We start from the raw sequence: 57,671 nt of genomic DNA, 5'->3' as shown, positions 1-57,671 counted from the left end.
GAATCGGATGGATTCCGATTTGATGTTGGACCAACTTTCTTTCTCTACCCCCGTGTGCTGGCTGAGATCTTCTCGTCTGTGGGGCGTGATCTTTGGTCGGAAGTGCCCATGACACGACTCGATCCTCAGTACCGAGTTGCTTTTGGTGCTGGAGGAAAGATTGATGCCACACCGGACATCGCTCGGATGGAAAAAGAAATTGCCGGAATCTGTCCCCAGGATGCGACCTCGTTCGTCCGGTTCATGACGGACAATCGAGAGAAGCTTGCCCGTTTTCGCCCAATCCTAGAGTCGCCTTTCAATAGCGCCGTGGATTTGATGCGGCCATCGATGTTGAAGGCCTTGCCGATGTTGAAACCGTGGCGCTCTGTCGGAGGCGAATTGCAAAAATATTTCAGCGATCCGCGTTTGGTTGTCGCCTTTTCGTTTCAGTCAAAATATCTCGGCATGTCCCCGTTTCAATGTCCGAGTCTGTTTTCCATCTTGGCCTTTTTGGAATATGAATATGGTATTTATCATCCCACAGGAGGTTGTTGTCGGGTAAGCGAGCGGATGGCTGAAATTGCTCAAGAAATGGGTGTTGAGATTCATTTGAACGAACCGGTGGAAGAAATACTCTTTTCAGGGCGAAAAGCCGTAGGCATTCGAACGGATCAAGCCGAATATGCCACCGATGCCTTGGTCGTCAATGCTGATTTTTCACGCGCCATGCATCGCCTTGTGCCCGACCATTTACGCCCTCGCTGGACGGACCAAAAGTTGACGGGGAAAAAATTCTCTTGTTCGACTTTCATGATGTATCTCGGTGTCGAGGGACGATTCGACAACCTTCCTCATCACACAATTCACATCGCCGAAGACTACGAGGGAAATCTCCAGGATATCGAGCAACGGCACGTGCTTTCGGAGGATCCTTCTTTCTATGTGCAGAACGCCTGCGTCACGGACTCGTCACTTGCTCCCCAGGGGATGAGTACACTCTACGTTCTAGCTCCGGTTACGCACATGCATGCCAACGTGGATTGGAACCAAGAGCGCGAACAATTTCGGAATCGGATTGTTCGTCAGTTGGAAAAAGTTGGTGTCACAGATTTGGAGCGTCGGATTCGATTTGAACAAGTCGTGACTCCAGCGGATTGGGATTCGGGACATGAAATTCACCTCGGGGCCACCTTTAATCTGGCTCACAACCTTGGTCAGATGCTTCATCGTCGTCCGCACAATCGATTTGAGGACTTGGGGTCGGTTTATCTTGTCGGCGGCGGTACGCACCCGGGCAGCGGATTGCCGGTGATTTATGAATCATCACGGATTACCAGCAATTTAATTCGTAGTGATTTGAGTCTGTCGGAAACGGTTCGGCAACCGACTCGGAAACGAGCAGCGTAGGGCGCTGGACATGACTTCACACGCAATTGAACAGCAGCAGATTTCGCGGGCTTCACCAAATGTAAGCCGATTGCCGTTAGGCGAGGTTGAGTCGAAATTGGTTCGCGCTCGCGCCGCCCAAATGAAGTGGTCACAAACGGATTTGCGAGTGCGGCTTGGTTGGGTTCGTCGAATGCGTGTTTTGTTAGTTAAGCATGCAGAGCAGCTTGCCACGAAGGTGACCTATCCGTCCCGCAATGGGACTGCGGAGACATTAGCGGCTGAGATTATTCCTTTAGCCGACGCCTGTCGGTTTCTCGAACAGAATGCAAATCGTATCCTGGCACCTCGACGATTGAGTCGTCGGAGTCGGCCGGTTTGGTTGCGCGGTGTGTCGGTTCAACTTCGTCGTGATCCGTTTGGCCTAGTGTTAATCGTGGGAGCGGCGAATTATCCCTTGTTCTTGCCGGGAATCCAAACGCTGCAGGCGTTGGTGGCCGGTAACGGAGTCGCGGTCAAGCCCGCTCTGCATGCCTCCGCACCGGTGAATGCCTTACGGGAACTCATGGTCGAAGCTGGCCTCGATTCTGACTTAATGCAAGTCCTGCCGGATGCCAACGTGTCGGTGCAGCAAGCTTTAACTGCAGGTGTGGATAAGGTGCTCCTGACGGGATCTGCTGACACTGGCAAGAAGGTCCAAGCTCTGCTTGCCGAGACACTCACGCCGTCCGCCATGGAGTTGTCTGGCTGTGACGCTGTGTTTGTGCTTTCCAGTGCTCCGCTTAATCGTGTGGTGAGAGCGTTGTTGTTTGGATTGCGGTTCAATAACAGTGCCACTTGTATCGCGCCACGAAGGGTGTTTGTTGGGACCGAACGCCTGGCTGAGTTGGAGCAATTACTGCACCAGCATGGGAAGGGGATCGTTCAGAATGATGTTCCCAATGACCAGCGAGCACTGACGTTGGTAAAAGATTCTCTCAAACGCAAGGCTCGCACGGTGATTGGTGGAATTGACGTCCAGAAAGGGGGCGAGGAGCATTTGCTTCCGACTGTTCTGTCCGACGTCGATGCCTCCATGCCGATCTTCTCGGCAGACGTGTTCGCGCCCGTGACTTGCTTGGTTCCCGTCGCCAACATGGAGGAGGCGAAGGCAATCAACGAAACATGTCCTTATGCTTTGGGGGCGACAGTATTTGGAGAACGACGTGCCGCGAATCAATTCGCGAGTCAAGTTGACGCCGGATGTGTCGTGGTTAACGACATGATCGCCCCAACGGCCGATCCACGCGTTCCGTTTGGCGGTCGCCGGCAAAGTGGATTCGGCGTCACGCGTGGGGCGGTCGGATTAGAAGAATTGACACAAGTAAAATCAGTGGTTTCTCAAAATAGTGGCTGGTTACCGCACTTGGATCACCCCACGCCATTTGATGCCGATTTGTTGGCGGGGTTTTTGAGAATGGCACATGGACCATCGCTGCGGGAAAAAGTGTTTGGCTTGAGATCGGTAATGAAAGCGATTGTTGATCAACAAAGCTGGAAGCGAAAAAATATTTGATCGGAGGATCGAAGAATGTCTCATAGTGAATCAGTCACAGTGATTGGTGGGGGTTTGGGGGGATTGGCAGCGGCATGTACGTTGGCCGCGCGGGGCCACGCCGTTACTGTGCTCGAACGCAACGATTGGCTTGGTGGAAAAGCAGCCGTGTTGAGCGAAGAGGGATTTCGTTTTGACATGGGGCCTACTATTCTGACTTTGCCGTCCGTTCTGCGCCGCATCTTTGCGGAAGCCAATAAACCGATGCATGAGTATCTGGATCTTGTTGAGCTTGATCCCCAATGGCGCTGTATGTTCGACGATGGTTCCCGGCTGGATCTCGTTGCGAATACCAAGGTGATGCAGGGAAATATCGATCGGTTCTCAGGTGGGAACAAGGCTGTGAGCGACGGTTACGGAAACTTTATGGCCATTTCCGAACGTTTGCATGATGTCTCGAATCGGTTTTTCTTTTGGAAGAGTGTCGAGTCGATTCGCGACACGTTTGACGCAGGGACGACCTTTTCGCCAAGCGTGTTGTCTGATGTGCTTAGCCTGAGAATGGGACGCACGGTTGCCGGCTTGGTTCGGAAGTGCGTTCCCGAAGAGCGTGTAGCTCAAATGATCGATCACTTTACGCAGTACGTCGGATCATCCCCCGAAGCCTCTCCCGCAGTCTTATGTGGTATCGCGCACATGCAGACGGATGAAGGCATTTGGTATCCAATGGGTGGCACGCGAGCCGTTCCGGAAGCGTTGATCAAGCTCGGGACTGAATTAGGCGTGCAGTATCGAACCAATGCAGCTGTGGAACGCATTGAAATTGAAAAGCAGCGCGTCACCGGAATTCGGCTACAGAGCGGCGAAAAGATCGCCTCCACGCTCGTGGTCTCGAATTCGGATTCGGTCAGAACGCATCGAGAGTTAATCGGAGGGGCAGCGGAGCAAAACTTTATGAAACGTCGTAAATACGAACCTGCCTGTTCGGGCGTGGTGCTCTATCTCGGTTTGAAACGACGGTACGATCAGTTGTTGCATCACAATTTTGTCTTTTCTCGCGATCCGCATGAAGAATTTAACTCCATTTATCGTCAGGGTGAGCTGGCACCTGATCCAACTTGCTACGTTTGCGCTCCAGCGATGACCGAGGCCCAGGTCGCGCCCAACGGGGGAGAAGCGTTATACGTGCTTGTTCACACACCCTACCTTCGCTCCCATCATGATTGGAGCAAAATGTTACCTGCTTATCGTAAGACGATTTTAGAAAAGCTGCGATCAACAGCCGGAATGGAGGACATCGAAGAGAACATCGTATTTGAGTCTCAACTCACTCCAGAGGATATCGATCGTCGTTACCATGTCTTGAATGGTGCTATCTATGGTTTGGCAAGCCACGGGCGGTTTATGGGCGGATTCAAGCCTGCAAATCGCAGTCGAGACTTGCAGGGACTGTACCTAGCAGGTGGTGCAGCACATCCAGGGCCAGGAATGCCGATGGTGCTGATGTCGGGATGGATCGCTGCCGATTCGCTGCATCAAGATATTGCCAGCTCAAGCTCAGTCAAAACTCAAACTTCCGCCGCCGCTTAGCGCTGGATCGATCGTTCGATTCGAGGGAGAACATGAGCGACGTGAATGAAACGATTACGAATGCCAGCCTGGATGTCGAAAAAATCACATTCAGCGATAGGAGTTTGCCAAAGGTATCCCGCTTCTTGCTGGGCGGCTTCCATTGGTATAGCCGGCGATTACTGCGAAAGAACTTCAATGCGGTACGCGTGGCTCGCGGTTCGCAGCCGGCAATTGCTTCCGACCAATCCCTTGTCTGTTTCGTGAATCATCCCGGTTGGTGGGATCCTCTGCTCGCATTTTTGACCAACCAGCTCTGCTTTCCGGGGCGGGTTGTTTTTACGCCGATCGATCAGCAGTCGCTGGCGCAGTATCCGGTCTTTCGGCAGTTGGGGTTCTACGGGATCGAAATGGATTCGATCGAAGGTGCGCGGCAATTCTTAGGGGTCACGCGACAGTTGTTGCTGAATCCTACTACCGCCATTTGGGTGACGCCGGGAGGTGCCTTTTCTGATGTCAGGCGACGAACGAAGTTCCAGCCAGGCTTGGCCCATATCGCCGCATCTAAGCAGAAGGCAACACTCTTGCCTGTGGCCTTCGAATACGTGTTTTGGGAAGAACGGACGCCGGAAGCTCTTATCGAATTCGGCGAACCGATCGAAATTCAAAGACAACGACAATCGAAGTCACAGTGGCAAAACTTTCTTGAGGAACGGCTTGCTCAGACCCAAGCAAGCTTGGCGGAGAAAGCCGTTGCACGTGATTACAAAACGTTTGATCTCCTGCTTTCCGGTTCGGCTGGAGTGGGGGGCGGCTACGATCTGGTGCGTCGGACCAAGGCGATTTTGCGCAGGCAATCGTTCGACCCACGCCACTGCCGTGGTGAAGGAGTACCATCATGATGGAACCGCTGACGATTGGGGCCTGTGTTTGCGCGATGGGATCGGCAATCTTATTCGTAGTGAATCTAGTTCTGTTTCGGAAAGCTGGGGGGAAAGTCGTCGCTCTTGATTCGCGTCCGACAGTATCTGTGTTGATTCCTGCGAGGAACGAAGTAGATCGCATTTCGAGAACGCTCGACGCGGTGCTGGCAAACCTTGACGTCGAGCTAGAGGTGATCGTTTTGGATGACCACAGTGACGATGGGACCGATCGGGCAGTAATCCAGATCGCAGCTCACGATGAACGCGTAAGATTGGTTCAGGGAAAGCCGTTGCCAGCGGGATGGTGTGGCAAGCAGTATGCATGTCAACAACTGGCAACTCAAGCCAGTCATGAGCATTTACTATTTCTCGATGCTGATGTGCATCTCACGCCGGATGCGATTTGCCGTGCTGTGGCCCAATATCAACGTGTCGGGGTAGCCTTGTTAAGTGGATTTCCAAAGCAGCAAGTGGAATCGCTGGGGGAGGCGTTGCTGATTCCCTTAATGCACATCGTTTTGCTGACTTATTTGCCTTTCGTGCTGATGAGACGGACTTTGATGAAAGGCGCATCGGCCGGTTGTGGGCAATTTTTTCTCACGACAAAATCGGCCTACGAGCGAGTTGGTGGCCATGCAACCGTCAAGGCCTCTCTTCATGACGGCGTGCAGTTGCCTCGCCAATTCCGACAGGCTCGTCTGAAAACGGATGTTTTTGACGCAAGCGATATTGCCAGCTGTCGGATGTATCATGGATGGCAGCAGACCTGGAATGGTTTGGAGAAGAATGCGTACGAGGGGATTGCAAACGAACGTCTGATCGTGCCCTTTACGGTGCTAATGGTGCTGGGGTATGTCGCGCCTACCGTGGTGGGCTTGATGGGGTTGTTCAGTTCGGAGGCCATTCCCCCGATGGCGATGATCGGAATGGCTGCTTCCTATTTGCCTCGTGTCTTGGCGGCTTTCCGTTTTGACCGTGCCTGGTTCTCGACTTGCCTGTTCCCATTGGCCATTGTGTTGTTTCTGGTTCTGCAATGGTGGGCACTCTTGAATCACTATTGGGGTACGCAAGCGACTTGGCGTGGACGTGCTTATCCGGCGGCTTCGGCTTGAGCTAGAAAAGAAGAATCGATGTTCACCACGCTTGAACCTGTCTTGGCTATTCGCGATGCTTGGAAATCGTATGGCCAGACGCCTGCGCTGAAAGGCATCAACCTGGATCTTCATGCCGGTGAGTTACTTGGGTTTTTAGGGCCGAATGGTGCGGGTAAAACGACATTGATTCAGTGTCTTGCCGGTCGAGCAAGACTGGACAGTGGCCAAATTCGATTTCCTCAACAGGGGAAACAGCAACGCCAGCAATTGGGCGTTGTGCCGCAAAGATTGGCGTTGTACGAAGATTTGACCGCGGAGCAAAATCTGTTCGCCTTTGCGAAATTACACGCGGTTCCACGACGCGAATTGAGGGAACGAGTGGATGCGGCATTACATTGGTCGAACTTGGAAACGCGACGTCGAAAGTTGGTGAACACCTTTTCAGGTGGAATGAAGCGCCGGCTGAATATTGCCTGCAGCGTTCTACATCGTCCTTGTATCCTGCTATTGGATGAACCTACTGTCGGTGTGGATCCTCAAAGTCGCGAACGAATTTACGAGATGCTTAGCGGAATGCGCGACCAAGGAACAGCCGTGATGTTAACGACCCATCATCTGGATGAGGCACAGCATCGATGCGATCGGATTGCGATCGTTGACCAAGGCCAAGTCATTCTTTCGGGGACACTTCAGCAGTTGATCGCAGATACCATCGGCTCCGATCAGCGCTTAAGCGTGCGGTTTCACTCGCCGCCCACAATCCTGCCATCTGGTTTTAGCTTGGACAAAGATCGTACGCTGGGAACCTGTACGTTGACCAATGTTGCCGACGAGTTGCCTGCCCTGATGGAAAGCTTGCAGCATTCGCAAGGCCCCATCGATCAGGTCATGTTGCAAGGGCCAACGTTGCAAAACGTGTTTTTGCATTTGACGGGGAAGGAGTTGCGAGAATGATTCGGACTGTCTTCCAAATCGGTTGGCTGCGTCTTTGGAATAATAAGCAGGAATTGGCGTTGACGTTTATTGTACCAATTCTGTTCTTCAGTATCTTTGCGTTGATTTTTAGTCGAGGGATTGGGAGCCATCTTACCCGTGTGAAAGTCGCAATTGTTGATGATGATCAGTCGGCCTTGACGCAAGAAGTACGCCTGAATCTCGATCAACAGTCCGCTTTGGAGCTTCCGGATCGTATCCGACAAACCAATCTGCAGTGGCCTATCGGAAAACTGGCCCGTGAAATTCTGCAACAAAGAAAGACGGCTGTCGTTGTTCATTTTCCGCCTGGACTGGAAGAGAGTTTGCGAAAAGGGACGGGGCTGAAAGTTCACCTGTTACGAGAAGGTACCAGCCCGGTCGCCAGCGAAATGGTGAATGCACTACTTTCGCGAGCTTTCGCCATGTCGCTTGCCAAGCAGTCGTCGGAGGGCTTTGATCTTCGCACTGTCGAGCCGGTTCGCGACAGAACGGACCGACCGTCAGTACAACAGCCGATGTATCGTTTACCCAGTACGTCACTTAAAGTGACCACGCCCAGCTTGACGGGTGGCATGATCGAGTTTGAGTCGACAGACGTCTTTGATGTCAATAAACACGATCCGAAAATTGCCATGTACGCGGCCGGAATTGCGGTGATGTTTCTGTTGTTTTCAGCCAGTGGCGCGGGTGGAAGTTTGCTTGAGGAACATGAAGCCGGAACTCTTGATCGTTTGTTGACCAGTCAATTAACACTGACGAAATTGTTGATCGGGAAGTGGCTGTTTATTACGGTGCTTGGATTCACGCAACTATCGGTCATGTTTGTCTGGGCTCAGATGGTATTTGGCGTCGATCTTTTTGGGCACCTTTCCGGTTTTATTGTGATGGCGGGCTGCACTGCCGCAGCGACGGCCAGCCTCGCGATTTGTCTGGCCGTGTTCTGTCGAACTCGCAATCAATTGAATGGGATTTCCGTCGTGCTCATCCTCACGATGTCGGCCCTCGGTGGAAGTATGGTGCCTCGTTTTATCATGAGCGATGGCATGCAGAAAATGGGGAAGCTGACTTTCAACGGTTGGGCCTTGGATGGATTTAAGAAAGTATTTTGGTACGACCTGCCTGTTACCGATTTGACACAGGAAGTCACGGTACTGATTGTGATGGCACTTTATCTGGCGATTGTTGCACGAGTTTTTGCTGACCGCTGGACAGTTGCTTAGCTCCAATTGAGGTTGATGTCGTGAAACCTTATCGAATTGTTTTGGTGGTATTACTGTGTGTATTGGGCTTTTCGACGATTCAAGTCACGCGTATTCGATGGCAATTGAACAAGCTCCAAGTCCCGCCAAAAACGATCGGCAAGTTAGTCGACAATCAGCCATTGGACGTGACCGTGGCTGAGGCGGTAGGCAATAAAAAGCGATTTCGTCTTCGAGATGAGGCGCCCAATCCAGAGCGGGAGACGGTGAATCGTTCGGTGGAACTGCTAATTGAGATTGCCGGCGTTCAGCCGGGAAAGGGGAAGATTCAAATCGCCATTTTTGACAATCCCCACGTATTTCCCGATCAAGCGAAAGCGTTGAGGCTGGCTTGGTGTGCCGCCGATGGGGAAACGGTGGATGTCAATCTTTCCGAACTTCCTCCGGGGGAATATGCCATTGCCGCTTTTCAAGATGCAAACAACGACGGTGTGTTGAATAGGAACGCGTTGGGAATACCGACTGAGGTTTATGGGTTTTCCAATGATGCTCGCGGTCGGTTTGGGCCCCCGGACTATCGCCTTGTGGTTCTCGATGCCACTGCGGATCGAACCCGATTACCGATCATCCTGCGATAAGATTTGGGGATTGTTGGCGAGTTGCAGTTGCCGCGCTTATTCGATACAGAAAAGTGAATTGTGACTGCGAATGAATAACTGGCCATCGCTGATCGCCGGTGAAGCGGAAACAGCTTCCCCAAGTTCGTTGTCCTTCACGATTTCTAGTTGAGCGCCGGGACGGACAATCTTTGTACGACCGTCGTTAGCAATGAAGTAGGATAAGCCCTTGGCGTGAATCATCGAAGCGCTGAATCCAGAACCAAGTCGTTCTTGCCAGTGGCGTTTTCCAGTTTTTGTATCAAAGCAGTTGGCCGTACCGCGATCGTCGGCGATCAGCAGGAAATTGTTCATGACGACCGGTGACGGAACATAGCAACGAGCCGCGCGGGTCTCCCAGGCAACATGTGAATCCGTGACGTCTCCTTGACCATCCGCTCGGATGCCCATCACGAAATGATCGGGATAGCCACAGGTCATAAAGAACAGATGATCGTGATAAACGAGCGACGCAACAAATTGTTCCGTTGGCCCCTGAATTGACCAGTGAGTGTTGCCGTTGCGTGGGTCAAGACTGATGATGTGTTTGCTACCTGAAAACACCATCTGAGTTCGACCGTCAATGTTGCGAATTAACGGTGTGACATAACTACGGATCTTGTGTTGTCGATCTTTTCGCCAGACTTCCTTGCCACTTTTTTTGTCGAGCGCTACAACGTACGAATCTCCATCGTGATCTGCATTCACGATGACGAGGTCTTCGTAGAGTATCGGGCAATTGCTAAACCCATGAGCGCTGATGAAATCGCCCGGTGTGACGAGCCATTGGCGGTTGCCGTCAAAATCGTAAGACGCGACGATGAGTCTTCCCGCAGTAATCAAGCGATCGCTACCAACGTTAGGTGCCGGGATTTTTTGACCTGTTACTTGTTGAAACGTTACGAAAATCGACTGGCCATCGGTGGCAGGAGTTGCAGAAGCTCGGCTATTGAGCGCGTGAATCGACTCGAGTGATCCCGTAAAGACGGTTTGTTGCCAACGTCTTTTTCCGGTTGCTCGGTCGAGGCAAAGCAGAACGCGATCTTGGCTGTCAGGCAGACAACTCGTCAGGAAGATGCAATCGTTCCAAATAACAGGGGATGAATGACCTTCTCCCGGGATGGCGGTTTTCCAGGCGATTCCATCACCGGTCGTGCCATCCCAAGCGATGGGAGCTTGTAACTCTTGACTTGACCCATCGCCTCGTGGCCCTCGCCATCCGGGCCAGTTTTCTGCTTGGGCGGAGAAACCGTGAAGCACCATCAAGACGGATGCCACTAAAATGGTTCGTAACATGACTTAATTCCTAGGGATGGATGGATCAGCCGGCCATTATAAATTCTTGCGAAGCGATAGCAATTTGTGCTGCTTCAAGAAGTGGGAATTTATCAAAAATCGGGAACCTTTTTCGATTCAGACGCCATCTGAACGAAATAGTGAGGGTTCAGCAAACGCTGGAATATTGGCGACTAGCGGTGGCGAAACTGATGAACGCCAAGGGCGGCCATGATGAATAACATTGCCAGCAAGTCGTTCGAGTGGAGTCGGTTTCCAAGCAAGCCAACGCCAATCAGCACGCCGAATAGAGTTACCAGGTAGCTGGAGAGAGACGTAAACGTGGCACCCATACGATTGAGCAATGAAATATACATGGCGTACGCCATCGCACCGCAGATGATTCCCAGTGCAATCAGAGCCAAGCTGCTCTTCGTTGAGATCGAGAGGGTCCAAGGTGGATGCCAGATCAGGGTTGCGACTACGAGCGGCAGCGATGCCATCAGAAAAATATTCCGGATCACCAGTAAAGGTGGGATGCTGGGTAAGCGTTTGATCAGAATCAGACTAATGGAAAAGCTCAAGGCTCCGCCGAGAATGGCAAGCTCGCCAGATAATTCGCTCAACAGAAAGGCTTGTTGATGAGGCGCGACTAAAATCACGACTCCTGCAAATCCAAGCATTACGCCAACTGTGGTGACAACGTTGTAGGACTCATTTTTAATGAAGATTGGAGCCAGGAGTAATGTGAAGATGGGGATGGTCGCCAGCAAAATCGCGGCAGCACTCGCAGATACGTGTTGTTGTCCCCATGGCACGAGGAAGTAAGGAACGATTGCTTCCGTGATACCAATCAGCGCGAATTTTCCCCAAGGCTGTTTGACCGTTTCGTTCGCTTGGAAGCGACCGAATTGGGGGAATGCCCAAATCAGTGAGGTCAAGACAGCGCAGCCAATCAAGACGCGTCCCGTAGCGACCATCAGCGGCGGGATGGAGGCAATCGCCAACTGATTGAGAATAAACTGAGAGCCCCAGCTCAGGCCAATGCCTGTTAACAGGGCATAATCGAGGGGGCTCGGTTTCGCCATAAGTCGATCGTAGTCACAGGCTTGTCTGCCTGCTAGACCCTCGTCCGACACTCACCAGCGATGATTCATCCTTTTTACAGCAGCTAACCCATCTTTCTAGTTAGCTGCAGCTTGCTCTCGACGTTTGCGAGTTTGGATGAAGGAGTTGATGCACATGATCAAAAATACGAGGCAGAGTAACGCCATGAGCCATACGAAGGCGAAACTTCGCTGGTTCAAGCTTGGATCACCCGAAAGGAATTTTCCGATTCCCATCGAGCCGCGTCCTGCTCCCGCGAGGAATCCTAGTAATCCGATCATTGCGGCACCATGCATCGCGTGCTTCCGCATCCCTTCATTGAAAGCCAAAAGGCCAAAGATCAATAGAATCCCGCCGACGAATGCGGGAATCAGCGCGGTGACAGACCGTTTGGCAGGATCAGATTGCTCGGCTGTATCACCCGAGGTCTCCTCGGTGGGAGCGGCTGCTCCTGATTCCGCTGGCTGGGGCGTCGTTCCGAAATAACCCACGCAACCAAGAACGATAAGTAATGCAGCAAAGCTGACTGTGACTTTCGCCATGACAATCCTAAACCCCAGAGTTAATAGGTGAAATCGACTAAAACGGCGTCCAGTAGACCGACGCCAGCGCATTGTAGCTAGGTAGCCCGATTTGTTCGATGCCCTCTCGGTAAACTCAGGCAACAAAGTTGGAAGTAAGCGCCTGTAATCGAAGCAGGATTTCCTGGATTGTCATTCTCTGGACTTTCCGGCAAGGCTCTTTTCGTGGCCCGCTGGGCGGATCTGGCCACACTGCATCTCCCTGATTCTGGCGATCTCCCTGATTCTGGCGAGATTCGATCAGCGTTTTATTTAGGGAAACACATAATTCATCCAGGCCTGCATGCGAATCATGATTTTTCGAATCAGCTGAGTTGGTTTGGCGACGTCGGTGTAGATTGCTGCCGTGCCGATAGATCCACCGGGTAAATCACGGGTGGTGAGATCGTGATTCTCGAGCGTTAGCAGAACCATGTAGGGAGAAGTTCCAAATGATGGGCTCTTGGGAATTTCCCCGGAGGGTCGAATTTGAGCTTCATGATTGATGGAAACAATTTCCTCCACCGTCGCCTGGAAAGTTTCGCCCGGATACAGTTTTAGGGTGACTTCGGCGGGTTGGCCTGACTTGACGTGCCGCAAAGCGAATTGGTCAATGGCAACGGCAAATCGCATGTCATCGGTGACGACGTAAGACATCCAGCCCCGCACCGCCATGCTTGTGACACGTTGTCCCGGGCGCAAGGCGTTTGCAACGGCGAACCCGTCACTGAGTGCGTTGACATCGGTCCAGGCAAGATTGATCTTCGCGGCCTTTAATGCAGCGCGAGCCTGGGCGACCGACGTGTTAATACCGTTGATGTTCGATTGATCAATCAACCCTTTTGCTCGAGTTTTGCTTGCATTTCTCGCAGCGTCGATTCAGCCACGGTCAGTTGACTGGACGCTCTGTCAAGTGTCCGTTGTGCGGTGGCATCGTTTTTGATCAACGCTTGCTGCCGATCGAATTCCAGCTTTGCCTTTACAAATTTCGCTTTTGCCTCATCGACACTTGCATTGGCTTCATCCACTGCGGCCTTGAGTTGCGGTACGGACTGTTCGGCCGCAGCAACAACTGCCTCAAGTCGTTCAACTTCGGTTTCGAGTGGTGCAGGATCGATACGAAATAATGTGTCGCCTTTCTTAAGCCGTTCGAGACCTCGTGCGGGTACTTCGATGACCTCACCTGAGACATTTGGAATGATCTCAACGACATAGGCGTATACATTGACCGAGCCAGAAGGTGCTCCCCATTGCATCGGAATGAACAGCACCACCAGTAAAAGAAGCATCCAAATTAGCGGCGACAATTTCCACCACAGGGTGAATTTGATCACCCCAATTTTAATCAGTAACGCGAGTAAACCCACGTAACAAAGCGTCAAGAACACGATCATTGTAGGATCAGGCCTCTTTTCTCGATTCCTCGAGCTTTTCCGTTGTCTCGCATTTCGTAGATGCCCAGATGAATGCGAGTGGTAACAGGATGCCCACCGTGATCACTCCCCACCAACCGCAAACTGTGATCGCATCGGCTTGCGGGTGATTGCGGTCCCGCGCGATTTTTCCGGGCGGCATTCCCAGGATGATCAAGGCTGAAATGAAAGCCAACAAGATGACGATCAAGATGATCACCGCAAAAACGTCGAGTGCGGTCATCGGAATTCTTTAGTTTGGTCTTTACAGGAAAACGGGACGATTTCTACGGACAACTCTTGAGAGTACTTATGATTCGCTCCAGATGCTTACAGAACAATCGCGGTGATTCAAGAGGCCAAGTCATTCGATTGCGAAGATCTCAGCGGGACAATCTGGCGATCGCTGACCTAGCTGCGAAGTAACCACACATTCCGTGCACCCCACCCCCGGGCGGTGTGGATGCTGAGCAAATGAAGAGTCGTTTGTTGGGTGTCGAATAGGGATCCCAGCGTGCCACCGGTCGCGTAAACAGTTGCGTTAGATTTGCAGCACCTCCCGTAATTGCGCCCCCAACATAGTTGGGATTGAATGTTTCAAAATCTTTCGGACGCGTTACGTGTCGAGCTAGGATGATGTCTCGAAATCCAGGTGCAAAACGTTCTACTTGCCGTTCGATGCGATCTGTCATATCCAGCTGAGATCCATTTGGGACGTGGCAGTACGCGTAACCCGTGTGTTTCCCCGCAGGGGCTCGACTTGGATCTGCGTGACTTTGTTGGCAGAGAATTAAGTAGGGGGAATCGTTGTGTTTTCCGTACCAGGCATCGTGCTCCGAAGCTGCGATCTCATCGAGTGTTCCGCCGACGTGGACCGTTGTCGCGGTGGCAACTCTTGCGTCTTGCCATGGGATGGGACCGTCCAGTGCCCAATCAATCTTGAAAGCTGCCGGTCCATAATTAAACCGCCGCAGGCGTCGTTGATAACCTTTGGGTAGGTTGTTCGCAGCAATTGAAATGATCGACTTAGGTGACAAATCAAAGAGCACAACGCGTGACGCAGGGAGTTGTTCGAGGGAGTTTACTTTTTGATTGCACACAATTTGACCACCCAAGCTGGTCAGATAATTGGCGAGCGCGTCACCAATCGCCTGCGAACCGCCAGCGGCTACCGGCCAGGGTTCGATATGGCCACAAATCGCGAAAATGAGACCCAATGCAGAAGTGAACCCATAATCCAATGGTAAAATCGCATGGCCAGCACACCCGGCAAACAGAGCGCGAGTTTTTTCCTCGCGAAAAAATGTTCTGGCGAAACGACGAGCCGGCCAAGCTGCCATCGCTCCGAATTTTGCCATTTGCAGCGGACGCCTCGGACGGAGGCGTAGGGGGCCGAGTAGATCGCTCAATAATTCGTTCGGGTGTCTGAGAAGTGGTTCGAATAGCGAACGCCAGCGGTGAGCGTCCGGGCCAAACTGGTCAACCGTTTGGTCGATGCTTTTGTAGAGCAGGGCGGCAGGTTCATCATCGAGAGGATGAGCGACGGAGGCCTCGGTTTGCAGCCAGCGCAGGCCAAAGTCATGCAATGGCAATTGGCGGAAATAGGGTGAAAGGATTCCGGTGGGATGCACTCCGGAGCATTGGTCATGTAAGAACCCGGGCAGTGTCAACTCGTAGGTATGAGTTCCACCGCCTGGGCGGGGCATGGCTTCAATCACTTGAACTTCAAAGCCAGATCTTGCTAATTCGATGGCGGCCGAGAGTCCATTCGGACCCGCTCCGACCACGACCGCATCGAGTTCCTTACTCATGCTTTGTGACCGTCATTTCTTTTCGTTGCTCAACTGGGTGTCAAACCAATCTGCCAGCTTGCTCACTTCTACGGGAATCGTGAACCAAGGGTGTCCCCCACCGGGTTTGACAATCAATTCAACGGGCACATCATTTTTTTTCAGCGCTGCAACGAGTCGCTCGGATTGTTCGAGTGGAACGACGCGGTCTGCATCTCCATGGATCAGTAAAAAAGGTGGTGCCTGCGCCGTCACTTGATGGGCGGGCGAAATTGACTTTAGCCCACTTTGAATCTCTGCCTCTGTTAGTGAGTCGATACCGTCCGGGAATGCGAGTGCTCGAGCAAGTGCTCCCAAACCGTCTTGCTCCTGCGGATCAATCGGTTTGCCCTCGAACTTCAAAAAATCAGTGGGTGGGAAGAAGACTCCCGCAGCCGCGACGGGTGTTTTTTGGCGGAGAGCGACGAGTGATGCCAAGTGACCACCAGCTGATGCGCCCACAATTCCTATTCGGTCGGGATCGATCTGATATTGCTCCGACTTTGATTTGACCCACTTGATCGCTTGTTCTACGTGATCAACCATGTCAGCACAGGAAAAACGGCTGAGTGATCCTGGACGAACCGCGAATACGGTGTAACCCCGCTTACAGAAAATGTCGAAAATAAGAGCTCGCTTGTGATCACGAATCTTACCTCGATCCGAACTCCAGGCTCCACTCGCCACATCGATAATCGCCAGGCCGTTGGGATTCTGCTGCGGGGTGAAAATATCCATGGTGATTGCGACCCCATGGCTTTGCGCGAAAACGACGTCTTCTTGTTGCTGATAGGGTGAAGCAGCATTGGCCGTGATCGGTGTGACACACATCAAAAAATACAATGCGGCAAACCGTTGCTGATGAACCGTATTGAGAATGAAATGTGAGCTTTTCATATTTGCTATTCCAAATGGTTGGGGTGGGCGATCTCCACATTATCAGTGGTCGAAGACTTTCAGGCAATTGTGAATTGGGGGATTGCCCGTTTTGTATTCTCGAAATGTAATGTTTGAATTTTAGTTGGGTAGCCTGCCAAGCCGCAATGGACGAGCTATTAACAGCGTCTGACGATGCCGAATCAGAGAAAGAGGCCACCCCGTTCGCTAAGCTTCGTCTCGACCCAGGTCGTCCTAGCTTAGAAAGCGTCCTGACTGAAATCGCCAAGCTTGAACGCATCGTCACCATCGAATTGCCGCATGGGTTGTTACAGCAAACTCCAACCGCCGTGATGCAAAAGTATCGCCTTCGTGCTGCAACCGAACCGCCACGTGAGTTGCGTCGCCATTCTGAAAAGATTCGTTATACGCTCGTGGCAGCCTTCTGCTGGCAACGTCGGAAGGAAATCATCGACGGTCTGGTAGACCTGCTCATTCAAGTTGTTCATCGCATTGGCGTTCGTTCCGAACGCAAAGTGGTTAAGGCGTTGATGGAAGACCTCAATCGCTTCACGAAAGACAATCTCAAGCACCCGACGTATCAGGCACTGTTGGAACTTGGCAAAGTAAAACGGACGATGTTTCTTTGCCGATAGCTCGAATCTGAAGCTCTCAGGCAAGAGGTTCACGAGTGACTTCAGGTCGTCGAGCGATGGAACGGAACCAACGGTTTCATCTTCTTCGGCAAGGGTGGCGAGGTGGCCACCAATCGCCTTGAAGACCAAGAAATTTCGGTGCTCTCACTCCACTTGTTGCAATCGTGCATGGTCTACGTGAACACGCTGATGATTCAGAACGTGCTCTCCGAACCATCGTGGATGGCAAAGATGTCGGCCGAAGATTTCCGAGCGTTGACGCCACTCATCTACGCTCACATTAATCCTTACGGCTCATTCGAACTGGATATGGAGAAGCGGTTGCCCATCGATTTCGTGGAATTGGCGGTATGATGACCGAACGTGTGGTTGGCCGAGATATCCTTCTGTTAGAGATTTCCAGAAGGAGTGCATGACGAAGGATTCCCCGAAATTGCAGGAGGTGACGTCTTTCATCGTACACCTTTGAGCTTAGAATCGGAGGGACAGCACCGGAGTCCGGTGACTCGTTAAGGTGTTTCGGCCGATGAAGCAGGGCCGACGCAAACTCCGGACAAATTAGGCAGCTGCCTAAACTCGCCGGGCTGTCTTGTATCGTGCCCCGACTACAGCGATGCGGCCGCCGAGTGAGCGGATTTCCAAACAAGATTTGTTAATCGAAGGCAATTGAGGATAGGGCGACTTCGTCAAGACGCAATTCCCCGAGTCATCTCCAAAGTACGCGTCGGCCCTGGACGATGAAGCCGACGCGTCTTAACGTCGAAGCTTAGTCACGCGGTTTGTCCGCGTTGGCTGCAGCGTCTTGTTGGGTGTCGGACCACTCAAGCGGTATCCCGGTTTTAGCAATCATCGCCTGAATTTCTGATATTTCAATATTTTGGACGTTGACACCCGCATCTAAGGAAAGTGCAGCGGCCATACCCGAAACCTCACCAAGATGCATCCAGGTAGGTTCGAGGCGGATTGTACAAAAGGCTACCGCGCTTGCTGAAGCGCAAACAGGCACGAGCAAGTTCTCGCATTCCGAGGATTTCGGTGTGATAACCCCATAGGGGATGTCAAAGGGCACGCCTTCCTGCCAGATACGACCTTCGTTGATGTAGTGATCCTGGTCTACCGCGTACCGGGTGACATGGTGGGCATCAATGTAATGGGATCCAATATGAATCACATCTTCCTTGTCCGTGGTTGTTGTGACATCCGCCTGGGTCAGGATGAACTCGCCTTGCATGCGACGCGCTGCGCGAATGTAGAGATACCACGGCCAATGGTTGTTATCGTTCCACTCGTCATTGCAAAAGCCGTATTGAGCCATGTCTTCGCGCATCGCTGCTGGCACCCGGGGGTCGGATTTCAAAAACCAAAGCAGGCCATGCGTGTAATTGCGGTATTTCTTGTGGATGGCTTCTCGCTCCTCGAAAGATGCTTCCGCCCAAGGTGTTTGCTCGCCCGGCATGCTCAGCGAAACGATAGAGTATTGCCGGTTGTTGAGCTCACGCTTGTTGTCGGGCATCCGATACAAACCGAGGATTTGATTTATCCTGTTGATTTCACCCGAGTGAAAACTCCCTACCAGCAATTCGTATTGCCCGGGATCGTATCCTTCCGGTTTCTCGATAGGTACCTGGTTGGCGGGATCGAGGGAAAGGTTGAGCCGAACGTTATAGCAAAGCGGAACCTGACTAGCCGAAAACTCTTCCGGTGGCTTGCCCGGCATGATACCGGGCAGGAGTTTTCCATTTTCGTCGTAAGGCGAAACCTTGATCTTCTCGTCCATGTAACGGACTCCTGCCATGGACTCGTTGTAGGTGTCGCGAGATTCACGTCCCACGGTATATGAGACTCCCGCAGCTGCCATGAGGTCGCCTTCGTAAGTGGCATCAATAAAGATCATGGCCCGATAGCTGTTGCCGCCACGCGCATTCAAAGCCTTGATCTTTGATCCGTCCATCTCTACGCCTTCGATCCTTTGCTCGTATATGATTGGAATGCCTTCTTCATGAAGCATTTCCAGAAACAGCTCTTCCGCTATCTTGGATGCCCATATTCGGGCTCCCTCCGTATTCGGGTCCGTTCCGCTTCGTGCGGCAGCTTCACGGGTGAATCGCTCGGAGAATCCCCCCAATGTCCACCGGATCATGTGCTCGCCTTCATCCCGGTTCAGCCCACTGGTGCTAAGGCCGCCAACATGCTTGGTCTGTTCCAAAAGCACGACGGAAGCTCCTTCTCTTGAAGCCGCTATCGAGGCGGCAATGCCGCCAGGAGTGCCGCCGTATACAACAATTTCGTAGTCTTTTGCGTAAGAATACTGCGTGAGCAAAATTGCGATCAGAATAAATTGATTCCAAAAATTCAAAAACCTCTTCATCACCATACTTTCACCTAACTCGGTTAAAGAAAGTTACTGCCTCTCACCTGTAGTCCGCAAATGTGCCGTCTAATGCGCAGGCAGCTAATCGCGCGCGTCCCATTTTAGCAAATGGTTTTTCGTCGGGGGTCGATATTTTCTGCGTGATAGGCCGGTCCTGCCTAGCGCTCATGATGGTGGCGAGCCAGTGCGCCCGTGTGGCTGCGGATGCCGCACTCTGGGGCCGAAACGGCAACCGGCGAAGACGCGTCGGCCTGAAACTCGGACGCAGGTTAAGTCGCTTCGGTGACGGCGACCGCTGAACTTGGTGGTGGGGCGTAAGTGCACGAGGATTGACACTTCCTTTAGTTGCGAGCATGATGAATCAGCGATTGGATTAGGGTGCTAAATATTCCCGAATTTAACCGTTTTCGGGAAAGTTCCCCCCCCACGAATCCAAAGAACGCCGATGTTCGTCCGCGTGAATACCTCACAGACAAAGAAGTCACTCGGTTGATGAAGGCGCATCGAATGTTGGTCGCCACGATCATCGCGACTCGACACTGATTCTCGTAACCCACCGCCACGGGTCCCGAGTGTCGGAACTGGTTGCTCTCGACTGGAATCAGGTGGAACTCGATGGTGGTCGAATGCAGGTGAGTCGTTCTAAAGACGGCTCACCATCAGTCCACCCGATTCGCGGTCCCGAAATCAGAGCACTGCGTCGATTGAAGCGGGACTATCCAGAATCGCCCTGCGTTTTCGTCACGGAACGCAAAGGACCACTCACCGATTCAGCTGTGCGAAAGATGATTACCAGGGCGGGAAGGAATGCAGACTTCGACTTCCCAGTTCATCCGCACATGCTTCGTCACGCCACCGGCTACAAGCTTGCGAATGATGGTCACGATACATGTGCCATTCAGCAGGATGTTGGCCATAAGAACATCCAGCACACGGTTCGCTACACCGAACTGGCCTCGAACCGTTTCCAGGACTTCTGGAGGGATTAGGTGGTTAGCTAGAACTGGCAAGGCACCGATGGCACCTGATGACAGCTTCCCAGTTTGGGGCCTTGAAGCAGAAAAAATCAGGTCGTCTCGGGAATCGAATGATGCAGTCGCTTGGCAATTTCGCTTGCCATCTCTACGAGCTGTTCATCTTTGCCGAAACGTCCAACCAATTGGATTCCGTGCGGAAGATCTGAAAAGGTCGATCGAGCGGGGATGGATACCGTGGGAAGGCCGGTGTGGGTCCAAGGAAGGCTCATGATCGGATCCCCCGTGCTGTCGAGGCCTTCCGGAGCGAGATCGACGGCACCCGGAGCAATCCAGTAGTCGAGCTGATAATGATCCATGGTCTGCTCGACTTGCTGCTGGTGCACGGAGCGATTGCGGATGAGATTGCGTAGTTCTTTGTCGCTAATGTGTTGACCTGTTTCAATCAACTCGGCCGTTTTTGCTGCGTAATCATGTGAATAGCGGGCGTACCAGTCATGGTGCACGCGGGCTAGTTCACCGTTGACCAATTGGAGATGTTCTTGCCGCATTTGTTCGATGTTTTGTAGCGCAGGGCAACTCCGAATCGTTAGATGATGGCCTTGGAGACGGGCGACGAGATCGGAAAACCTTTGCAATTCCGGATTTGAGGCTTGCTCTAGGTAAGGTCCTTCAGGGATTCCAATCACGACGTCGTTTGGATTCTGTATTCGTGGGGCCGGATTCCAGTTCGCAATCAAGACACCAGCCAGTTGCGACAAAGCCGAAGTGTCGTTGCACAGCCAGCCTACATGATCCATTGTGCGAGAGTATTCCACGACGCCGCCCGTTGCAATTCGACTCCAGCTCGGCTTGAATCCCACGACCCCACAGAAAGCCGCGGGGCGAGCAATTGAACCGATTGTCTGCGTGCCAAACCCGAAGGGGAAAAAACCCTTGGAAACGGCCGCAGCTGATCCACTGCTAGACCCTCCCGGTGTGTGTGTGAATCGATGAGGGTTGCAGGTTGGCCCAGGTTGAAAGGCGGCAAACTCTGTGGTGACTGTCTTGGCAATCACGATAGCGCCGGCACGTTTCATGCGAGTCACACAATCGGCTTCTGGTCCGCTGAAAAGATTGTCTGGTAAACGACTTCCGCACTTTGTTGGGAGTCCGTCGACACGAATTATATCCTTGACGCCGATTGGTAACCCAAATAGTGCGGGGCGTGATGTTGGGTCGGGAAACCGTTCAATTAAACGAGCTACATCGGCTTCAATGCGATCGCGGTCATAGGTTGTCTCGACAATCGCATGGACGTGTGGATTTTCCGCTTCGAGCAAGTCGCAACAGATGCGAATGTAACTGGAAAGATCCTGTTTGCCTGTCCGGATTTCCTCTAATTGGTCTTTTGTGTTCATGCTTTTGCTGCCAGCTACCCAATCCTTGTATTACGTCAGTCATGTCGCCGGGCGGCTCAAGCGAAATTATCGCAACGAGCTGGTCTATTGGAATCGTTCGGATCGCGGTTCACAAGGAAGCCTGATTTTTTGAGGGAAATCTTTGTCCGGAAGGGTTGTCGTTTTATACGAGCATGACCGATCAATTGGACGATTGTTTGCCGGAAATCGCTGTGAGATAACGACTTGTCAATGCAACTTCCTGTGTCTCGCGGTCGGGAGTCGTCCGGCTTGAACGTGGAAATTGATTTTTCTGATTTGCTGAATTCAACCAATTTGATCACAACGCCTTCGAGGCATCCTGATATATTCCGATAAGTCTTCTGGAACCAATTTAGGACGCTTGTTGGAGGCCGAGGTGATGCGATCAGGAGTGGCGGTGATCTTGCTGTTAGTGGCAGTGAATGTTTTTGCTGATGAGAACGCAGCGCTTGATTTGTTGACTGACCATCAGCATTCTCAACGTAATGTTATTTTTATTTTGTGTGATGATCATCGTCGCGAAGCGTTGGGTTTTATCGGACATCCCTTCTTGGAAACTCCGCATTTGGATCGAATGGCGAGCGGTGGTGCATTCCTGAAGAATGCTTTTGTTACAACTTCTTTGTGCTCACCTAGTCGTGCCTCGATTTTGACGGGCCAATATACCCACAACCATCGAGTTACTGATAACTATCATCCTGTCTCTCCCGACAATATGTTTTTTCCTCAGTACCTTCAACGAGCTGGGTATGAAACGGCTTTCATTGGTAAATGGCACATGGGGGGAGATGATGACTCGCCGCGTCCTGGATTTGATCACTGGGTGGCTTTCAAGGGGCAAGGGACCTACTGGCCGGATGGTCATGGTACCACTCGGGTTGTCCCGCAGACTCGGTACGATGGATTTAATGTCAATGGAAAACGTGTCCCTCAGAAAGGTTATATCACTGACGAATTAACCGATTATGCGCTCGACTGGCTCAAGAAAAGAAATAGCGATCAGCCGTTTTTTCTGTATGTGTCGCACAAGGCGGTCCATTCGGATTTTGTGCCCCATGATCGTCATCGTGGTCGCTATCAAGATCAACCATGGAAACCACCGGTTACCTTTGCAGATACTCCTGAGAATCGACGTGGAAAACCCCGTTGGGCGATTAATCAACGTAATAGTCGACACGGAACCGAATACGGCTATAACCTGCCTGAATTCGATGTGGAGGCGTATTACAAGCGTTACTGTGAGTCACTGTTGGCTGTTGATGACAACGTGGGCCGCATCCTCGACCATCTTCAGGCCAAGGGGCAATTGGATTCGACGATCGTCATTTACATGGGGGACAATGGATTCGCATTCGGCGAGCATGGCTTAATTGACAAGCGTACTGCCTACGAATCTTCCATCCGCGTGCCGTTGCTGGTGCATTGTCCTGATCTAATCGAGCCAGGATTGGTGATTGAGCAAGTCGTTGCGAATATTGATATCGCACCTACACTGCTTGAGGTTGCTGGGCGAGTGACGCCGAATGCGATGGACGGAAAAAGTTTCTATCCGCTGCTGGAAGGAAAACCAATGCCTTGGCGAGACGCTCTGCTTTATGAATATTTCTGGGAGTGGAATTATCCGCAAACACCTACCGTTCACGCCGTGATCGGACAACGTTACAAGTACATACGATACCATGGCGTTTGGGATACGGATGAACTTTATGATTTGAAAAATGATCCTGACGAACGCCGTAATTTGATCCGTGATCAAAATCATCAAGAACTTGCCACGAAGCTAAAGTCGCAGTTGTTTGAGTTGCTGGCCAAGTCTTCGGGCGAGAACATGCCGTTACTTCCGGACCGTGGACGACAGTTCTATCATCGGAATCCTGAGCGGTCGAGCGAAGCTATTTTTCCACCGCATTTCTACGCGCCAATGGCCCCTGTGACTAAGTGAGCGGTGACTAAGTGAGCGGTGACCAAGTGAGCGGTGACCAAGTGAGAGATTGCACGCTGTTGCCGGTTGTTCTTCTTCTCCACGCGTGGCGAGCGCCCCGAGTGACGTTGCTGAGTTGATCAGCACGGCCGATGCGTCGGTAGAGTGGGGAGTACCAACGATCGTGATCGCTGGCTGGTGAGGGGGGGCCGCCTTTCAGACAGCATGGGTCGAAAAGAAAAGCCTGGTTGCCGTGCAAGCGACCAGGCTTTTGAGTTGACGTTTCTGGGGCTCGTATGGGATCGAGCTAAGCGAACTGCAGCTTACGTTCCCCGACGGCGACGCGCCAGTCCGATACCGAGCATACCGATCAGCAGTGTCATGATCGATGCGGGTTCGGGCACGGCAGCCGTTGCCGGATTTGGACCGCCAGGCTGTTCGCCGGCGTTGTAGCCTGCATTGCTGAAGGCTTCGACCAAGTCACCCGAATCGAATTGGCCATCGCCATTCCAATCGCCTTGGTTCCAAGTTGCCGCTTCGAGAGTTTCATATTTTGCTGCTGAGAATACGGTGACCAAGTCAGCGCTGTCAAACTGACCGTTGAGGTTAGCGTCACCCATCCAGGTGTTCTTCACGTCATTGACCCAGACCGAACGATCTGCCGTGTTGACTACACCGTCATTGTTGAGATCGTAACTGAGGTCGTTGTTGGCAATACCTTCGGATGCCTGTAGGTCTAAGTCGCCGGCATCAAGCAGGCCGTTGCCGTTGTAGTCGCCGGTGATTCCACCGCCGCCTGCAGCGCTGACTTCGATGTTGTCGATGGCCCACCACCAATCGTTTCCGGCATCGAATAAACCGAAGGTCAGCGTCATTTTCGATGCGCCCTCGGGATTGTCGATATCGACTTCGATTGTTTCATTGGTGGAGTTGTCATCTTTAAAGTCATCGCTTGCGGGATCGGATTCCCAAAGGAACAGTTCCTGCGAGGGGCCGTCGTCGAACTTGACGGAAAGGCTTCCGGTTTGTTGATAGTCGTCGTCGAATTCGGGACGCCAGCTAGAATCGAATTTCAGTTTAACGGTACCTGCTTCGACACCTTCCAGCGAGATTTCACCCGTTTCCATGAACGTGTTGTACCAACCTTCGGTTGCCGAATCGGGATGTTCTGCGTCGTCCCACTCGTCCGGGTCGGCCACTGCAACGGTTCCCTCGGCGTTGGTGAATTCTGATCGACGTTGATCCCCTGCAGCACCAATCCACCAGTTTTTGTCGGCAAAACTCCAGCCGATCCATTCCGTGACGCCGTTGAAGTCATTGTCTTCGTCTTGTCCGGGGACTTCGTCCTCGATGTTCCATCCTTCGGGACCGTCTTTCGACCAGACGTTTTCAGCCGGAACAGCTCGGCCTTCTTCGATGTTGGGACCGAGAATCAGATCTTCAAAATCTTCGGAAAAATTGCCGTAAGAGATGTCATCGACGGCCCACCACCAATGGTTTTGAGCTCGAGTGTAACCGAAGCTAAAGACGACGTTTTCGGCGCCAGCCGGTACGTCCGGGACGATCGAGATTGGTTCAGGATTGAGATCTTCCTGGAAAAACTCGCTGGCACCTTCGGATTCCCAACGCAATAATTCCACGGGATCGCCGCCATCGTAAGACGCTGTGACGGTGGCAGTTTGCGTCCCGTCAGGACGCCAACTCGTGAGGAACTCAAAAGCCTCGTTGGGGCCGCCTACGGGAATCGATGGGGTTGAGAGAAATGTGTTCATTTCACCCGGTGCGCGGAAAGCGTCGTCCCATTCATCACCGTCGGCGACGGCCGTTACAAAGCCTGCCTCGAGAGCAAAGTTGCTGCGTTCCTGGTCGCCCGCTGTCTCTGCCCACCAGATGGGATCCATGAATGTCCAGCCGGCGAATTCAACCACACCGTCAGCGTCGGTGCCGAAGCCTGGTACACCGCTGCGATCTACAACCCAACCGTCGGGACCCGTTTGTGACCAAACCTCCTCGCGTGCATCATCGTCAATGAGGCCTTCGTCGACATTCGGCCCCAGGTCAATCGACTCAAAGTCCTCGGTGTAGAGGATTGTTTGTGCCATCGTTGAGGAAACGAAGGCACAGCCCAGCGATAACGTGATCGCTAATCGAAATAGGTGCTGTTGAAATCTGCAAGTCATCGAAGTCATTCCTTCTTGAAAACGGTCTGCCAGTTGCTCGTCTCAAAGTCCAGCTGTTATTTGGCTGGAAAATACTGTGGCTCTCTCCTTGCTGCTCAACTTTTGTTGATCACTCTCTTGGCCTTCCTGCTTTTTCACCGCTCCTTTTCTTCACGTTTCGTCTCATCAGCGTCAGCTTTTGCTGACCGTTCGCTTTTATTTGTTCGCAGCCGGAGCTTCCGCATTGCGACCTTGAAATCTGCGGTCGGGCTTTTTCTTGATTTCTGATAACAGCCATTTGAGCTCCGGATGATCTGGGTCCAGTTGCATGCCAGCTTTACAGTCGGCAGTTGCCAGCTCGTCTTGACCCGCTACGGCGTGGAGCTTGGCTCGATGGTAATAGGCCCAGCCATCCGGTCGTAGTTCAATCGAAGCATTTAGCTCTGTCATGGCGGTGTCTTTGTCTCCTCGTTCCAATGCTTCTTGAGCAGCGAGGAAATGTTCAACATCGGCGCCGACGGGATCGTCTTTTTGACCGCAGCCTGTTAGCGTGGCGATCAGAAGAGCAGCCACGAACGCGGCGGATGTTTGTCTCAATTTGTTCTGCATGGATTTTGAATGTTAGCCTCTTCTGCGACCGCCGATTTTTTTGCGAGTTTGGTTGGCGGCTGCCTTGGAAATGGTTCCCATCTCGCTCCAGACCTCGGAATCAATTTCTTCTTCGACTCGTTGTACGGAGCCATCGCAGAGAACGACGTTGACGATGCCCCGATGTGCACTTGAAAAACTGATCTGTAGAGCTTGGCACTCTGCGTTCGAGGCGCCGTCACCGCACCGATTGATGATGTGCAGATTTGGACGGACTCCTGTCGAGCCGAGACACTCAGAAGAGTCGTTGTAGACGTCCGGATCATCGCCGCCGATATACCAATGATCTTTGTGGTCACCTCGGGCGGCCTCACGGGTACGCCCGATTTTTCGCTGTGCTTCAGCGTCATGAAAAGCTTCGCCGACGAGGATCGTTTTGGACTGGCCGTCGAGGATTTTTTTAAGGCGAACCGGCTTCAGTCTTTTGTCTTTATTATGACCAAACATTACACCGTCGAGCTCTTCCATACCACGCGGTCGGTTCTGGTCGACGACGATTCCCGATGCACAACCTAAATAGGAACCGGGCGCTCGCTCCATCACATGCCAATTGTCCGATGAAATATCATATTGATGTTCCGGCATCGGCACCGATGGACAGCGGTAGCTGGGGATTACGGTTTCCACCGCAATGATGTTGCGATAGGTCTTATTCTTCAGGGGACGTCGATAGGGCCCGGGATGGGCCCATTGGAAATTTCCGCCCGCGTCCTCCCCGATTGTCATCAAGTTCTTGAGATTCTCATCTTCCATGAACGGTAAAATGTAGCCTGACCACATGCTGCCCTCAGCGAGAATCACTCCTGGAGGCAGTGTGCTTCTTGTGCTCTCGTAGGTCAGGCAAGCGAGACCAATTTGCTTCAGATTATTGATGCATTGCGTTCTTCGCGCGGCTTCGCGCGCAGCGTTTACCGCCGGTAGCAGTAAGGTGACCAGGATTCCGATGATCGCGATTACGACCAGGAGTTCGATGAGTGTGAAAGCTCGCTTTTGACAGCGTCGAAAATCGAGGTGCTGATGACCGGTCATCTCCATCTTACGCATTAGTGTCATCCAATCGACAAACAGAAATATAGTGAAGTCAAACTTCTCGGGGGTAGCTTACACATCTTTTATTAAGGCGAGATGAGCTAGGCGCTAAGCCACCGAGAAGCACATCTCTGTGCCTCGATATTTCGACGCTCCGAGCTTCCGAAGGCCCGGATACGCGTATTCTGCTCCAGGTCACTATCATGTACCAGAACGACACTTTCGGCAATGAGGAAATACGCAAAGGAATTGATGATATGCACGTGAAGGGGGTGGTTTGCACGAAAGGCGAGTCAGCGAACCCTAGCGTGAGTGACGATATTGGCTCGGAGACATCCCTAATTCTCGCTGAAATGCCCGAATCATTACTTCAGGGTGATTGAAGCCTGATTGACTCGCGATTGCGGCAATTGTCCAGTCAGTCTCCACCAGCATCCGCTTGCAGTACTCCAATCGATTTCGGCGGATTTCGGCGGCGGGTGTATAGCCCAATGATTTCGAAAAACGATGTTCTAACATTCGGCGGGAAACATCAAATTGTTTTTCCAGATCAACGACTTGAATGGGTTGTTGAAAGTTGTCGCGTATGAAGGACATCGCTTCGGCGACGAGCGCATCGTCAACCGCCGCTGTATCGGAAGACTGACGCTGAACGACGCCAATCGGTGGAATCAAGATAGGTTGTTTCGGAGCCGATTCGCCCTGCATCAGTCGATCCAGCAGGGCGGCTGCCTCATAGCCCACCCGAGTTGGCGCCTGATCGAGATTCGAAAGTGGAATGGAGGCTAAGGAGGCGATGAGTGGATCATATTCCGCACAGATGATCGCCACATCATCGGGCACTTTTAAGCCTACTTCGCCGCAGATGTCGGTGATTTCTCGTCCAATCGCAGTGTTCCAAACCAAGACGGCGATCGGGGTTTGCAGTGACCTGATCCATCGCAGTAATCGCTCTCGCCGTCGATGGCGTTGGCTTTCTGTACGCGCTGCCAAGGGATTAGTTATTGAGCAAGAGTAGCCTGTCTCACGGACCACACTCACAAATACTTTGCCAAGCTGATCAGCATATCCAAGTTCTCGGATAGGGCCCACATAGCCGAAACAACGAAATCCACGTTCCAGGAAATGTTCAGCCGCCAGATTTCCACAGGCCACTTCGTCGGAGATCACCTTAGGAATAGACGGAGAATGTTTTCCTAGCCAGGAAACGTTGACTGCTGGCAATTTTCGTCGCCGAATGGATTTTGCCAGTGCGGCGTAGGTCAATCGCAAGATGACTCCGTCGCCATGCCAGTCCGTTGGCAATTGTAATTGTTCATAAAAACCACGAGGTTCGATGAAAAACTCCCAGTTGCCTTGCTCGTGAACGTAATCGGCAACACCACGCAAGACTTGTCGGCTCCAGTCACTAGCCGTTTGCACAAGCAGAGCCACTTTGTAATGTTCGTCGTCCACGGTTGGAATCGTGCGAGTGAAGGATATCTGGAATCGCAGTTCACAGACGGCTTGCAGCTGCGATGTGCAAATGATCAACTATATTGCCAACTTACCCATTGTACAAAGCGGCAGGCAATTTGATATGCGTGCTCGCCACCGCTGGCGGGTGATTTTGAGTTGTCGACGGCTTGATCAATATTCATAACGTGATTTTTTTCTGTTCGCCCACTCTTCAAATTGCGTAGGATCCATGTCTTCAACATCGTTGTCTCAATCGACCTATTCGACGCGTGAATTCTCCATCAACGGTCGCACCTATCGACCTCCTGCGCGTCCCGTTGTCGGTATTTGCATTGATGGATGTGCTGATGAGTATCTGAGTGCGTCGATGGTTCGTGGGAGAATGCCCCATGTTTCTCGAATTGCCCGAGATGGATATCGAGGCTTTGTTCGCGGCGCCCTACCCTCTTTCACCAATGTCAATAACGCAGCGATCGCCACAGGGATTGCTCCATCCAAAACGGGAATCAGCGGCAATTTTTTCCTGGATCCGGATACGGGGGAAGAGGTGATGATGAATTCCGCATCCTACTTGCGTTGTGGAACCATTTTCGCTGAGGCTGCGAAGGTTGGCCGTAAGGTTGGCGTGGTGACTGCAAAAGAAAAGCTACGTGATATCCTGTCATCGAGTCTTGAAGGGATTGCTTTTTCATCTGAACGAGCTGATGAAGCGGTTGGCGAGACGCACGGGATCGACAACGTAGAGCAGCTCGTTGGGCTGTCCAAGCCCGAAATTTACAGTGCGGACGCGAGCGTCTATGTGTTGCAGGCGGGCGTCGCTTTGCTCGAGCACAAGCTGGCTGATTTCCTTTATCTTTCGTTGACCGATTTCATGCAGCACAAATTTACACCGGAGTCGGAGCCGTCGCTGGCATTTTACGAAGCGATGGATCAGCAGATTGGTCGTCTCATGGAACTCGGTGCAGTCATCGGGATCACGGCGGATCATGGGATGAATGCCAAAAATGACGCCGACGGTCGACCCAACGTGATCTACCTCGAGAGTTTGCTCACGAAACAGTTTGGTGCTGGGCAGCAAGTTATTTGTCCAATTACGGATCCCTATGTGGTCCATCATGGTGCCTTGGGTTCATTTGTCACGGTGCACCTTTCGGATGCAGTGAAAACGGATCAAGTGGCTGCTTGGATTCTCGCGTTACCGGGAATCACGGAAGTCTACAGCCGAGAAGTGGCGGCGGAACAACTCGAGTTGCCAGCCGATCGAATCGGCGACCTTGTCGTCATGTCGGCACGCGACGTCGTTATTGGTCGGACAGTGGCCGATCATGATCTGTCGCATCTCGAAGGAGGGTTGCGATCTCACGGCGGTCGGTATGAGGAAATGGTGCCGTTTTTGATCTCCGAACCGATTGTCGATGAGTACGCGACGAAACTTGCCGGTGATCCTCGGAATTTTGATCTGTTTGAATTTACGTGTAACGGAGTCATGGCATGAGCAATGTCAGATCCCCCAGTTCTTTCTTGTCGGTTCCCGCGTATGTGGCAGGCAAAGCCGTTCAGAGTGATTCAAAGCTTGAGGTGCACAACCCCTACGACGGCAGTCTGGTGGGTGACATCCCCATGCTTGCTCAGCAGCATTTGGAGGAAGCCATTTGTGCGATGCTCTCCTTTTCATCGGAGCTGACGCGTTACCAGCGATCGGAGATTCTCGATCAGGCCCGACGTCTGTTGAAAGAACGGGCTGGTGAATTTGCTGACCTTATTCGACTTGAATCGGGTTTGTGTATGCGAGAGACGCATTACGAAGTGGGGCGTGCGCAAGATGTCTTACAGTTTGCCGCGATGGAAGCGTTGAAAGATGACGGGCAGGTTTTTTCTTGTGATGTTTCACCGCAGGGCAAGCCTCGTAAAATATTCACCACCCGCGAGCCGTTGCAATTGATGGCTGCGATCACTCCCTTTAATCATCCCTTAAATCAAGTTGCTCACAAGCTGGCTCCTGCAATTGCCGCTGGAGTTCCCGTTATTTTAAAGCCTTCCGAAAAGACGCCCCTCACCGCGGTGAAGTTTGCTGAATTGCTCTACGAGGCCGGTTTGCCAGGGCCGATGCTGAGCGTCATGTTAGGGCCAATTGACGATTTTGTTACACCGATGATTCGTGACGAACGTGTTGAACTCGTTAGCTTTACCGGCAGTGCTGCGATTGGTAAGCAGATTGCAGCGACGGCTGGTTACAAAAAATTATGTTTGGAATTGGGGGGTAATTCACCCTTGCTGATTCTGGATGATGCGGATCTTGAATTGGCAGTGACTCTGGCCGCCGAAGGTTGCTTCCGGAATTCGGGGCAACGTTGTACAGCTGTTAAGCGATTACTTGTTGATGAAGCGATCCTGGAAGAGTTTACAGGCCGTTTTGTCGAGAGAGCAAAAGAATACCTGTGCGGTGATCCGGCGGATGGTGAGACGCGAGTCGGAACCGTGATTGATGAGCAAGCGGCGATCGTGCTCGAACAACGGGTTGACGATGCGGTTGCAGCCGGAGCTCAAGTGCTGCTCGGTGGTGGGCGCCAGGGCGCTCAATTGCAACCGACGGTGATTGCCGACGTGCCACGTGATGCTGACATGGTCGTGCAGGAGTCCTTTGGGCCACTTGCGCCGATTATGGCGGTCAAGAATTTAGACGATGCGATTGAATTGGCGAATGCGACCGCCTTTGGGCTTTCAAGCGGTGTTGTCACGCAGGATATGGGCAAAGCGATCAAGGCCATTAAAGGGATTCGCACCGGCACCGTGAACGTGAATCAGGTGCCCGGCTACCGCATCGAATGCTCGCCGTTCGGTGGGCTGAAGGATTCGGGATTGGGCATCAAAGAAGGGGTCATCGAAGCCATGAAATTCATGACCAATGTGAAAACATTTTCGCTGCCCTGGTAGAATGCTCGGGACCGAGCTGTCATCGAGTCATGTCGCTGTAAGGCCGTACACCGTAAGTCGCTGTTCGCTTCGCACCGCGACCTTGGGCAAGATGAGGAGGACCCTGGATGGGTACGAAAAATGTCGTGGTGATTGGAGGTGGGATTTGGGGGCTCAGCACGGCCTACCATTTGGCAAGCTCGCGACAGGTGGGATCCGTGCTGTTGCTGGAACGCAATCACGAGTTGGCCGATGAGACGACACGGCAAGCAGCAGGCCAAGTTGGCCAGCTGCGCGGCACACGACTCATGGCTGAGGGAGTTGGCTATACGCTCGAATTGCTTTCGAACTTTCAGCAGCAGACGGGGCATGACCCCGGTTTTTTTCGATCCGGTAGTCTCCATCTAGCGCTGAATCAGCAACGGTTGGCTGCTTTTGTTTCACAAATGCCTCAGGCGGCGAAACTCGGAATCGATGTGCGACTTGCGTCCGACCGTTTGATCTCACAAATCGCGCCGTCGATCGATCAATCTCAAATCGAAGGTGCGATTTATCTGCCAAACGACGGATATGTGGAATCAGTCCAATGTGCAAAGGCGTTTGCGGCTGCCGCAAAAGATTGTGGTGCCGAGATACGACTTGGTACCGAAGTCACAGGATTTGAAATCCGCGACCAGCAATTAATCGCTGTTCTTACAAATCAAGGTGAAATCGAAACGTCTGCTGCAGTGATTACTGCCGGACCTTGGACTCGCGCGGTGGCGGAACTTGCCGCCTTTTCGGTGCCCATCCAGCCAATTCGGCTTCAGCAAGCGCGAACGGTTGTCGACCCAGAAATGCCCGCGGAACATCCGGTCGTGCGAATACCGGATCGAAGCTGTTACTTGCGGCCGGAAAAGGGCGGCTACCTCTACGGTTTTTTTGATCCCGATCCTCTCGCGATCCAGCTTTCGTCCCAGCCTGCTGGATTCCGCACGAAAAATATTGAGCCCCCTCTCGAGTTAATGGAGGAAGCACGGCAGCGACTTGAGGATCTATTTCCACGCTTGGCCGATCTAGTGATCGAGGAATATCGCCAAGGTATGGTGACCTGTACTCCCGACAGTCAGTACGTCGTGGGACCCGTCTTAAGTGTGAAGGGAATCTGGGTGGGCTCCGGCTGTGGTGCCATGGGAGTCGCCGGATCTGCTGCGGTGGGGCGTTGGTTGAGTCGCTGGATTATCGAAGGTGATCCCGGGCAAGATCTGACTGCACTTCGGCCCGATCGGTTTGGCGATTACGGTCGAGATTCCAAATGGATTACCGACCAGGCCCGAAAAGCCTGCGCGAATTACTACAGTCTCTCAAAAGGTCGTACCTACACGAATTTAGCTGAACAATCGGATCGCTGAACAAGCATTGGGGTGCCGCTTCTTGATCGGCTTCGGTGGCCTGGATCAGGTGTAGTAAATCGTCCGAATGGCCATCACAATGATTGCACCCAGTACCCAGCATGGGACTTTGCAAAGAGATACTTTTGTAACCTGTTGACAGTGGTTGCACCAAAATGTTCGCCGCAAGAAGTCAGCAAACTCGACCTCTACCCAGCGACGACATCGAGCACAATAAGCCATAACGTTTCCTCACTCATGAAAGACACCCGCTGTCAAAACATAGCTTATTCTGTACCCAGCTGTTTGGATTGAGCTGAGTTTGATGCGGCAATCAGTTGCGGTTCTGTTCCTGTGCCAGATCGGCGTGTGTCAGAAACTCCCCGTCCCTTGAAATGGTAAGTTTACGTTTTTCCACGCAAGGCTTTGTCAAGTCAAAGGGTACGAAAAACGTCTCGTTTGCTCCACGCGTTGAGTTTTCAGAACAGTTGATCAACACGCCAAAGATTGCGGGACCCGATCACCTCGATCGACTGTGTCTGGAGTGATCGAATCAGTGGATCAAACTTTGAGTTCTTGGCAGTTTGGGTAGCAGTTCGCGCTCATGAAAGGTTGGATTTCGTCACGGATGGCCTCAACCTTGCCATCATCGTCTGTCGCGATTTGAGCAGCGAAGCTGTTTATTCTATGGGGTCAACAAGTTACTTGGCCAGCTGCCAAATGGGCTGCTCGATGAGCCAGCAGTAACTGCTGGAAAGTTGGCAAGTCGGTTAGCGGCTCATAGGTCTCCAGTTCTCTTTTTATTGCTGCATCTGCAGGGGCAAAACGATGTTCCAGTTTATATGATTCGATCCGGCACAGTCTTTGCTACGGTCGGTCTGCGGAATTCCTCACTCGTTGGAGCAGGTTCTTTAGTTCGGCAATGAATCAGAGATGTTTTCAAGAAAAAACTTTTTGCTCGGCCTTGGTTGGGTCTGTGAACGTTCTCCGCCAGCCTGGCTCGGTGGGGTGTTTATGAGAACGGATAGGTAGGTTCGCGTTGTAGGTTTGGCCGCTCGCATTGCGTCCTGTTTTTACTTTTGGCTACGGGATCAATTGTGTTTTTTTACATCAAGCATCACCATCGTCTTAAATTTGACAGTCCCGTATTCTGTGAACCGTCGATTCTGCGGTTACATCCGCAAAGTCGTTTGGGCGTTCGGATCCATGAAGTGAGGCTTCATTTGCAACCGGAAATCGGCGAGCTGTTTCTGCAGCAGGATGTGGATGGTAATGCGTGCTGGAAGATCGTCTTTTCTGAGATTAGCTCAGTCGTTTCGGTGACTTCGACGTCTTGCGTCGAAGTATGGCGAGAAAATCAAGCGGCGTCTCTGCAACCCACAGCCGTGCCATTTTCACTTCAATATCGCGATTCCGAGGCAGAGCGCGTGGCTCATTATGCGTCGCCAGTCTATCCGTCGGAAGTGATCAAAGATCTTGCCGATAACGTTCGAGGCAAAAGCGACGGAACCATGGGGGGCCTGATTAGCGATTTGTTGAGTTGTTTTTCAACCGGTTTTTGCTGGAGTCAGGAGAATACTCATCAACAAGTGATTCCCGAAAAATGGATTGATCGAGTAGGTGGCAGTGTCATTGACGGAGCAGTCGCATTTGCTGAAACGACACGTGCCATGAATTTGCCTGCTCGTGTGGTACAGGGGTATCGAGCCGGTTTTGCGGATGAGATGGAAGCAAGCCTGGCGGCCTGGGTAGAATTGTATTTACCGGATAGCGGGTGGCTTGGTTTCGATCCGGAAATCGGCCAACCTGTTGACGAGACCTACATCGCAACCGCGTGTTCCAAGACTGCGTTGGGTTGGGCGTTGATGAGCGGCAAGTATCGAGGTCACTGCAGGTCGCCGCGGATCAACACGCGAATTTTCATTCGGCAAGCGGCCGAATCACCTCTCGCTCGCTCCTGGTGACAATCGAGGCTTCTGGCAGCCTCGATTGATGCAACATTTGTCTGTCGCAATTGAGCCTATGGAGTCGAATGGACCGTTTTTTGAATTGTGTGTCAGCTCTACAGTGGAGGCTTGTGCACGCGGCGGTTATCGACGCTAAAACCCGATGTGAAAATGAGTTCGCGCGTGGTGGCGATGTCGATGCACATCGTGGTAGTATCCGTGCCGATAATATCCGTGCCGATAGTATCCGTGGCGGTGATAACGCCCCGGTGTGATAATTACGGCACTGGGGACTGGTTCTGCAATGATCGTGTTGGGGGCGGGAGTGACGATCCTTTCGGCCGGAGACTGATTTTGTGCTGCGACAAGCACATGGTCGCTTACTCCGTTTTTCTTCAATTCGATCAGCCCCTTGGGGCTTAAGTCGACTCGTGTACCGCGCGTCTGGATTGCGCTGATGATCACCTCGTCGCTCAATCCAGCCTGTGTCAGGCGAATCAAATCAAAGTTAGTGATCGCCCTTGCGTTTGCACGTTGGTTGGCGTTGGCGACGGCAGTGGAATCTCTCATCGCCCGATAGCTGTCGGCTCGATCTTTACTTTGGCCGATTAAATTGCCCGTCAGAGCGCCGACGCCAGCGCCGATCAACGCACCTTCACCTCGATCCTTTTTCCCGCCAATGATCGCCCCCGTGATGGCACCAAACGCGCCGCCCACGACGGTTCCTTCGAGCGTATCGTTGCGATAGTAATCGGGCGCTGGGACATAGCGATATTGAGCGTTGGACAAGCCGACTGTATTGCAGAGGATGATGATCGCCAAGCCGGAAATGACAGCTCTCGAATCCACGCTAGCAGAACCAAAAAACAACATGCTTGCTCTCCTTTCCCAGGCTCATTTTCGAGTCAGCATCCGGTTGGGGGGTGGCGTCAGGGAAACCCTTGCGTTTTTCGACGCGACGACCCCATCGTCCGTTATCGACAAACGGTGAATCTGTACGCGAGTTATTGCTGGGATTTCGTCCGATCTCTGGCTGGTAGCGAGGTGGTGAGCCAGCCTCATCCGTTTTTTGCTGTCGGTTTTACTCGCGTTTCCACGCTTGGCCAATCGGCTGGGAGGGCTATTCGTCAAATTCACGTTTCGTACGCGGTATCCGTTCACGCAAGTTTTCGATGCCGACGTAGTATTTCGCCTCGGGAGTCTGGGTTTTTAATTGATTTGCCTGTTGGGTAATCGCTTGGAACCGATCAGCGTGGATTGGATGGCTGCGTAAGAAGCTTGGTTTCAAATTCGCTTGGCCCGCATCCCGCTGCTGAAGTCGCTGAAAGAGTCGCGCGAGTTGCATCGGTTCGTAACCGAGTTGCCACGCCCATTTCGCACCATCTGCGTCAGCTTCACTTTCTTCGTGGGGTCGAAAGGGGCGCATGAACGATCTCGCCATCATGTTGCTGGCAGACATCATCCGTTCCAGTGATGGTTGAGTGAACGATCGTTGTGCGAACTTCCATCGTTTTAACATCTGCAATTGATGGGCTCTGTCGATATGAGAGAGTTCATGTCCGAGTACTCCGACCAGGGCAGCTTCACTTTCGCAGAAATCGATGAGTCCGCGGCCGACTGCAATTGAGCCGCCAGGAAAGCTTTTCGCATCGGTATCGTCCGTGTCAATCACGTAGATAGTTATCTTGCGATAGCGACGCGAATTCTTCATGAAGGGCTTTAGTTGCTTGACAAGGTGTTGAAGATAAGCGACTTCTCGGCCATCATTTCGGATGGAAATGCCCCGTTGCTTGATCTGTCTTAAGAAGGCTTGCAACACCTCTCTGCCCACTTGATTTTCTTCTTGTCTTGAAATCTTGATGTTTGCAATGGCTTGGCGATTCGCATCATCTTCTTCGCCAAAAAAACGGTCGAGTAATTGGAGCGGGTCGGCGATTTGCGGTGGCTTTTGCGCTTGAGCACCTTGCCCCCAACCGATTTGCGGCGCTTGGATCACTACGATTGCTGCAAGGGCTGCCCTGATCGCAGGCTGGAAATAACTAAGTTTGCTCACCATGCCCTCGTTGTCCTATTGTCGAACGGGTTGGAATCATGGTTGCATTCTAAACCGTCGAACGCTTTGGGGATTCGAAGAGTTGCCAAATATTTTACCAGCCGACTCCAAAGGAGGCGCGAAGATGGTGTGCTGGGAGGCAACAAGGCGCAGGCGGGCGGAAATACAAGTGTTGCCTTCGACTCCGCCTGGGCAGATGCCGACTTCTCAAGTAAAAACAGCAGGGGAAATGGTTCATTTGAATCGCTGTTTTGGCCACCCGCTCTGACCTCTGCACTTTTCAGCAGCCCCATCATTCGTGGCGTGAAACGTCGCGCCAGATTTGGCCTGATCCCCACCAACTTGAGTTCGACCGAGATGAGGGAGGGTGCTCGACCCAATCGTCTCATTTGCGAGTTTTCAAGGGGGCCACACGGCGCCGCATGGTTACGATGCCAAACGCAATGACGAGCATGGTGATTGAGGATGGTTCGGGTACCAATGTGACTTCGGCCGGCCAGAGTATGGGTAGACCATGGATTCGATAGGCGGCTGTGAAATGATGGTCGATTGCAGACTTGGATAGCCCTGCCGGTAATAACGAATCCAGGCTGTCTCCAGCACCCAACAGGAATAGTGGCTCGGTTCGATAATCGATGAAAGACTGCGAGTCAGTTTTATTGCTCAAGACGATATCCAGGTCCTCGGACCATTCCGCACCGTCTCGGTTGAACTCGAATCCAGCCACCAAGCCTTCTTCGTTCTCGCTAATACGGAGAAATAATGCATCGACTGTTAAATCTTCTGGGCCCTGCAGGATGAGTTGACCGTCTTTAGGATCGTAAGTTATTTGCAGGTCACCTGATGCAATTCGGTCGACTTCCAATCCACTGGGGACCGATTTGGGAGTCGAGTGAACGAGTTCATCGATCGATGGACTCGTCAGCGAAAAAAGATATGCCAATAAGTCTTGGAGATTATCGTCCGTCAAGACCTGATCACTTGGCAAGAGTGGCGACAAGTGCTTGGAGATGCTGGCGATGACATCATCGTCGAGCTGAACTGTGCCGCGTAGCCCTTCTGGCAACTGACTTGTGTCGTAGTTTGCTAGATATTCGTCGGGATCAAATTTTTGACGAATGACATCTTCCAGGCTACTGAATCCGCCGTTGTGCATCCACGGGCCGGTGAGTACGACGTTGCGTAGAGGTGGGGTTCGGAAAGCAAACGTGTCTTCTGATTCACCCGTCTCGAGAAAACGGCCAGGATCAAGCTCCGAGATTGGATCTTTACCGGGGCCGAGTTGTGGTACGCCCATGTTGTGGTGCTTCTGATCCGTCATCAGACTTCCTGAATGACAGGAGGAGCAATTTCCACCATGAAAGAATCTTGCTCCGCGTTTCGCCGAATCGGTGATGGCGTTATCTTCGCCACTCAGGTATCGGTCCCAAGCTGTATCGTTCGCGGTGAATGACTGTTCTTCGTAGGTCGCAATCGCGATTGCTGCGTGTTCGAATCCAAGTTGGTCTGTCGGAATTGTGGGAAATGCGGTCTTAAATGCTTGCTTGTACTCTGGGATCTCTAGAAGTCGATTGATCAGGCTTTCCCAAATGCCGGGCAGATCGTTGTCGGCAAGTAGGCCCACTTCATTGACGTTGCCGTGAACGTCCAAGTCTCCGGCCTTTCCACGCATTTCAGCACGGGAAGTTACAGGGAACATCGCTTGGACTGAAAGGATATCGTCCATCCCTGCCGGTAAGTTTGCACCCGCCGGTGATGTGAGATGTCCGTCAAGTTTCGAGATTCGACTGTCCCAAAACATGCTTGTCCACCTCGAATCACTTCGTTGGAACAGTTCGGGCGCGTTGCGTGGCACCACTTGACGGTTTTTATCGCGTGTGCGATTCGGTCCTAGTCCCTCACCGCCTACGCCGGAAGGTAATGGGCGTGAGTCCCCCGATCCCAGAGATGGATGGTGGCAGGATGCACATGAGGTATCTCGATTTCCACTCAGTTCACGATCGAAGAACAGCGACTTGCCGAGCTCGTGTAGGTTTGAGTCGGTCGGACTTACCGGATCCAGAAGAGTAACACCTTGAGTTGCGAGTTGCTGACGAAATGCTACGTCTTGTTCGTGAGCACTGGCGGTTGAGACAAGCACGACGGTTACAAGGAAGAAAAAAAATTGGTTTTGACGATTGGATATCAGTTTACGCAAGCGCCTCTTGATGAACAAACGACATCGTTCTGCCGGTAAAACATGATGACCATTGATCGAAGAAGAGGATTGTTTGAATCGCATCTCTCGTGCCCTTCCCCCCGTTTGTTTGCGAAGCTTGGGGTCTTGGGTGTTTTGGTGGCGTTGTTCTGACAGCTTAGTTGAGCCATCGAAGGGCTAAACCGACCTCGGACATGCGAATTTTCAGGTTCTGTCCAGCGGCTGGCCGACGTTTCGACAACTAACTGTGAACGACATTTCTCTCGAGAGCGGGCGTTCCCGGATCATTTTGGAGAAGGGCACACGCGACGCAGATCAAAAATTTCCACGTCGACACCCGATGCGAAGTGTGCGATTGGGGGGCGACTGGATTCAGTTGGGAGACCAACTGACTCGAACAGGCCACTGTCCAGCTCCAGCACTTCAGCAGTTTGTGCTGGATAAGGTTGGTGATGGACTTGGCCGAGATACAACTGTCGTTGCCGTTCGACAAACAAGAGATATCGTTCGAGAAAGAAGAATTCCAGCGTCCCAGGTTCTGAGGGGCCCAGGGGTGGCCCCAACCGATATTTTACTCGATGGTGTGCGTTCGAACCGTACCGATTTGATTCGTAAAGGAACGAATCTCCTGTTGGTTTCAATTGCATGTTAGCGCGAAAATAGGGCAGACCCCAGAACTGTCTTGCAGCCCACACGGCGAGGGATGAAGCTGCATCGAGTGAAAAAAAATAGACCCCTGGCTGATTTTCGCGATAGACGTAGGTGCGAACGTTCAGTTCCAGGAACGTGAATGCGAGTGGGGAGGGTAACCATCGCGTTCGGACTCCCTCCATCTTGAAAGGAACCACACCAACGTAGGCTACCCCCTCGTGGAGGTCCAGTTCTAAGCTTTTTGGTACGAGGGGGCGAAGAACTGCGGTTGGCACGGGCCAATGCAAAAACAAGAGATCTCGCCATTTTTGCCAGCCAGCCGGTTTTTGTGCAGGACGAACGGTTGGGGAGATGCGATCAATCACGCTTGATTTCCTCGCCGCGTGGGGATGGATGACTCACTCTAGGACCGTGCTAGTGAGATTGCCAGTCATTTGGATACACCAGTCCGCTCAGATGAACCAGCGGGCTCATTGTGGTTGGGGGGGGGCGCGTTTGAGGAATCGAAGTAGTAACGCGTGAGCCGGTTCCGCCATTTGACCGTGATTGAATCCATCAAGTTCGAGCAGCTTTGTATCCGGGTGTCCAACGACTTGCATCATGCGCCAAAGATAAGCGTTTTCCTCATATCTGCCCAACATTTCCAACTCGCGATCGCCGGTGATCAACAGCAGGGGTGGCGCATCGTCTCGCACGTGATAGAGCGGTGCCATCTGATCGATGATAGGTTGTTTGCCGTCGATTCCCCGTTCGCTGCGAACGGTGAAATGAGTAATGGTGTGGCCGCTGAAGGGGATGAGTCCGGCGATTCGGTTTGCGTCGATTTGATGGACTTGCAGCCAACGCTTGTCGAGACCGATCATACTGGTCAGATATCCACCGGCTGAGTGCCCGCTGACGAAGATGCGTTGAGGTGAGCCGCCAAAGTTGGCAATGTTTTGAAAAGTCCAGGCAACGGCTGCAGCCGCATCCTCGACATAAGCAGGCGACTTGACTTTAGGATGTAAACGATAGCTGACTGCGACGACGGCGATTTCTTGTTCCTGCAAACGTTTGGGGATTGCCCGTTTTCCAGCTTTTAGACCGCCTCCATGAAACCAGACAACGGTGGCAAAATCCTTGATTTGGGTGGGGTAATAGAGATCGAGTCGACATTGCGCTCGCATGTAGTCGGTCAAATTGTTGTCGCTTCGGTACAAGATGTTAGATGCTAACTTGTAAGCAGGCGATGCAGATGGGGAATCCTGGGACCACGCCGTTGAACAGCAGGTAACTAGACACAACAGAAATGTAAGATGAGTGCGAATAGCCATATTACTTGGATGCCTTGCTCAATGAATCATTTCATGAAGTCGAAGGATAGGGTCTTGGGTAGATCCTAAAAGAATTTACGGACAGCGGGCTTTGTGATTTTTCCCATCGCGTTTCGTGGAAGCTGATCCACGACTAACAGGTGTTTGGGAATTTTGTATTGAGACAGCCGACCTTGGCACCAGTTTCGCAGTGATTCGAGTTGAAGCATTGTGTCGTCTTGAACCACGATGGCAACGGCAACGGCTTCACCCCAGGTGGCATCTTCGACCCCCACCACAGCGCACTCACGGATTGCTTCGTGTTGCAGCAAAGCGGCTTCGATTTCAAGTGCTGATAGCTTATATCCACCACTTTTGATGATGTCGACTGACTGGCGCCCCATGATGCGGTAATAGCCGTCTTCGAGTACGGCTACGTCGCCCGTCTGAAACCAGCCTTCATCAAATGAATCAATCGTCACACTCTCCCGATCCCAGTATTCAAGGAAAACACATGGTCCGCAAACTTGAATTTCGCCGGGTTGATTCTCGCCTGCGATAATTTCACCCGTTTCGGATTTTAGCCGCAATTCAACAAGCGGTAATGGCTGGCCGACTGCACCGGGTCGACGTTCACCGTGATAGGGATTGGAAAGTGCCATGCCAATTTCAGTCATGCCATAACGTTCCAGTAGTTGCTGATTGGTAAGTCTCGTCCAATGCTCGTGGACGCTAGCCGGCAGGGCGGCCGATCCGGAGACCATGAGACGCATTGCCGCAAATCCTGCGATAATGGCTGACTGAGAGTCGCTGGTCTCAGACTCGATCGCTTGAATCAATTTGACATAAATTGTCGGTACTGCCATGAATACCGTGTAAGCGCCCGCGGCAACACGATTGAGAATCAGGTCGGTTTTGAACTTTGCAAAGGGTTCGATGGTAGCGCCCGACCAGAGAGCACAGGACATCACATTGATTATTCCATGAATGTGATGGAGTGGTAGGAATAGTGGAATGCGATCAGTCGACTCCCACTGCCAAGCTTCGACCAATGTGGTGATCTGAGACTCGATGTTGGCATGAGTCGTGACCACGCCCTTGGGAGTGCTTGTTGTGCCGCTTGTATAGAGAATCATCGCCCGGCGGTCGGGCGTGATTGGCGGTAATGTGTCGGTATTGTTTTCTGATGGGACGTCGGGCGTCAGCGTGCGTAAATCGAATGCTTCAATGACGGAGGTAAGTTGTTTCAGCTGATCTTGGTTAGCGATCAAGCAGCAAGTTTGAGAGTCCTTGAGAGTATAGCTGAGTTCCGGTACCGTCGCCGACAGGCTCAATGGAACAGCGATTCCACCGGCAAGCCAGACGCCCCACTGCGCTACGACGTAGTCGACGCCCGCTGGAATAAGAAAGCCTATTCTTGCTTCCTGTAAATCGTCACGTCCGTCCAGAAGTTGGTGAGCCAATTGCTCCGCACGGTCAATTAACTCGGCATAGGAGTGTTTGTCATGGTCAGATTGAAACGCAATGCGGTCACCATGGACACGCGCTCTTGCTAAAAGTTGAATGGATTTCATCTTTTTCCTTGAGCAATTAGCTGGCGACCAAGAGTGGAACAAGAGTGCGAATCACGATAAACACCAATGAAGGTCCGAGCAAACAGCCCAGGCCGGTGTAAAACGTCGCCGTCATGGCGCCGTAGGGTACAAGTTTAGGATCGGTTGCAGCTAGGCCTCCAGCAACGCCGCTCGTCGTACCCATCAAACCGCCAAAAATGAGGGCCGACCGTGGATTGTCGAGTCCAATCGATTTGGCAACCAATGGGGTTGCCGTCATGACAAGTATTGATTTGATTAATCCAGCTGCCACGCTCAACGCCATAACGTCCGACGACGCACCGAGCGCGCTGCCCGTCACGGGGCCGACAATGTAAGTTGCTGTGCCCCCTCCGATCGTAGTCATGCTGACCGCATCACGGTAACCAAAAGCGTAGGCAACCGAGGCACCTACGAAGAAAGATAGAAAGACACCGATCAAGAGCGACACAATGCCGCTCAGGCCCGTTTTTCGAAATTCATCGAGCCTGACACCAAAGGCAGTTGCCACAATTGACAGATCTCTCAACATGGCGCCGCCCATGATGCCAATGCCTGAAAGGACCTCGATGTCAGCAACCCCTTTTTTTCCACCTGTTGCAACACCGCCGAGATAGGCGAAAATCAAGCCGATAAGAATTGCGATTGCCGAACCGTGTAGACGACCGCGTAGGATGCGATTTGAAAGAAAATACGATATCCAAACGGTAGAACCAACGATCGCGAACGCCGTTACCAAATAATATTTCGTCAGCAGACTGTGCATTGCATCGAGCGAGCTCATGAAGAGTTTTCCTCCCCAGGTAACTCAGAGTGCGGTTTCCCCCAGCGGCTGATGATTGGCACCATGGCAAAACTCGCGATGACTACTATGATACCCGCCAGAATAGCGATCGGACCACCTTTCATCGCTGCAACAACGTCTTGGCTGGCAGCCATTGCGACAACAATTGGTATGTAGATGGAACTCCAAAATAGGATTCCGCGCTCGGTAGGGGGCTGCAAATGACCGCTATGGTGCAGGCGGTCGCAAATGAAAATCAACAGCAGCATGGCGATGCCAACCCCACCTACGTTCGCATCTACCCCCAGGATTAGCCCGAATAGCTTGCCGACGATTAGCCCTGCGAGCAGGCAGATTGACAAGAGCGACGTTCCGTAAATTGCCATCTCGCGATTCCACCGTTTCCGTTTATTTTGAGAGGCTCGCCACCGTAACCTAATTCAGTCGGATTCGCCATTGTACTCGAATTCGAACTGGGAATGCGGGGAGTCCCAAGTGAATGAGATTGCGAGACTCACCCTGAGCCGATGAGGCTTGCGAAATGAAGCGAGGTCGCTAACGCCGATTATTCTTCCAGTTGAACTGCCGTTTCAGGGAGCATCAGCATAGAACCGATGAAAAAGCAAATCGCCCCCTGCAAAATAAATGCGATTGATCGTTTCAGGTTGCAGAAACCACGCTTTTGCCAATTCGGTACTCAGGCTGAATCCACTGGCGTCGAAAAGCACGCTGGGCCAATCGCGAAGATGATGCCGATCCAACAGTTGAGTTGTCGCGGCAACCAGAGGCATGTCGTGAGGATTTCTGTCAGTGCGACTAGCCGTTTATGCTCTGGCAAAACCAAGTGCTTGCGGAAATGGCGGGAACTCCAAATCAATACTGACGGATCGGGTTGCCGGTAGACACGGCGAGTGACGAACGGATGGGGTCCGCTGGCGTCGAGAATTTCGAGAGTGGAAGCTCCGTTTGCCATGCAACTTGTTGTGGGAGAAATTCAACCAATTCGTTGAACGGTACCGCCTATTTGCTTGTTGCGCGAAGGGAGAGAAGGTGAAACGTTGTTCGTTGCTTCCCCGCAAGTTCTCGCAACCCTATTAAAAAACTCTCACGTGCTAGGCACGTGAGAGTTTACGCGTTGCGAGCATTCGTTGCGGCTTAGCCGATCAGCAAACTGTTAGTGTCTTCGTCGTCAGCAAACAGGCTGTCGACTGCCATGGTGGCTGGTGCTGGATGACCGGGAGACTGGAAGTTGCCGGCTTGGAAGGCCGAAATCAGATCTGACGAGTCAAATACTCCGTCTCCATTCCAGTCGCCTTGTTCAAACGTAGCGTGATCTCCCGTATCGTATTTACCACCCTGGAAAGCGAGTACAAGATCGGCCTGATCAAATACACCGTCACCGTTCGAATCGCCAGGGATGGGTGGGAGCGATGCTGTTGGCAAGAGAGCGGAGGTTCCATCGGCGAATACTGCAAGCAATCCGAAGGAGGGATCTGACTCGTCTGCGGGAGCCAGGAATCCAGACGCGGCGACGACCAAGGCTGCTCCAGCAGCGCCACTTAGGTCGGCTTCGAAGGAAGCCACGACTGCGTCATCATCGCCAGGGGTGATGTCGATCGTGTAACTGGCGGGAGCGACTGATAGGTAATCCGGCGCGAATTCCGGGTAGGAAATGTCATCGACCAGAATTCCAACTCCACGCGCCACCACGTCAACCGTGGGTGCATCGGGCGATCCGTGAACGACCAAGAATTCAGCGTTCCCTTCTGTCGCGGCAGCCTCACGTCCCATGTCGGTGACGGCCAATCCGAATGCTGGCTGTCCCTCACGTCCGAGTGGATCGCCCGCAGCCATCGCCACGTAAGTCTCGCTTGCCAGATTGACGGTGGCGCTGTAGACCGGGTTGCTGTTGTCCGCTGCATCCGCCGCGGTGATATCAAGCGTGATATCCACTCCGGAGGGAACTTCAACAAAGGGAGATGCGTCGCGGAACGCGAAGTCATCAAGCAGCAAGGCGTCGTTGGCATAAACATCGACAACGGCAGCTTCTGCGTAGGGTGAGTTGTGAATGACCTGAAGCGAGGCCGGCTCTGGTGCTGCTGTTGGCAAGAGAGCGGAGGTTCCATCGGCAAATACCGCAAGCAGTCCGAAGGAAGGATCTGACTCGTCTGCGGGAGCCAGGAATCCAGACGCGGCGACGACCAAGGCTGCTCCAGCGGCGCCACTTAGGTCGGCTTCGAAGGAAGCCACGACTGCGTCATCGTCGCCAGGGGTGATGTCGATTGTGTAGTTGGCGGGAGCGACTGATAGGTAATCCGACGCGAATTCCGGGTAGGAAATATTCTCGACCAGGGTTCCGACTCCACGCGCCACCACGTCAACCGTGGGTGCATCGGGCGATCCGTGAACGACCAAGAATTCAGCGTTCCCTTCTGTCGCGGCAGCCTCACGTCCCATATCGGTGACGGCCAATCCGAATGCTGGCTGTCCCTCACGTCCGAGTGGATCGCCCGCAGCCATCGCCACGTAAGTCTCGCTTGCCAGATTGACGGTGGCACTGGAGACTGGATGGCTATTGTCCGCTGCGTCGGCTGCGGTGATATCAAGCGTGATATCCACTCCGGAGGGGACCTCAACAAAGGGAGACGCTTCGCGAAAAGCAAAGTCGTCCAGCAACAAAGCGTCGTTTGCGTAGACATCGACGACGGCAGCTTCTGCATACGGTGAGTTATGAATGACCTGAAGCATCGCCGTCAGCATGCTTCTGTCTTCGAGTCGCTCGTGCTGCAAGCCAGATCGTCTACATGACTGTGGTCGGGATTTAAATCGCTTCGACTTTCGCAATTTCATAGCCTCTTCCTCCAATTCACAAGCAGGTACTTTGAGCTGGCGCTCGCTTTTATAGGTCTGCTCCTAACTCTGACAAGTTATGAGCTTTTAAGAGGTTAATTCTTGATAGTGTGGGAGGTGATTCGCATTGATTGACCCATCAAAAGACGGTGATGCAAAGGTTCTTGAAGTTGCACAGAGAGCAATGTTTGTCGTGAATTGTTCCCACTCGTCTGTTGGTCATTTCAGGAGTGTGTATTGCGATGCGATGCTATTTCCTGCTGGTAGCCGTTTCGCTCAGTAAAAAGAGTGACCATTAATCCCTTCATATTTCCGTCACTTCGCCTCGGCTCGAGGCGATATTATCTACGTCGCCCGTTTGCTTACGTCGCCGATAAATGGAGTGGTGGATCTCGGCGTTATGATTATTTTCTCGCAATTGCCAAATTGAATTTTTTAAGTTGAGGGACTTGCAGCGATCGTTGCTGGCGGCAATTGGCAAGGAAAAACTTTTTTCCGCGAGCTGTTTTCGGCTCGTCTTTTGCCTGCGAAGAAGTTACAAGTTGTAGTAGTCCCTTGTTTCAGGTTTTGGGGAATTCCCGCAGGCGATCGGGAACGAGGTTGCTGTGCCGAATGTTTCTGGTCATCATTTTTCTGTCTGCGGTGTTTTCACAAGTATTGAATCTGTCGGGGGGTGTTCAGCGCCGAGGTGTAGTCGATTGGAATGCGAGAAAGCAAAGGAATTTTGAACCGATGACTGTCCAACCTAGTGTTAGTTCTCTTCGAGGTTTGGGATTTCTAAGGTTGAGTCAGTTTTTGAGTAGCCTCTGCGCCACTTTATTTTCGGGAACTTTGTTGCACGGACAAATCGAATTTGAATCGAAACCGATTAGTTACCAATCGACGGTTGCCTCAGACCCAATCTCCAAGTTGAAAATGAAGATTACGAGTGGTGTATCCAAACTTGAGTACGATACCGAACACGGCTATTTACGGTCGTTACTTGAGGATCTCGACATTCCCATTTCGTCGCAGATGTTGGTGTTCTCAAAGACCAGTTTTCAATTGCGTCAGATTTCTTCACGGCGACCACGTGCGATCTATTTCAACGACGACGTGTATGTTGGTTGGGTGCAGGGCGGTGATGTGTTGGAGATATCCGCCGCCGATCCACAACTAGGTGGCGTCTTTTACACGCTTCGCCAGAAGCAAATGGAACGTCCTGATTTGGTCCGTGATCGAGGACAGTGTATCGTTTGCCATGCTTCATCTCGAACTTCTGGCGTACCAGGCCACCTTGTACGTTCTGTCTACGCAGATCAATCGGGGCAACCGTTTTACGGCTCAGGCACTTTCACGACAGATCAGCGTAGCCCGTTTAAAGAGCGTTGGGGAGGCTGGTATGTGTCAGGGACCCACGGGGCAATGCAACACATGGGAAACGTGACCGTGACCGATCGTGATCATCCAGAAGTCTTGGACCTGGAGGAAGGCGCGAACGTTACGAATCTGCAGCCGTGGCTTAACACAAAGCCCTATTTGTCTTCGCACAGTGACATCGTTGCTTTGATGGTTTTGGTGCATCAAACGCGAATGCACAATTTAATCACTCGTGCCAATTACGAGACTCGTTCCGCGTTTCACTACGATCAAGTCATGAACAAGGCGATGAATCGACCAACGGATTTTCAAAGTGAATCAGCAAAGCGGCGAATACGTTTGGCGGCTGAGCGGTTGGTCGAATACATGTTGTTTGCTGACGAGTTTCAACTCACCGCGCCGATTCGAGGAAGTTCGAGTTTTACGACAGAATTTGCTTCACGTGGGCCTCGTGATCGCCACGGCCGTTCCCTAAGAGAATTCGATCTGACGACTCGAATGATGAAATATCCTTGCAGCTTTCTGATCTATTCTAAATCTTTCGAAGGCTTGCCGACTGTTGTCAAAAGCCATGTTTACCAAAGACTATATGCGATCCTCACCGGGGAAGATGAACGTGATCGTTTTCATCACTTGTCAGGGCCGGACCGTCAGGCCATTCTGGCAATCCTGTGTGACACGCAAGATGATTTACCAGCTTATTGGACTCGGTAGATTTCATCGAATCTTGTGCTTTGCCGTGCGGTTACCACCGATCGGTGCTTCTACTTGTCGCTTGATCTGCAGAGGGCAGATGATGGTGGGGCTTATCGATTACGAAGCCCACGCATGGAAAGAGACTGGATTCTGAGACGGTAGGGGGACCGGTTGCAGGGAAAGCTGAGTACGAAAGCGATTTGCCAAGCTTCATGGTTTCCTTGGCAAATCAACCTTCAGGAGAATCCCGAAAGAACGGTCGCCTATCAACGATGCTGAAACGCAATGCCCCCCAAAGCTTTGGGGGGCAGAGATTGATCGTTCGTGGGGCCAAGCCACTTACTTGCGGCGACGGCTGCTTAGTAGCAGACCGATGATTCCCAGCAGTAATCCAGTGGCTGAGGCTGGCTCGGGTACCAAGGCGGCCGCCGGTACACGAGGTCCTTTTTCATACCCACCCGCTGCAAATGCCGCGACGAAGTCGCTGCTATCAAAATCACTGTCTCCGTTCCAGTCTCCATCCGACCAGGTTGAGTTGTTCGAGATTGCGTCCTCGTACTGGCCCTTGGCAAAGACTGCGACAAAGTCACTACTGTTGAATTCGCCGTCGAGATTTGAATCGCCCAAGTAGGTCATTTTGAGATCATTTACCCAGAACAGTCGGTCGTCGTTGTTGACCAGAGAGTTGCCGTCAACATCCCATTTGCTGTCCGTTGCTCCATCCCTAACGGCTGCCGATAACGCTTCGATATCATCGCCATCGAGGACGCCGTTCGCATTAAAATCACCCGGTTCGCCAGCAGCACCCGCGATCGGAATTTTCACAGTATCGAATCCAATCCAGGCCCAGCCTCCGGAGTAGGAGTCAAAGACATCGACGGAATACTGTTTGCCATTATTCGCGAAGCTCGCCAACTCGGCTTCCGGAATCGCAACGGTTTCCCAGTCTTTTCGTGTGACAGGGTCATCGGGTCGCGCTTTGCCATCATTTTCGTGAGAGGAGAAGCCGAATGCGACGTATTCGTTAGCATCGATGTCCAGCAAACCGAATCCCTGATAGCCGAGGCTGTCCTTCAGTTCCATCATGTCTTCGGGTTCTTCGGGTAAGAGATCTACTTCGGGATCGTATGGTCGGTTCGATTGTGCACCGCCACCCATCATATCGATCGTCAAATCGCCTGACGCGCCCAATTCGAACGGTGGTGATCGCAAGACTTGCGTATAGCAAATCGTAGCGCCCAGGCAATCACGAGTGCCCCAAGGATCCGGCACCACACGAAAATCTCCCGAGGTCGCCGCCAAAAGCGTGAAGCCGTCGTTGATGTCGATCGGTTCATCGGAAGCAATCCATCCGCTGTCGCTGTCGTCTACAGGGAAGGGCGTTCCCTCCGGCGTAATGTAATCCCAACCTTGAAATGTCCCGTCATCAAAGTCGTAAGTGAGCGTGTCGGCCAGCAGCGTGCCGCATGAAAATACGATCGAAAGGGTGATTAAAAAACCGAATCGCGTCATGATATTTTTTCTCTGTGGCTCGTATTCATGTTCGTCCAGTAAAATAGAACTGACAAGGCACCCGATTTTGGTGTGTACAATCTAAAACAGAGTTTAAGCACTCTTGCGTTAAATAGCGATGATCAATGTGTTAAATATTCATAACGCTGGATTTTTTTCTGCGAAATTGTTTGTTTTGTGTTTCGTCATCGGATGTGATTTTCCGAAGCCGAATGATGACACGCAACAATCGCCGGTTGAAATTTCGGCCAAAGCCCCTGCTGAGCTTGCTTCGCACCCCGCGACGCTGCAGCCAATCCTCGAAGATTCTCCCGGTGAATCATCATTGAATCCCTCGGATTCGTTGAACCGGCTCAAGGCTGAACGTCAGCAATTGGATCAGAATGTCTGGTCGGAGGAGGTCGCTGCCCAGGCATATGAACAGTATTTTGTTTCACTCTGGGATAAATTGCGAGTTGCTGAACAACCGCTTGATGTTTTGGCTCATGTGTTGTTCGATCGCTTGTCGTTTCCGATGCCTACGCACGCGGAAAACTTGGAATTGGGCATCCGCCGATTTCAATTCAGTGACCAGTTGCAGAACGTGACTCCGGACGGTTGGCAGGAAATTGGAGCCAAGTTGAAACAGCAGCAGTTTCGCTTGCTTGAATCGGAGTGGCATCACGCAACTTTTCAACGCACATCCGAAGGTGCGCATTCGGTGGTTGGTTTTGTTTTGCATCTGGCTCGTCCACTGACAGGTACATTGGAAGAGGACGTTCCTCAGCAACGCATTATTGTGCGTGGCAACCTTGATGTGAAATGGAAAGAAGGTCAGCCGGACCCACAGCCGGCTGATTTAACCGTTCGGGATTTGGAGATCCTTGCGCGTACAGGACGCCCTGTATTTCGGCGGGTGTTGACCTATCGTCGTCGCCCTGACCAACATGCAAGCGCTCATCCCATTATCGTCTACGATCTTGATGGCAATGGTTTTCCAGAGATTTTGATTAGTCGTTGGAACCGTGTTTACTGGAATCAAGGGGCAGGGCGATTTAAAGAAGCATCCTTGTTCAAACATTTCGTTCCGCTGGCTGAGTCGGGTGTTGTCGCCGATTTGACTGCCGATGGGCGAGCCGATTTTGCTGCTGTCGATAAGCAGGGCCGGCTCGTGATTTATGTTGGTAATTCGAAGGGTGAATTCAACGAGGAGCCCGTTGTGGATTCGGTGATTTACGCCCCGGAAGCAGCTGCCATTACTGCTGGAGATGTCGACGGAGATCGGGATTTAGATCTTTGGGTCACGCAGTACAAGCCGGGGTACCGACAAGGCCAGATGCCGACTCCCTATTATGATGCGAACGACGGTGAACCGTCGTTTCTCTTGCTGAATGATGGTCGGGGACATTTTACTGATGCGACACAATCGGCTGGTTTAGCCGCGAAGCGTAGACGCCGTACCTACAGCACTTCGTTGTTTGATTGGGATGATGATGGTGATCAAGATTTGTTGGTTGTCAGTGACTATGCAGGCGTTGACTTACACGAAAATCAGGGCAATGGTCATTTTGTTGATATCACCGAAAAAGTCCTGCCTGAGCGTCACTTGTTCGGGATGGCCCACACCTTGGCTGATTTTGACCGAGATGGGCTAACTGATATTTATGCAATTGGAATGAGCAGTACGACTGCTCGACGACTTGATCGACTGGGGTTAGGGCGTGAGGATCGTCCGGACATTCATCGAATGCGTGGTGCGATGGGTTACGGAAATCGGATGTATCTGCGTCGTCAAAACGATTTTGCTTCGCCTTCGTTTGCTGCCCAAGTGGCACGTACCGGATGGTCTTGGGGCACCACCTCATTTGACTTCGACTTGGATGGCGATCGAGATATTTACGTGGCAAACGGTTTTCGAAGCGGTCAGTCATGTCAGGATTATTGTACGACCTATTGGCGCCATGACATTTACACCGGATCTTCTGATGAAAGTAAACCTCTGCAATCATTTTTTGCCGACTCTTTGCGCGACTTGGATCAGGGGCAGATATCTTGGAACGGCTTTGAACACAACCGCTTATTACTCAGTATCGATGGGCAAAAGTACACCGATATTGCATTCCTGTTGGGAGTCAGTTTTGAATATGATGCCCGCTCCGTCGTCGGGGCCGATCTCGACTCCGATGGGCGACCGGATTTAGTTGTTGCTCAGTACGATTTTGTGGGGCAGGGCTTTGAGACGACGTTGCATGCTTATCAAAACACTTTGCAGACCGACGCTCATTGGATTGGCGTTGATTTGCATCATCATGCTGAGGGATGTTCGCCAATCGGCGCCAAAGTCGTTGTGCACACCCCTGATGGTGAACAAATAGGTCGAGTGGTTACGGGGGACTCATTCTTGGCACAGCATCCGGCTCGATTGCATTTTGGTCTCGGGGAAACCAGCCAAGTTGATTTGGTAGAAATTTTTTGGCCTGATGGAACGGTTGATCGCCACAGGGATTGGTCCGTTGATCGTTATCATCGGGCCCTTCCGGAAAAATAGCGAGTGCACTTGCTCGTAAAGTTGACGACGAGCTTTTTAGGGCAATCGGAAAATTCCATTCGTCGTTGGTTGAGCCTAGGCGATGATGTCGTGAACGACCTTGCCATGCACGTCCGTTAATCGGAAATCGCGACCTGAGTAGCGATAGGTAAGTCGCTCATGATCCAATCCCATCAGATGGAGAATGGTGGCATGGAGGTCATGCACGTGAACGCGATTTTCGACTGCCGTGCAGCCGAACTCGTCGGTGGATCCGTAGCTCAAACCGCTTTTTACACCGCCTCCTGCCATCCATACCGTGAATCCGTAGTGATCATGATCGCGTCCTTTTTGGCCTTCGGAAGTTGGAGCTCGACCAAATTCACCACCCCAGATGACGAGCGTACTGTCGAACAGTCCTCGTTGTTTTAGATCCTTGATCAGTGCCGCAATGCCCTGATCGCAAGCTTGAGCGAGCCGTTTGTGACCTCCCGCGATATCGCCATGTCCGGTATCCCAGGCGATGTCATAGCCATCGATTGAATGGGATAGCTGCACCATACGGACGCCACGTTCAACGAGACGTCTTGCCAAGAGACAGCCCTTGGCATATTCGCTGTCGCCGTACATATCGAGTGTGGTTTGGGTTTCTTGGGTTGTATCGAAGACATCGGGAACTGCAAATTGCATGCGGAACGCCATTTCCATGGCTTGAATGCTGGCTTCCAATTGTTGGTCGGTCTGTTGTTGCTCCAAATCCAAATGATTCAGCTTGGCTAGCAGATCGGCTTGTTGGCGTTGCGAGGCTCGAGGTAGCCAATTGTTCTTCAAGTCCCGCAAGATTTGGTCCTGCTTCATTTCGGCGATATTGACGTAGGTTCCCGCATAGGCACCTGGCAAAAATGAGTTTCCCCAATTGGCCAGCTTGCCGCGCGGTTGAGCTCGCGGACTCATTGCGATGAATCCAGGCAAATCTTGATTCTCGGTTCCCAGGCCGTAGGTCAGCCAAGATCCCATACTTGGGCGGCTGGGTTGCAAATGGCCCAGATTCATCATCAGCATCGCGCCGGCATGTTCCGGGATATCGGTATGCATTGAATGAACAAAACAGAGGTCGTCTACGTGTTGCGCGACATGTGGGAAAATGTCACTAACCCATTTGCCCGATTGGCCGTATTGTTGAAATCCAAACGGGGAGGGGAACAAACCGTTTTTTGTATTTCGCAGTGTCTTGCGATTGACAATGCTTGGACGTTCTCCCGCATGTTTATCAATCTGCGGTTTGTAATCAAAGGTATCGACTTGCGACGGACCACCCGGCATGAACAATTGAATGACGTGTTTGGCTTTCGGTGCAAAGTGGGGAGCTTTGGGTGCCAAGGGAGACCCTGCCTGAGTCGCGTGGGCCGGTTCGGCAGCGAGCATACCCGCCAGGCCGAGCGAACCGAATCCAGCCCCAATTCGCTGCAACATCTCGCGCCGATTGACGGGGGGATGCGGATTTCGGTGGGGGCGGGCGGCACGATGGCTCATCGTCGAGGCTCCTCAGGTCATTGCTTGACCGCGGGGTAAATCTGGATTCCGAATTTACTAGAAATTATCGCACATACATGAACTCGTTGGAACTCAAAAGCACCTGTGCATATTGCACAAATCTGGCCAATTTATCGCCATTTTCGTCAGGGTTTTTCAAACTAGAGTTGTCCGAGACAAATCTGCGCCCCAATTCTAATTCGTTTGCACGGGGTAATCTTCCGAACAGTAGGCGATAGGCTAGCTCGATACGTTGGTCATCATTCGTTGCAGCCGTTTCAAGTTTTGTGGCCAGAGCCTCGGCACGATCCACCATGAATCGGCTATTCATCAGGAAGAGGAATTGTTGGGGAACGATGCTGGATGGTCGCTGAGCCACTGTCGCACGCATCAAAGGGAAATCGAAGAGCCTTAGAAATCGATCTGATTCGAAGACATCTCCGTTTCGACTTACTTTTGCATAGAGCGTGCGGCGTCGAGTTGAAGATAAGTTATCGAGCGGTGGTCCACCAATCGTCAGGTCCAATTCGCCGGTCACCGCCAGTAACGAATCTCGCCAGGCTTCGACATCCATTCGGCGTGGATTCATTCGCCAGATAAGACGATTGTCACCGTCGCGAGCGAAATTGTCCGAGTTCATTTGGCTGCTCATTTGATAGGTCGATGACGACATGATCTGCCGATGCAGTGTCTTGATCGACCAGCCGGATTCGATGAAATTTGCCGCCAGCCAGTCCAGTAGCAGGGGGTGTGTCGGTGTCTCACCGAGTGAACCGAAATTGCTCGGCGATCGCACGAGTGCTTTACCGAAATGTTGCAGCCAGATCCGATTAACGATCACCCGCGCGGTGAGTGGATTGGAGGCATTCGCGATCGAATTAGCCAATTCGATTCTTCCGCTGCCCTCTGAGTAAGGGGACCGTTCGGTCGCTGAGAGTATTTCCAGGAAGCGGCGCGGGGCTTCCTCGCCTGGCTTGCGCGAATTGCCACGCAAGGCAACGTGTAGATTGCTGCTTCCCTTGTCGTGCAGCGCGTGGGCGGATGGATATTTGGACGGAGCGGACTTCCGCAGCTCATCGAGCTCTACTTTCCATTTTTCGAGCTGAGTTTGTTCTGATTTAGAAAGTTCTCGATTCTCCTGTTTGGCTTTCTTTTGCAGTTCGTTGATCTGCTTCTCGCGCTGCTTAATCTCGTTTTGGCGGTCATTGTAAGCCTTGACGATGTCGTCGGAGACAAGTGGTGTTTCACGCACACCACTGTTGTGGAAGATGCCTGCGAGTGAATAATAATCGATCTGAGGGATCGGATCGAACTTGTGGTCGTGACAGCGAGCACAGGAAACGGTTAACGCCAGGAAGCCACGCGACAAGGTATCCATGCGATCATCTAAGGTCTCGCTCTTTGCCTGAGCGACACTGTCTGGATCTCCCCCATCAGACTGATAATTGGGTCCAAGCGCGAAGAAACCGGTTCCAATTGCGTCACTTTGAGTGCCGAGTAGGTCTCCAGCGATTTGGGCTTTCACGAATTGATCGTACGGTTGATCGTTGTTGAAGGCTTTCACAACCCAGTCGCGATATCGCCACGCGTGTTGATTTGCCCGGTTGTCAAGGAAGCCGCCGTAGCCATCCGAGTAGCGTGCGACGTCGAGCCAATGGCGTCCCCAACGCTCACCGTAATGCGGGGAAGCAAGCAAGTTGTCCACCAAGTCGGCGATTGCCTGTTGTCGACCTTCGGCCGCTGCCGAAACGAATTCGTCAACTTCATTCGGCGTGGGTGGAATGCCGATCAGGTCCAGGTAAATGCGACGTGCGAGAATCTGTGGTGAGGCAGCTTTCGCCGGTGGCAAGTTTGCGGATTCAAGAGCCGCCAATACAAATTGATCGATATCATCCTTTGGCCAATCCGTCTCGTTGACCGTTGGCGGAATAGGTAACGTGATGGGTTGGAGCGACCAGTGTTCGTTGCGAAAATAGTTCCAGTCGTAGCCTGTTTCATTCGCGATCTTTGCATTCGTTTGATCCGCGGGCCATTTGGCTCCTCGTTCAACCCATTTCGTCAGCGCCGCAATCTCGGCGTCGGCCAATTTGCCGTCCGGTGGCATTTCATTTTCTTCATAGCGGACGGCGCGAATTAAAAGGCTCTCATCCGGTTTTCCGGCCACAATGGCGGGACCACTCTCGCCGCCTTGAGTCAAGCCATCGGCTCGATCGAGATACAAGCCGGCTTGTAACTTTTCTGATTTTCCGGAATGGCACGAATAGCAGTGCTCGGCCAGGAGCGGCCGGATTTTTGTTTCGAAGAACTCATGCTCGGCTGCTTGAGCCGTAGCGCTACTGAACAGCATCAGCAGGCATAACAAGGATCGATTAATGGAAGTAAACAGGAGAGGGCAGTGCATCGGCAAGTCGCAGTGCATTGGCAAGTTGCTGTTGGGGTGGGGATCCTGCAGTGTCTCCATAGCATAACCTTTGCTCCACGCTTGTCGCTAGTAGAATTCAGCGGTCAATTTCGCGGCCGCCGTGAATCCAATGATTGTTCTTGGAGATGTCGTAACTCTCCGTTGTAAGCTGTCAAACCAATTGTTGGGCGGCAGAAGAGTTATTCCCTCGGATTTGACGTGTTCACGCTATCCTGATTCATTCGTTGGGTGAGTTTTTCGGCTTCTTGTTCGGCCTGTTTGACGGGTAAACCAGATCTGATACCGGGTCGTTTGTGTCCGGCCGCAGCAAGGTAAGCATCTCGTCGCAATTTCAAGCGTTGATCGACGAGCTTTCTGATTTGCTTGTCGCCTTTGTCATTCAATGGCCCGCCGAACCAATCAATCAATTGCTCGGCGATAAATCGATGCCCTTCGGCATTGGGGTGAACGGCATCAGGTTGGAAGGTGAAATTAGGGTTTGATTTTCGACGTTCCGATAATTCGTGTGACATCGGACCATGCAAGTCGATGATCATCCAATCATCGTTCTCTTGCTTTACCAGCCATTTCGAATACTCGTTCAAGACCTTGTTATACGAGTAATTTTTTTGGGCTCGTTGGTCATCGAAGCATGGTGGCGTGATTAGAATTAATTGAGCGCCAAAGGCTTCGACTTCATCTTTCAGTTTCGTGATGCCCTGCTGGTAACGTTCGAATCGTTGCTCGTTTAGCGGTTGATAGATGCCACAGTTAATTCCATAGCAGGCGAAGACGAGGTCCGGTTTTGTGACCGTTAGCACCCGCTTCAGGCGTTCAGCAAGGTCGGGGCGAGGGAATTGCCCACCGGCGTGTCCAGCTTCGCTAAGTCCGGATACTGTTTCGCTGGGAAGACCTGCGTTGATAACCACGGCTCGATTGGCCAGCTCTTGCGATACTAACCAGGCATCGAACCATGAAATGTATTCCCCGGCATAGGTGATG

General features: G+C 52.2%; 44 protein-coding genes and 1 pseudogene (1 of these 45 running past the window's edge). 17 read left to right on the top strand and 28 right to left on the bottom strand.

Annotation, left to right across the window (positions count from 1 at the left end; all coding sequences use genetic code 11):
* The 8 genes in view from crtI (P8N76_06695) to P8N76_06660 are tightly spaced (at most 32 nt apart) and all read left to right on the top strand, a layout consistent with a single transcriptional unit that may run on beyond the window.
* Positions 1 to 1,389: the 3' portion of a phytoene desaturase family protein gene (crtI, locus tag P8N76_06695; GenBank protein MDG2381345.1), read on the top strand. 252 nt of this gene lie to the left of the window's left edge; the window shows 1,389 of its 1,641 coding nt (coding positions 253-1,641); its start codon lies off the left edge, out of view; it ends in the stop codon at positions 1,387 to 1,389.
* A 10-nt stretch (positions 1,390 to 1,399) separates the two neighbouring features.
* The gene (locus P8N76_06690) at positions 1,400 to 2,923 is read left to right on the top strand and encodes an aldehyde dehydrogenase family protein (GenBank protein MDG2381344.1); all 1,524 of its coding nucleotides are present in this window, start codon (positions 1,400 to 1,402) and stop codon (positions 2,921 to 2,923) included.
* A gap of 15 nt (positions 2,924 to 2,938) precedes the next feature.
* Complete coding sequence (gene crtI / locus P8N76_06685) at positions 2,939 to 4,492, top strand: phytoene desaturase family protein (GenBank protein ID MDG2381343.1); 1,554 nt, start codon at positions 2,939 to 2,941, stop codon at positions 4,490 to 4,492.
* 32 nt (positions 4,493 to 4,524) lie between these two features.
* Positions 4,525 to 5,373 (top strand): lysophospholipid acyltransferase family protein, encoded by an 849-nt coding sequence (locus P8N76_06680; protein ID MDG2381342.1) that lies wholly within the window; start codon positions 4,525 to 4,527, stop codon positions 5,371 to 5,373.
* Positions 5,370 to 6,506, top strand: coding sequence for a glycosyltransferase family 2 protein (locus P8N76_06675; GenBank protein ID MDG2381341.1), 1,137 nt, complete (start codon positions 5,370 to 5,372; stop codon positions 6,504 to 6,506). The genes P8N76_06680 and P8N76_06675 overlap by 4 nt, the downstream gene beginning before the upstream one ends.
* Before the next feature lie 18 nt (positions 6,507 to 6,524).
* Positions 6,525 to 7,442, top strand: coding sequence for an ABC transporter ATP-binding protein (locus P8N76_06670; GenBank protein MDG2381340.1), 918 nt, complete (start codon positions 6,525 to 6,527; stop codon positions 7,440 to 7,442).
* Positions 7,439 to 8,683 carry an ABC transporter permease gene (locus P8N76_06665; GenBank protein MDG2381339.1) on the top strand — a complete coding sequence of 415 codons (1,245 nt, stop codon included), beginning with the start codon at positions 7,439 to 7,441 and terminating at the stop codon, positions 8,681 to 8,683. The genes P8N76_06670 and P8N76_06665 overlap by 4 nt, the downstream gene beginning before the upstream one ends.
* 20 nt (positions 8,684 to 8,703) lie before the next feature.
* A complete protein-coding gene (locus P8N76_06660; GenBank protein ID MDG2381338.1) occupies positions 8,704 to 9,300 on the top strand; it encodes a DUF2141 domain-containing protein in 597 nt (198 codons plus the stop codon).
* Between the two features lie 36 nt (positions 9,301 to 9,336).
* Here P8N76_06660 and P8N76_06655 read toward each other — a convergent pair whose 3' ends face one another.
* The 8 genes from P8N76_06655 to P8N76_06620 all read right to left on the bottom strand — a co-directional run bounded on the left by P8N76_06655 (position 9,337) and on the right by P8N76_06620 (position 16,398).
* Positions 9,337 to 10,614: a PQQ-binding-like beta-propeller repeat protein gene (locus P8N76_06655; protein ID MDG2381337.1), complete on the bottom strand. Its 1,278-nt coding sequence runs from the start codon at positions 10,612 to 10,614 to the stop codon at positions 9,337 to 9,339.
* 173 nt (positions 10,615 to 10,787) lie between these two features.
* A complete protein-coding gene (locus P8N76_06650; GenBank protein ID MDG2381336.1) occupies positions 10,788 to 11,681 on the bottom strand; it encodes a DMT family transporter in 894 nt (297 codons plus the stop codon).
* Between the two features lie 96 nt (positions 11,682 to 11,777).
* On the bottom strand, positions 11,778 to 12,242 hold the full coding sequence (locus P8N76_06645; protein ID MDG2381335.1) for a hypothetical protein: 465 nt from the start codon (positions 12,240 to 12,242) through the stop codon (positions 11,778 to 11,780).
* 291 nt (positions 12,243 to 12,533) lie between these two features.
* Positions 12,534 to 13,097, bottom strand: a complete 564-nt coding sequence (locus tag P8N76_06640) for a hypothetical protein (GenBank protein ID MDG2381334.1) — start codon at positions 13,095 to 13,097, stop codon at positions 12,534 to 12,536.
* Positions 13,094 to 13,654 carry a hypothetical protein gene (locus tag P8N76_06635; protein ID MDG2381333.1) on the bottom strand — a complete coding sequence of 187 codons (561 nt, stop codon included), beginning with the start codon at positions 13,652 to 13,654 and terminating at the stop codon, positions 13,094 to 13,096. The genes P8N76_06640 and P8N76_06635 overlap by 4 nt, the downstream gene beginning before the upstream one ends.
* A gap of 7 nt (positions 13,655 to 13,661) precedes the next feature.
* Complete coding sequence (locus P8N76_06630; protein MDG2381332.1) at positions 13,662 to 13,916, bottom strand: DUF3302 domain-containing protein; 255 nt, start codon at positions 13,914 to 13,916, stop codon at positions 13,662 to 13,664.
* A gap of 139 nt (positions 13,917 to 14,055) precedes the next feature.
* On the bottom strand, positions 14,056 to 15,483 hold the full coding sequence (locus P8N76_06625; GenBank protein ID MDG2381331.1) for an NAD(P)/FAD-dependent oxidoreductase: 1,428 nt from the start codon (positions 15,481 to 15,483) through the stop codon (positions 14,056 to 14,058).
* Between the two features lie 12 nt (positions 15,484 to 15,495).
* On the bottom strand, positions 15,496 to 16,398 hold the full coding sequence (locus P8N76_06620; GenBank protein ID MDG2381330.1) for a prolyl oligopeptidase family serine peptidase: 903 nt from the start codon (positions 16,396 to 16,398) through the stop codon (positions 15,496 to 15,498).
* A gap of 545 nt (positions 16,399 to 16,943) precedes the next feature.
* On the opposite strand from P8N76_06620, the pseudogene P8N76_06615 reads away from it, so the two are divergent.
* A pseudogene (locus P8N76_06615) lies at positions 16,944 to 17,387 on the top strand (Tn3 family transposase).
* Between the two features lie 412 nt (positions 17,388 to 17,799).
* Here the strand turns inward: P8N76_06615 and P8N76_06610 are convergent.
* On the bottom strand, positions 17,800 to 19,401 hold the full coding sequence (locus P8N76_06610) for an FAD-dependent oxidoreductase (GenBank protein ID MDG2381329.1): 1,602 nt from the start codon (positions 19,399 to 19,401) through the stop codon (positions 17,800 to 17,802).
* Positions 19,402 to 19,865: 464 nt separating this feature from the next.
* On the opposite strand from P8N76_06610, the gene P8N76_06605 reads away from it, so the two are divergent.
* Positions 19,866 to 20,393 (top strand): tyrosine-type recombinase/integrase, encoded by a 528-nt coding sequence (locus P8N76_06605; GenBank protein ID MDG2381328.1) that lies wholly within the window; start codon positions 19,866 to 19,868, stop codon positions 20,391 to 20,393.
* Positions 20,394 to 20,470: 77 nt separating this feature from the next.
* Here the strand turns inward: P8N76_06605 and P8N76_06600 are convergent, their stop codons facing one another.
* Entirely contained in the window at positions 20,471 to 21,778 is a 1,308-nt protein-coding gene (locus P8N76_06600) for an amidase (protein ID MDG2381327.1), read from the bottom strand.
* A 400-nt stretch (positions 21,779 to 22,178) separates the two neighbouring features.
* Here P8N76_06600 and P8N76_06595 point away from each other — a divergent pair, with 400 nt between their 5' ends.
* Positions 22,179 to 23,741 (top strand): sulfatase, encoded by a 1,563-nt coding sequence (locus tag P8N76_06595; protein MDG2381326.1) that lies wholly within the window; start codon positions 22,179 to 22,181, stop codon positions 23,739 to 23,741.
* A gap of 302 nt (positions 23,742 to 24,043) precedes the next feature.
* On the opposite strand, the gene P8N76_06590 is transcribed toward P8N76_06595, so the two are convergent.
* From P8N76_06590 to P8N76_06575, 4 genes are all read right to left on the bottom strand, one after another.
* Positions 24,044 to 25,900 carry a PEP-CTERM sorting domain-containing protein gene (locus tag P8N76_06590; GenBank protein MDG2381325.1) on the bottom strand — a complete coding sequence of 619 codons (1,857 nt, stop codon included), beginning with the start codon at positions 25,898 to 25,900 and terminating at the stop codon, positions 24,044 to 24,046.
* 195 nt (positions 25,901 to 26,095) lie between these two features.
* Positions 26,096 to 26,476 carry a hypothetical protein gene (locus P8N76_06585; protein ID MDG2381324.1) on the bottom strand — a complete coding sequence of 127 codons (381 nt, stop codon included), beginning with the start codon at positions 26,474 to 26,476 and terminating at the stop codon, positions 26,096 to 26,098.
* A gap of 24 nt (positions 26,477 to 26,500) precedes the next feature.
* The gene (locus P8N76_06580; protein ID MDG2381323.1) at positions 26,501 to 27,571 is read right to left on the bottom strand and encodes a DUF1559 domain-containing protein; all 1,071 of its coding nucleotides are present in this window, start codon (positions 27,569 to 27,571) and stop codon (positions 26,501 to 26,503) included.
* 288 nt (positions 27,572 to 27,859) lie between these two features.
* On the bottom strand, positions 27,860 to 29,011 hold the full coding sequence (locus tag P8N76_06575; protein MDG2381322.1) for a DNA-binding transcriptional regulator: 1,152 nt from the start codon (positions 29,009 to 29,011) through the stop codon (positions 27,860 to 27,862).
* 232 nt (positions 29,012 to 29,243) lie between these two features.
* On the opposite strand from P8N76_06575, the gene phnA reads away from it, so the two are divergent.
* The 4 genes from phnA to P8N76_06555 all read left to right on the top strand — a co-directional run bounded on the left by phnA (position 29,244) and on the right by P8N76_06555 (position 35,261).
* Positions 29,244 to 30,509, top strand: a complete 1,266-nt coding sequence (phnA, locus tag P8N76_06570; protein MDG2381321.1) for a phosphonoacetate hydrolase — start codon at positions 29,244 to 29,246, stop codon at positions 30,507 to 30,509.
* Positions 30,506 to 31,948 (top strand): phosphonoacetaldehyde dehydrogenase, encoded by a 1,443-nt coding sequence (gene phnY / locus P8N76_06565; protein MDG2381320.1) that lies wholly within the window; start codon positions 30,506 to 30,508, stop codon positions 31,946 to 31,948. Before phnA ends, phnY begins: the two co-directional genes overlap by 4 nt.
* Before the next feature lie 107 nt (positions 31,949 to 32,055).
* Positions 32,056 to 33,318, top strand: coding sequence for an FAD-dependent oxidoreductase (locus tag P8N76_06560; protein MDG2381319.1), 1,263 nt, complete (start codon positions 32,056 to 32,058; stop codon positions 33,316 to 33,318).
* Positions 33,319 to 34,394: 1,076 nt separating this feature from the next.
* Positions 34,395 to 35,261 carry a transglutaminase family protein gene (locus P8N76_06555; protein ID MDG2381318.1) on the top strand — a complete coding sequence of 289 codons (867 nt, stop codon included), beginning with the start codon at positions 34,395 to 34,397 and terminating at the stop codon, positions 35,259 to 35,261.
* Between the two features lie 135 nt (positions 35,262 to 35,396).
* On the opposite strand, the gene P8N76_06550 is transcribed toward P8N76_06555, so the two are convergent.
* The 10 genes from P8N76_06550 to P8N76_06505 all read right to left on the bottom strand — a co-directional run bounded on the left by P8N76_06550 (position 35,397) and on the right by P8N76_06505 (position 46,572).
* Positions 35,397 to 36,116, bottom strand: coding sequence for a glycine zipper domain-containing protein (locus P8N76_06550; GenBank protein MDG2381317.1), 720 nt, complete (start codon positions 36,114 to 36,116; stop codon positions 35,397 to 35,399).
* Between the two features lie 247 nt (positions 36,117 to 36,363).
* Positions 36,364 to 37,299 (bottom strand): M48 family metallopeptidase, encoded by a 936-nt coding sequence (locus P8N76_06545; GenBank protein MDG2381316.1) that lies wholly within the window; start codon positions 37,297 to 37,299, stop codon positions 36,364 to 36,366.
* 382 nt (positions 37,300 to 37,681) lie between these two features.
* Positions 37,682 to 39,493, bottom strand: coding sequence for a cytochrome c peroxidase (locus tag P8N76_06540; protein ID MDG2381315.1), 1,812 nt, complete (start codon positions 39,491 to 39,493; stop codon positions 37,682 to 37,684).
* A 284-nt stretch (positions 39,494 to 39,777) separates the two neighbouring features.
* Positions 39,778 to 40,509: a DUF2071 domain-containing protein gene (locus P8N76_06535; GenBank protein MDG2381314.1), complete on the bottom strand. Its 732-nt coding sequence runs from the start codon at positions 40,507 to 40,509 to the stop codon at positions 39,778 to 39,780.
* Between the two features lie 105 nt (positions 40,510 to 40,614).
* Positions 40,615 to 41,457, bottom strand: a complete 843-nt coding sequence (locus P8N76_06530) for an alpha/beta hydrolase (protein MDG2381313.1) — start codon at positions 41,455 to 41,457, stop codon at positions 40,615 to 40,617.
* 65 nt (positions 41,458 to 41,522) lie between these two features.
* Positions 41,523 to 43,010, bottom strand: a complete 1,488-nt coding sequence (locus tag P8N76_06525) for an acyl-CoA synthetase (protein MDG2381312.1) — start codon at positions 43,008 to 43,010, stop codon at positions 41,523 to 41,525.
* A 16-nt stretch (positions 43,011 to 43,026) separates the two neighbouring features.
* Entirely contained in the window at positions 43,027 to 43,812 is a 786-nt protein-coding gene (madM, locus tag P8N76_06520; protein MDG2381311.1) for a malonate transporter subunit MadM, read from the bottom strand.
* Complete coding sequence (gene madL, locus P8N76_06515) at positions 43,809 to 44,198, bottom strand: malonate transporter subunit MadL (GenBank protein MDG2381310.1); 390 nt, start codon at positions 44,196 to 44,198, stop codon at positions 43,809 to 43,811. The genes madM and madL overlap by 4 nt, the downstream gene beginning before the upstream one ends.
* Positions 44,199 to 44,402: 204 nt before the next feature.
* Positions 44,403 to 44,603 (bottom strand): hypothetical protein, encoded by a 201-nt coding sequence (locus P8N76_06510; protein ID MDG2381309.1) that lies wholly within the window; start codon positions 44,601 to 44,603, stop codon positions 44,403 to 44,405.
* Between the two features lie 364 nt (positions 44,604 to 44,967).
* Positions 44,968 to 46,572 (bottom strand): DUF4397 domain-containing protein, encoded by a 1,605-nt coding sequence (locus P8N76_06505; GenBank protein ID MDG2381308.1) that lies wholly within the window; start codon positions 46,570 to 46,572, stop codon positions 44,968 to 44,970.
* A gap of 822 nt (positions 46,573 to 47,394) precedes the next feature.
* Between P8N76_06505 and P8N76_06500 the strand changes: the two genes are divergently transcribed.
* Positions 47,395 to 48,735, top strand: a complete 1,341-nt coding sequence (locus tag P8N76_06500; protein MDG2381307.1) for a hypothetical protein — start codon at positions 47,395 to 47,397, stop codon at positions 48,733 to 48,735.
* A 321-nt stretch (positions 48,736 to 49,056) separates the two neighbouring features.
* On the opposite strand, the gene P8N76_06495 is transcribed toward P8N76_06500, so the two are convergent.
* Positions 49,057 to 50,229, bottom strand: a complete 1,173-nt coding sequence (locus P8N76_06495) for a PEP-CTERM sorting domain-containing protein (protein MDG2381306.1) — start codon at positions 50,227 to 50,229, stop codon at positions 49,057 to 49,059.
* 118 nt (positions 50,230 to 50,347) lie between these two features.
* On the opposite strand from P8N76_06495, the gene P8N76_06490 reads away from it, so the two are divergent.
* Complete coding sequence (locus P8N76_06490) at positions 50,348 to 52,756, top strand: CRTAC1 family protein (GenBank protein MDG2381305.1); 2,409 nt, start codon at positions 50,348 to 50,350, stop codon at positions 52,754 to 52,756.
* A gap of 75 nt (positions 52,757 to 52,831) precedes the next feature.
* On the opposite strand, the gene P8N76_06485 is transcribed toward P8N76_06490, so the two are convergent.
* The 3 genes from P8N76_06485 to P8N76_06475 form a co-directional block, all read right to left on the bottom strand.
* The gene (locus P8N76_06485; GenBank protein MDG2381304.1) at positions 52,832 to 54,268 is read right to left on the bottom strand and encodes a DUF1501 domain-containing protein; all 1,437 of its coding nucleotides are present in this window, start codon (positions 54,266 to 54,268) and stop codon (positions 52,832 to 52,834) included.
* 64 nt (positions 54,269 to 54,332) lie between these two features.
* Complete coding sequence (locus P8N76_06480) at positions 54,333 to 56,729, bottom strand: DUF1553 domain-containing protein (protein ID MDG2381303.1); 2,397 nt, start codon at positions 56,727 to 56,729, stop codon at positions 54,333 to 54,335.
* Between the two features lie 140 nt (positions 56,730 to 56,869).
* The coding region (locus P8N76_06475) for a GDSL-type esterase/lipase family protein (protein MDG2381302.1) at positions 56,870 to 57,671 on the bottom strand (802 nt) is incomplete at its 5' end.

It is taken from the genome of Pirellulaceae bacterium (assembly GCA_029243025.1).
In the GTDB taxonomy this organism is placed as follows: Bacteria; Planctomycetota; Planctomycetia; order Pirellulales; family Pirellulaceae.
This window is presented reverse-complemented; position numbering and strand designations above follow the sequence as displayed.

Bases quoted from the DNA above. Each gene is read 5' to 3' on its own strand.
- P8N76_06690 (MDG2381344.1), top strand. From the start codon at position 1,400: ATGACTTCACACGCAATTGAACAGCAGCAGATTTCGCGGGCTTCACCA.
- crtI (MDG2381343.1), top strand. From the start codon at position 2,939: ATGTCTCATAGTGAATCAGTCACAGTGATTGGTGGGGGTTTGGGGGGA.
- P8N76_06680 (MDG2381342.1), top strand. From the start codon at position 4,525: ATGAGCGACGTGAATGAAACGATTACGAATGCCAGCCTGGATGTCGAA.
- P8N76_06675 (MDG2381341.1), top strand. From the start codon at position 5,370: ATGATGGAACCGCTGACGATTGGGGCCTGTGTTTGCGCGATGGGATCG.
- P8N76_06670 (MDG2381340.1), top strand. From the start codon at position 6,525: ATGTTCACCACGCTTGAACCTGTCTTGGCTATTCGCGATGCTTGGAAA.
- P8N76_06665 (MDG2381339.1), top strand. From the start codon at position 7,439: ATGATTCGGACTGTCTTCCAAATCGGTTGGCTGCGTCTTTGGAATAAT.
- P8N76_06655 (MDG2381337.1), bottom strand. From the start codon at position 10,614: ATGTTACGAACCATTTTAGTGGCATCCGTCTTGATGGTGCTTCACGGT.
- P8N76_06650 (MDG2381336.1), bottom strand. From the start codon at position 11,681: ATGGCGAAACCGAGCCCCCTCGATTATGCCCTGTTAACAGGCATTGGC.
- P8N76_06645 (MDG2381335.1), bottom strand. From the start codon at position 12,242: ATGGCGAAAGTCACAGTCAGCTTTGCTGCATTACTTATCGTTCTTGGT.
- P8N76_06635 (MDG2381333.1), bottom strand. From the start codon at position 13,654: ATGATCGTGTTCTTGACGCTTTGTTACGTGGGTTTACTCGCGTTACTG.
- P8N76_06630 (MDG2381332.1), bottom strand. From the start codon at position 13,916: ATGACCGCACTCGACGTTTTTGCGGTGATCATCTTGATCGTCATCTTG.
- P8N76_06625 (MDG2381331.1), bottom strand. From the start codon at position 15,483: ATGAGTAAGGAACTCGATGCGGTCGTGGTCGGAGCGGGTCCGAATGGA.
- P8N76_06620 (MDG2381330.1), bottom strand. From the start codon at position 16,398: ATGAAAAGCTCACATTTCATTCTCAATACGGTTCATCAGCAACGGTTT.
- P8N76_06610 (MDG2381329.1), bottom strand. From the start codon at position 19,401: ATGAAGAGGTTTTTGAATTTTTGGAATCAATTTATTCTGATCGCAATT.
- P8N76_06600 (MDG2381327.1), bottom strand. From the start codon at position 21,778: ATGAACACAAAAGACCAATTAGAGGAAATCCGGACAGGCAAACAGGAT.
- P8N76_06595 (MDG2381326.1), top strand. From the start codon at position 22,179: ATGCGATCAGGAGTGGCGGTGATCTTGCTGTTAGTGGCAGTGAATGTT.
- P8N76_06590 (MDG2381325.1), bottom strand. From the start codon at position 25,900: ATGACTTGCAGATTTCAACAGCACCTATTTCGATTAGCGATCACGTTA.
- P8N76_06580 (MDG2381323.1), bottom strand. From the start codon at position 27,571: ATGCGTAAGATGGAGATGACCGGTCATCAGCACCTCGATTTTCGACGC.
- phnA (MDG2381321.1), top strand. From the start codon at position 29,244: ATGTCTTCAACATCGTTGTCTCAATCGACCTATTCGACGCGTGAATTC.
- phnY (MDG2381320.1), top strand. From the start codon at position 30,506: ATGAGCAATGTCAGATCCCCCAGTTCTTTCTTGTCGGTTCCCGCGTAT.
- P8N76_06560 (MDG2381319.1), top strand. From the start codon at position 32,056: ATGGGTACGAAAAATGTCGTGGTGATTGGAGGTGGGATTTGGGGGCTC.
- P8N76_06550 (MDG2381317.1), bottom strand. From the start codon at position 36,116: ATGTTGTTTTTTGGTTCTGCTAGCGTGGATTCGAGAGCTGTCATTTCC.
- P8N76_06545 (MDG2381316.1), bottom strand. From the start codon at position 37,299: ATGGTGAGCAAACTTAGTTATTTCCAGCCTGCGATCAGGGCAGCCCTT.
- P8N76_06530 (MDG2381313.1), bottom strand. From the start codon at position 41,457: ATGGCTATTCGCACTCATCTTACATTTCTGTTGTGTCTAGTTACCTGC.
- P8N76_06525 (MDG2381312.1), bottom strand. From the start codon at position 43,010: ATGAAATCCATTCAACTTTTAGCAAGAGCGCGTGTCCATGGTGACCGC.
- madM (MDG2381311.1), bottom strand. From the start codon at position 43,812: ATGAGCTCGCTCGATGCAATGCACAGTCTGCTGACGAAATATTATTTG.
- madL (MDG2381310.1), bottom strand. From the start codon at position 44,198: ATGGCAATTTACGGAACGTCGCTCTTGTCAATCTGCCTGCTCGCAGGG.
- P8N76_06510 (MDG2381309.1), bottom strand. From the start codon at position 44,603: ATGCCTCTGGTTGCCGCGACAACTCAACTGTTGGATCGGCATCATCTT.
- P8N76_06505 (MDG2381308.1), bottom strand. From the start codon at position 46,572: ATGCTGACGGCGATGCTTCAGGTCATTCATAACTCACCGTATGCAGAA.
- P8N76_06500 (MDG2381307.1), top strand. From the start codon at position 47,395: ATGACTGTCCAACCTAGTGTTAGTTCTCTTCGAGGTTTGGGATTTCTA.
- P8N76_06495 (MDG2381306.1), bottom strand. From the start codon at position 50,229: ATGACGCGATTCGGTTTTTTAATCACCCTTTCGATCGTATTTTCATGC.
- P8N76_06490 (MDG2381305.1), top strand. From the start codon at position 50,348: ATGATCAATGTGTTAAATATTCATAACGCTGGATTTTTTTCTGCGAAA.
- P8N76_06485 (MDG2381304.1), bottom strand. From the start codon at position 54,268: ATGAGCCATCGTGCCGCCCGCCCCCACCGAAATCCGCATCCCCCCGTC.
- P8N76_06480 (MDG2381303.1), bottom strand. From the start codon at position 56,729: ATGGAGACACTGCAGGATCCCCACCCCAACAGCAACTTGCCAATGCAC.